Origin of the sequence: Porphyromonas sp. oral taxon 279 str. F0450, from assembly GCF_000292995.1 — a bacterium.
Lineage (GTDB): Bacteria > Bacteroidota > Bacteroidia > Bacteroidales > Porphyromonadaceae > Porphyromonas > Porphyromonas pasteri.
The window spans coordinates 1-57,671 of sequence record NZ_ALKJ01000029.1 but is presented as its reverse complement, the minus strand read 5'-3'; the positions used below and the strand labels follow the sequence as shown (position 1 = coordinate 57,671).

At 58.7% G+C, this 57,671-nt stretch carries 43 protein-coding genes (1 of these 43 running past the window's edge); 23 read left to right on the top strand and 20 right to left on the bottom strand.

Annotation, left to right across the window (positions count from 1 at the left end):
• Positions 1–1,121: the 5' portion of a sigma-54-dependent transcriptional regulator gene (locus HMPREF1323_RS06810; RefSeq protein ID WP_009433380.1), read on the bottom strand. 187 nt of this gene lie to the left of the window's left edge; only the first 1,121 of its 1,308 coding nucleotides appear in the window; it begins with the start codon at positions 1,119–1,121; its stop codon lies off the left edge, out of view.
• 667 nt (positions 1,122–1,788) lie between these two features.
• On the opposite strand from HMPREF1323_RS06810, the gene HMPREF1323_RS06805 reads away from it, so the two are divergent.
• A complete protein-coding gene (locus HMPREF1323_RS06805) occupies positions 1,789–3,219 on the top strand; it encodes an aspartate ammonia-lyase (RefSeq protein WP_009433418.1) in 1,431 nt (476 codons plus the stop codon).
• Positions 3,220–3,393: 174 nt separating this feature from the next.
• Positions 3,394–5,250 (top strand): alpha-1,3-galactosidase-related protein, encoded by a 1,857-nt coding sequence (locus tag HMPREF1323_RS06800; protein ID WP_009433387.1) that lies wholly within the window; start codon positions 3,394–3,396, stop codon positions 5,248–5,250.
• A 97-nt stretch (positions 5,251–5,347) separates the two neighbouring features.
• On the opposite strand, the gene HMPREF1323_RS06795 is transcribed toward HMPREF1323_RS06800, so the two are convergent.
• The gene (locus HMPREF1323_RS06795; protein WP_009433393.1) at positions 5,348–5,725 is read right to left on the bottom strand and encodes a hypothetical protein; all 378 of its coding nucleotides are present in this window, start codon (positions 5,723–5,725) and stop codon (positions 5,348–5,350) included.
• 1,045 nt (positions 5,726–6,770) lie between these two features.
• On the opposite strand from HMPREF1323_RS06795, the gene HMPREF1323_RS06790 reads away from it, so the two are divergent.
• From HMPREF1323_RS06790 to HMPREF1323_RS06780, 3 genes are read left to right on the top strand one after another with little or no spacing between them, the layout of a single operon-like run.
• Entirely contained in the window at positions 6,771–9,461 is a 2,691-nt protein-coding gene (locus tag HMPREF1323_RS06790; RefSeq protein WP_009433372.1) for a 4-alpha-glucanotransferase, read from the top strand.
• Positions 9,462–9,465: 4 nt separating this feature from the next.
• Positions 9,466–10,461 (top strand): PhoH family protein, encoded by a 996-nt coding sequence (locus HMPREF1323_RS06785; RefSeq protein ID WP_044124178.1) that lies wholly within the window; start codon positions 9,466–9,468, stop codon positions 10,459–10,461.
• Between the two features lie 4 nt (positions 10,462–10,465).
• The gene (locus tag HMPREF1323_RS06780; protein WP_009433410.1) at positions 10,466–11,407 is read left to right on the top strand and encodes a phosphoribosylaminoimidazolesuccinocarboxamide synthase; all 942 of its coding nucleotides are present in this window, start codon (positions 10,466–10,468) and stop codon (positions 11,405–11,407) included.
• 467 nt (positions 11,408–11,874) lie between these two features.
• Here HMPREF1323_RS06780 and HMPREF1323_RS06775 read toward each other — a convergent pair whose 3' ends face one another.
• The 9 genes from HMPREF1323_RS06775 to HMPREF1323_RS06735 all read right to left on the bottom strand — a co-directional run bounded on the left by HMPREF1323_RS06775 (position 11,875) and on the right by HMPREF1323_RS06735 (position 23,405).
• Positions 11,875–12,591, bottom strand: a complete 717-nt coding sequence (locus HMPREF1323_RS06775) for an SIR2 family NAD-dependent protein deacylase (protein ID WP_009433378.1) — start codon at positions 12,589–12,591, stop codon at positions 11,875–11,877.
• On the bottom strand, positions 12,588–14,741 hold the full coding sequence (locus HMPREF1323_RS06770; protein ID WP_044124186.1) for a S46 family peptidase: 2,154 nt from the start codon (positions 14,739–14,741) through the stop codon (positions 12,588–12,590). The genes HMPREF1323_RS06775 and HMPREF1323_RS06770 overlap by 4 nt, the downstream gene beginning before the upstream one ends.
• 59 nt (positions 14,742–14,800) lie before the next feature.
• The gene (locus HMPREF1323_RS06765; protein ID WP_009433392.1) at positions 14,801–15,391 is read right to left on the bottom strand and encodes a 4'-phosphopantetheinyl transferase family protein; all 591 of its coding nucleotides are present in this window, start codon (positions 15,389–15,391) and stop codon (positions 14,801–14,803) included.
• On the bottom strand, positions 15,388–16,707 hold the full coding sequence (locus HMPREF1323_RS06760; RefSeq protein WP_044124177.1) for a hemolysin family protein: 1,320 nt from the start codon (positions 16,705–16,707) through the stop codon (positions 15,388–15,390). Before HMPREF1323_RS06760 ends, HMPREF1323_RS06765 begins: the two co-directional genes overlap by 4 nt.
• A gap of 23 nt (positions 16,708–16,730) precedes the next feature.
• Complete coding sequence (locus HMPREF1323_RS06755; protein ID WP_009433409.1) at positions 16,731–18,014, bottom strand: hypothetical protein; 1,284 nt, start codon at positions 18,012–18,014, stop codon at positions 16,731–16,733.
• A gap of 9 nt (positions 18,015–18,023) precedes the next feature.
• A complete protein-coding gene (locus tag HMPREF1323_RS06750; protein ID WP_009433384.1) occupies positions 18,024–19,334 on the bottom strand; it encodes a porin in 1,311 nt (436 codons plus the stop codon).
• Positions 19,335–19,494: 160 nt separating this feature from the next.
• Entirely contained in the window at positions 19,495–21,030 is a 1,536-nt protein-coding gene (locus HMPREF1323_RS06745) for a Do family serine endopeptidase (protein WP_009433375.1), read from the bottom strand.
• A 625-nt stretch (positions 21,031–21,655) separates the two neighbouring features.
• A complete protein-coding gene (locus HMPREF1323_RS06740; RefSeq protein WP_009433369.1) occupies positions 21,656–22,918 on the bottom strand; it encodes a DUF2851 family protein in 1,263 nt (420 codons plus the stop codon).
• A 34-nt stretch (positions 22,919–22,952) separates the two neighbouring features.
• Positions 22,953–23,405, bottom strand: a complete 453-nt coding sequence (locus HMPREF1323_RS06735) for a type I restriction enzyme HsdR N-terminal domain-containing protein (protein ID WP_009433417.1) — start codon at positions 23,403–23,405, stop codon at positions 22,953–22,955.
• 64 nt (positions 23,406–23,469) lie between these two features.
• On the opposite strand from HMPREF1323_RS06735, the gene holA reads away from it, so the two are divergent.
• The 10 genes from holA (at position 23,470) to rpsA (ending at position 34,025) form a co-directional block, all read left to right on the top strand.
• Positions 23,470–24,474 (top strand): DNA polymerase III subunit delta, encoded by a 1,005-nt coding sequence (gene holA / locus HMPREF1323_RS06730; RefSeq protein ID WP_009433376.1) that lies wholly within the window; start codon positions 23,470–23,472, stop codon positions 24,472–24,474.
• Positions 24,475–24,476: 2 nt separating this feature from the next.
• Positions 24,477–26,747 (top strand): helix-turn-helix domain-containing protein, encoded by a 2,271-nt coding sequence (locus HMPREF1323_RS06725; RefSeq protein ID WP_009433419.1) that lies wholly within the window; start codon positions 24,477–24,479, stop codon positions 26,745–26,747.
• A gap of 90 nt (positions 26,748–26,837) precedes the next feature.
• Positions 26,838–27,452, top strand: coding sequence for a DUF4254 domain-containing protein (locus HMPREF1323_RS06720; RefSeq protein WP_009433385.1), 615 nt, complete (start codon positions 26,838–26,840; stop codon positions 27,450–27,452).
• 24 nt (positions 27,453–27,476) lie between these two features.
• Positions 27,477–28,544: a glycosyltransferase family 9 protein gene (locus HMPREF1323_RS06715; protein WP_009433390.1), complete on the top strand. Its 1,068-nt coding sequence runs from the start codon at positions 27,477–27,479 to the stop codon at positions 28,542–28,544.
• A 30-nt stretch (positions 28,545–28,574) separates the two neighbouring features.
• Positions 28,575–29,093 (top strand): S4 domain-containing protein, encoded by a 519-nt coding sequence (locus HMPREF1323_RS06710; RefSeq protein WP_009433394.1) that lies wholly within the window; start codon positions 28,575–28,577, stop codon positions 29,091–29,093.
• A 51-nt stretch (positions 29,094–29,144) separates the two neighbouring features.
• Complete coding sequence (locus HMPREF1323_RS06705; RefSeq protein ID WP_009433381.1) at positions 29,145–29,693, top strand: histidine phosphatase family protein; 549 nt, start codon at positions 29,145–29,147, stop codon at positions 29,691–29,693.
• 158 nt (positions 29,694–29,851) lie between these two features.
• The gene (locus HMPREF1323_RS06700; RefSeq protein WP_044124176.1) at positions 29,852–30,337 is read left to right on the top strand and encodes a ferritin; all 486 of its coding nucleotides are present in this window, start codon (positions 29,852–29,854) and stop codon (positions 30,335–30,337) included.
• A 484-nt stretch (positions 30,338–30,821) separates the two neighbouring features.
• Positions 30,822–31,394 (top strand): hypothetical protein, encoded by a 573-nt coding sequence (locus HMPREF1323_RS06695; protein WP_009433382.1) that lies wholly within the window; start codon positions 30,822–30,824, stop codon positions 31,392–31,394.
• Positions 31,395–31,466: 72 nt separating this feature from the next.
• On the top strand, positions 31,467–31,955 hold the full coding sequence (locus HMPREF1323_RS06690) for a hypothetical protein (protein WP_009433413.1): 489 nt from the start codon (positions 31,467–31,469) through the stop codon (positions 31,953–31,955).
• A 276-nt stretch (positions 31,956–32,231) separates the two neighbouring features.
• The gene (gene rpsA / locus HMPREF1323_RS06685) at positions 32,232–34,025 is read left to right on the top strand and encodes a 30S ribosomal protein S1 (RefSeq protein WP_009433388.1); all 1,794 of its coding nucleotides are present in this window, start codon (positions 32,232–32,234) and stop codon (positions 34,023–34,025) included.
• Between the two features lie 107 nt (positions 34,026–34,132).
• Here rpsA and HMPREF1323_RS06680 read toward each other — a convergent pair whose 3' ends face one another.
• Positions 34,133–35,107, bottom strand: a complete 975-nt coding sequence (locus tag HMPREF1323_RS06680; RefSeq protein ID WP_009433370.1) for an endonuclease/exonuclease/phosphatase family protein — start codon at positions 35,105–35,107, stop codon at positions 34,133–34,135.
• 469 nt (positions 35,108–35,576) lie between these two features.
• On the opposite strand from HMPREF1323_RS06680, the gene HMPREF1323_RS06675 reads away from it, so the two are divergent.
• The 6 genes from HMPREF1323_RS06675 (at position 35,577) to dnaJ (ending at position 40,675) form a co-directional block, all read left to right on the top strand.
• Positions 35,577–36,080, top strand: a complete 504-nt coding sequence (locus tag HMPREF1323_RS06675; RefSeq protein WP_009433420.1) for a DUF4199 domain-containing protein — start codon at positions 35,577–35,579, stop codon at positions 36,078–36,080.
• Positions 36,081–36,089: 9 nt separating this feature from the next.
• On the top strand, positions 36,090–37,043 hold the full coding sequence (locus HMPREF1323_RS06670) for a glycosyltransferase family 2 protein (RefSeq protein WP_009433415.1): 954 nt from the start codon (positions 36,090–36,092) through the stop codon (positions 37,041–37,043).
• Between the two features lie 19 nt (positions 37,044–37,062).
• Positions 37,063–38,091 (top strand): FAD:protein FMN transferase, encoded by a 1,029-nt coding sequence (locus HMPREF1323_RS06665; RefSeq protein ID WP_009433400.1) that lies wholly within the window; start codon positions 37,063–37,065, stop codon positions 38,089–38,091.
• 30 nt (positions 38,092–38,121) lie between these two features.
• On the top strand, positions 38,122–38,538 hold the full coding sequence (locus HMPREF1323_RS06660) for a hypothetical protein (protein ID WP_009433389.1): 417 nt from the start codon (positions 38,122–38,124) through the stop codon (positions 38,536–38,538).
• A 370-nt stretch (positions 38,539–38,908) separates the two neighbouring features.
• The gene (locus tag HMPREF1323_RS06655; RefSeq protein ID WP_009433403.1) at positions 38,909–39,493 is read left to right on the top strand and encodes a nucleotide exchange factor GrpE; all 585 of its coding nucleotides are present in this window, start codon (positions 38,909–38,911) and stop codon (positions 39,491–39,493) included.
• Between the two features lie 18 nt (positions 39,494–39,511).
• On the top strand, positions 39,512–40,675 hold the full coding sequence (gene dnaJ / locus HMPREF1323_RS06650; protein WP_009433399.1) for a molecular chaperone DnaJ: 1,164 nt from the start codon (positions 39,512–39,514) through the stop codon (positions 40,673–40,675).
• Positions 40,676–40,949: 274 nt separating this feature from the next.
• Here dnaJ and HMPREF1323_RS06645 read toward each other — a convergent pair whose 3' ends face one another.
• The gene (locus HMPREF1323_RS06645) at positions 40,950–42,596 is read right to left on the bottom strand and encodes a diphosphate--fructose-6-phosphate 1-phosphotransferase (protein WP_009433397.1); all 1,647 of its coding nucleotides are present in this window, start codon (positions 42,594–42,596) and stop codon (positions 40,950–40,952) included.
• A 568-nt stretch (positions 42,597–43,164) separates the two neighbouring features.
• Between HMPREF1323_RS06645 and HMPREF1323_RS06640 the strand changes: the two genes are divergently transcribed.
• Together HMPREF1323_RS06640 and HMPREF1323_RS06635 are read left to right on the top strand one after the other, a co-directional pair.
• Positions 43,165–43,977 carry a patatin-like phospholipase family protein gene (locus tag HMPREF1323_RS06640; protein WP_232203996.1) on the top strand — a complete coding sequence of 271 codons (813 nt, stop codon included), beginning with the start codon at positions 43,165–43,167 and terminating at the stop codon, positions 43,975–43,977.
• A gap of 21 nt (positions 43,978–43,998) precedes the next feature.
• The gene (locus HMPREF1323_RS06635) at positions 43,999–45,660 is read left to right on the top strand and encodes an alpha-amylase family protein (RefSeq protein WP_009433395.1); all 1,662 of its coding nucleotides are present in this window, start codon (positions 43,999–44,001) and stop codon (positions 45,658–45,660) included.
• Positions 45,661–45,756: 96 nt separating this feature from the next.
• Here the strand turns inward: HMPREF1323_RS06635 and lpdA are convergent, their stop codons facing one another.
• The 7 genes from lpdA to HMPREF1323_RS06600 all read right to left on the bottom strand — a co-directional run bounded on the left by lpdA (position 45,757) and on the right by HMPREF1323_RS06600 (position 57,029).
• Entirely contained in the window at positions 45,757–47,103 is a 1,347-nt protein-coding gene (lpdA, locus tag HMPREF1323_RS06630; RefSeq protein ID WP_009433416.1) for a dihydrolipoyl dehydrogenase, read from the bottom strand.
• Between the two features lie 37 nt (positions 47,104–47,140).
• Positions 47,141–48,805 carry a formate--tetrahydrofolate ligase gene (locus tag HMPREF1323_RS06625; protein WP_009433407.1) on the bottom strand — a complete coding sequence of 555 codons (1,665 nt, stop codon included), beginning with the start codon at positions 48,803–48,805 and terminating at the stop codon, positions 47,141–47,143.
• 134 nt (positions 48,806–48,939) lie between these two features.
• A complete protein-coding gene (locus tag HMPREF1323_RS06620; protein WP_009433401.1) occupies positions 48,940–50,988 on the bottom strand; it encodes a S9 family peptidase in 2,049 nt (682 codons plus the stop codon).
• 36 nt (positions 50,989–51,024) lie between these two features.
• Positions 51,025–52,863: a DNA polymerase III subunit gamma/tau gene (locus HMPREF1323_RS06615; RefSeq protein WP_009433383.1), complete on the bottom strand. Its 1,839-nt coding sequence runs from the start codon at positions 52,861–52,863 to the stop codon at positions 51,025–51,027.
• 165 nt (positions 52,864–53,028) lie between these two features.
• A complete protein-coding gene (locus HMPREF1323_RS06610) occupies positions 53,029–55,134 on the bottom strand; it encodes a M3 family metallopeptidase (RefSeq protein WP_009433408.1) in 2,106 nt (701 codons plus the stop codon).
• A 39-nt stretch (positions 55,135–55,173) separates the two neighbouring features.
• Positions 55,174–55,689, bottom strand: coding sequence for an isochorismatase family protein (locus HMPREF1323_RS06605; RefSeq protein WP_009433405.1), 516 nt, complete (start codon positions 55,687–55,689; stop codon positions 55,174–55,176).
• Positions 55,690–55,835: 146 nt separating this feature from the next.
• Complete coding sequence (locus tag HMPREF1323_RS06600; RefSeq protein ID WP_009433404.1) at positions 55,836–57,029, bottom strand: saccharopine dehydrogenase family protein; 1,194 nt, start codon at positions 57,027–57,029, stop codon at positions 55,836–55,838.
• Positions 57,030–57,671: the final 642 nt, after the last annotated feature.

Genomic DNA, 57,671 nt, shown 5'->3' with positions numbered 1-57,671 from the left:
GCGTGCGGGGTAGCAGGGATCTCGACGACATCCTCCACGGGAGCATAGCCCGAGGGACTCGAGAGGACGTTGCGGTAGTCATCACGGCCAGCGAGCGTCGTGGGGTGCGCATTGGACGTGTGCACCTCGGTAGGTGTGTAGTCACCGTGAGCCTTGGGCTGAGCGACTGGCACCTCACCACGCATGATCCCGGCGATGAGATTCTTCATCTCCGCCATATCCTTCTTCATATCGAAGAGCACCTGATAGAGGATCTCTCGCTCGTTAGCGAAGGACGTAGCGTCCTCACCGAGCACGGCCTGCTGACGAAGGGCAGGATGATAGTCTACGCCCAGATCCCGTGGCAGGTAGCGCGAGACGGTCTCTGCCGTCACGGTACGCTCCTCCTCGAGGACGCTGATGCGGTCGGTGAAGTTGCGCAGCTCACGGATATTCCCTGGCCAGCGATAGCCCTCGAGGAGCTTAGCAGCCTCGGGCGTCAGACGCAGGGGAGGCATATGGTAGCGCTCAGCACTCATCGAAGCAAAGAGACGGAAGAGCAGGGGAATATCCTGCACACGGCTACGCAAAGGAGGCACCTCGATGGGTACGGTATTGAGACGGAAGAGGAGGTCTTCGCGGAAGCGGCCACGCTCGACAGCCTCCTGCAGGTTCACATTCGTTGCAGCGACGATGCGCACATCGGTCTTCTGGGCTTGGCTTGCCCCGACGGGGATGAATTCCCCCGTCTCGAGGACACGCAGGAGACGGGCCTGCGTCGAGAGGGGAAGCTCCCCTACTTCGTCGAGGAAGATCGTACCGCCCGAGGCTTCTTGGAAGTATCCCTTGCGGTCGGTGATAGCGCCCGTGAACGAGCCCTTCAGGTGACCGAAGAGCTCGGAGTCGATGGTCCCCTCAGGGATAGCCCCACAGTTCACAGCGATATAAGGGCCGTGCTTGCGAATACTATTCTGATGGATGATCTTCGGGAAGCTCTCCTTCCCGACACCGCTCTCACCGATCACCAGCACCGACATATCGGTGGGTGCCACCTGCACGGCCGTGCGGATAGCATGGTCGAGTAGAGGGCTTGTGCCGATGATACCGAAGCGGTGCTTGATCTGCTGAATATCTACGTTCATCTTCCGTCTGTCATTTTGTCGCACAAAGATACATAAGTTCGAGGACTATCAGGACTCCCAAGGCAGGCGCATAATGAGGCCTCCGCATCACACTCCGATATACCTCTCCAAAGTGATACACAAGCCCTTCGCCTTATCGCAAGTATTCCTCTGATTCCGCAGAGGAAAAAGTGTCCTTCTCGTGAAGAAAAAAGCGCCTTCCCGTAGTGGTATTCTTCTATCTATGCACGTAGTCTTAAAGACCAGGCACGTAAATCCAAATATCCACGCACGTAGATATTAGAGCCACGTACGTAGTCCAAACTTATCCGCTACTCGTCCGCAACTTTTATCCCTACGCAGAGCAACAACCTAATAGAGGTCACTTCACAAAGCTATATAGGTTCATATCCCATCCCTCTGCAGGTATGCATCGCACCCTCCGCACAAGAGTGCACAGACAGGCAAAGCAAAAAGCCACCCTTCCCACGAAAAGGCAGACAGCTTCACACGTTTACCCCCTCACCGCACGCCCTTTCTCTACATTATTATAATAAGTGCGAGCAAAGCGCCACACAACCCGCTGACAGCCTGCTATTCAAGGGCCTCACTACCCCCTTGCTGAGAACGAAAAAGCTGTAACTTTGCCCTAAAGTTTAATACACCTTATTAGTAACGACATCATACTATGGCTACTTCAGGCAAGGACTTTCGCCTTGAAAGTGACCTGATCGGCGAACGCCAGATCAGCAACGAGCACCTCTACGGTGTGCAGACCCTCCGTGGGATAGAAAACTTCAACATCAGCAACTTCCACCTCTGCGACTACCCCCTCTTCATCCAGGGGCTCGCATGGACCAAGGAAGCTGCCGCTATCGCTAACCACCGCCTTGGCCTGCTCACCGACCAGCAGAAGGATGCTATCGTCCAGGCTTGCCACGAGCTCCTCGAAGGCAAGCACCACCAGCACTTCCCCGTCGACATGATCCAGGGGGGCGCAGGTACGACGACGAACATGAACGCCAACGAGGTCATCTGCAACCGTGCACTCGAGATCATGGGCCACGAGAAGGGTGAGTTCAAGTACCTCTCTCCTAACGACCACGTGAACGGTTCGCAGTCGACCAACGACGCGTACCCCACGGCTATCCACCTCGGTCTCTACGCTTCGCACCTCAAGCTCCGCCCCCACTTCATCCAGCTCATCGAAGCTCTCGAGAAGAAGTCTAAGGAGTTCGCACACGTCGTCAAGATGGGTCGTACGCAGCTCCAGGATGCTGTGCCTATGACGCTCGGCCAGACCTTCGGTGGCTTCGCTTCGATCCTCCGCCACGAGATCGCTAACCTTGACTACGCTGCTCACCAGTTCCTCGCTATCAATATGGGGGCTACGGCTATCGGTACGGGTATCTCTTCTGAGCCCGAATACGCCGGCTACTGCACCGAAGCAATGGCGAAGATCACGGGCTGGGATATCACCCTCACCGAAGACCTCGTCGGCGCTACCAGCGACACGAGCGAAATGGTCGGCTACAGCTCTGCTCTGCGCCGCATCGCTATCAAGGTCAACAAGATCTGTAATGACCTGCGTCTCCTCTCCAGCGGTCCTCGCTGCGGTCTCGGCGAAATCAACCTCCCTGCTATGCAGCCAGGCTCCTCGATCATGCCCGGTAAGGTGAATCCCGTCATCCCCGAAGTCATGAGCCAGGTATGCTACAAGGTCATGGGTAACGACCTCTGTGTCACTATGGCTGGCGACGCTTCGCAGATGGAGCTCAACGCTATGGAGCCCGTCATGGCACAGTGCTGCTTCGAGTCCATTGACCTGCTGATCAACGGCTTCGACACGCTCCGCACGCTCTGCATCGACGGCATCACTGCCAACGAAGACAAGTGCCGCGACAACGTCCGCAATAGCATCGGTATCGTCACCGCCCTCAACCCCATCATCGGCTACAAGAACTCTACGAAGATCGCTAAGGAAGCTCTCGAGACGGGTCGCGGTGTCTATGATCTCATCATCGAGCACGGTATCCTCTCTAAGGAAGACCTCGACACGGTACTCGCTCCTGAGAACATGATCAAGCCCGTTCGTCTCGGCATCAAGGCTAAGAAGTAATACGCGCCTGCCGGGCACGACTGAGCACGCTCAGCACTAAACATAGTAGCCCCAACTCTCTTACCCGATGTGGGCAAGGAGTTGGGGCTACTTCGTTTATCTCAATGAAACCAAGGGAAGCTACCGCCTCCCTCCCCTACTTTTCTCCCCGCTCACAGCACCGACATCCCGCTTATGCGCCAGCTCGCTCCCACCCGACACGCCCTACTCTCGCTCGTCCTGCTCCTCATCGCAGTGCTTCCCATGAAGGCCCATCGCCGCGTCATTCAGCTCCCCGCCTTCGCCCCTCGCAAGGGGAAGCAGATCAATGCCACCCCCGTCTTCCGCAAGCTCCTCGAGGGCTTACACCCCGACCTCGAGAAGGGAGACGACACGCTGGAGCTATGCTTTCGCCCTGGGCGCTACCACTTCTCCCGTGAGGGAGCCGTAGAGCGCGAGTACTTCATCTCCAATCACGACCACGCGGGTAGTCGTCCGATAGGCCTTCTCCTACGAGGCTGGCGCCACGTCATCGTGAAGGGTGAGGGAAGCGAACTGCTCTTCGAAGACCGCATGCTCCCCATCGTCCTCGACAGCTGTCAGGGCGTCGAGCTCCGAGGCCTCACCATTGACTTCACCAATCCGCAGATCTCGCAGCTGCATATCCTGCGCTCCGACACCACGTGCGGTATCGTCTTCACCCCCGCACCTTGGGTCAAGTGGCGCATCACGGACAAGGGGCAGCTGGAAGCCTACGGCACGAACTGGACCTCTACCCCCGACCATGGCCTTGCCTTTGACCCGAAGACGCGCGAGCTCCTCTACCGCACCTCCGACATACTCCTCCCGAATAAGGACATCCGTCAGCTGACTGCGCGCGAGGCTGCTGCTATGGGTATCACAGGCAAGCATACGAAGCCACTTCTCTACGCTCCCCACTGGAAGGACTCCCACCTCCCCGCAGGCACCGTCTTCGCCGCCCGCACCGGCTACCGCCCCCAGCCTGCTATCTTCATCACCGAGAGCCGTGATATCCGCCTTGAGGATATGAACATCCACTTCGCCGAGGGCATGGGCGTCCTCACGCAGAACTCCCGCGACATCACGCTGGAGCGCTTCCACGTCCAGCTACGCCCCCGTGGTGGACGCTACGTCACCACCCAAGCCGATGCCACGCACTTCGTCGCCTGTGAGGGGAAGATCTCCGTACAGCACTGCCGCTTTGAGAACATGATGGACGACGCGCTGAACGTCCATGGCGTCTATCTCAAGGTCACAGCACGTGAGGGTAAGCACACGCTCGTCGGGCGCTTCATGCACGAGCAGGCCTTTGGCTACACGTGGGCCATGCCTGGTGACTCGGTGCGTCTGGTCACCTCACGCGATATCCAGGGGCTGGAAGGCACCTTCCACGTACGCTCCATTAGCCCAGCTGATGGCGTGCAACTCAAGGGCGCACGCGAGCTGCGCATCACCTTCGATGAGGAGCTACCCGCAGACTACACGCCCGAGCGACAGATCAGCATGGAGAACCTCACCCGCACGCCGAGCGTCGACTTCTCCCACAACCTCGTGCGTCACAACCGCGCCCGAGGCATCCTCATCAATACGCCTCGCCCCGTCCTCATCGAGGACAACACCTTCGACCACGTCAGCGGCTCGGCGATCCTCTTCAGCACGGACAACAACATATGGTACGAGTCGGGGCAGACGCGTGAGGTCACGATCCGCCGCAACCTCTTCCAAGACGTGCTGACGAGCCTCTACCAGTTCACCAGCGCAGTCATCAGCATCCACCCCATCATCCCCGAGCTTGCCTCACAGCGCCACCCCTTCTACGGGCAGGGGCCGAAGAGCATCCGCATTGAGGACAACATCTTCCGCACCTTCGACACGCCGCTCCTGCACGCCATCAGCACCGACGGTATCCTGTGGCGTGGCAATAAGATCGAGCCGACGACGAGCTACCCGAAGTTCCACCCCAATCAGAAGCGCTTCCTCCTCGAGGGCTGTCGAAACATAGATATCGAGGGGAGGGACCTCACCGAGTAGCCCATCGTAAGGAGGGGGCATTCGCCCACCACATAGACAAAAAGCAAGAGCCACGGCCAGGGGATCCCTGATCGTGGCTCTTGCCAATAATTTGAGTTTAATGATAGTTCGCTAATTCGCTTGGCGTCGGATCTACGGCTACGACGACCCCGTGATCATCCACAAGGTAGGTGTGTAGTCCGTCGAGGAGTCCTGCACGTGCCATATAGCGGCTACGCTCCGTGGGGGCGATGTAGCGCTGGTCCTCTTGATCCACTTGGTCGAGGGAGATCGTCTGTGACCAGACAGCGTCATCGGTATCAAGCGAGATGGCTTGGTAGTCGATAGCCGTCTGTGCCTTACCAGCGAAGTAATGATCCCATACCACATTCGCGGCGCGACTGGTAGCATCATAGGCTGCCCAGAAGTGGATGAGACGATAGCGCTGTGCTGACTCCGTGGTGGAGGCACGACCTTCCGCGTCCAGAGACTTCATTTTCGGTAACACGTCACCCACACGCAGACCACTTGCAGAGGGCTGGGAGGGAAGGCTTGCTGAGGTCGCTCCTAAGAGCACCACGCCCGCCAGTGCGCCGAAAAGAATTCCTTTCAACGTCATAAAATTTGGTTTAGGTACAACATACCTTCAGCGACTCGCCCCATAGCTCGAGACAGGCCCCGAGATCAGGATAAAGGCGAAGAAGGTTCCCGGCTTTCGGGTCTGTAGGCCACCGTCTGAGGCACCGCTTGTGCTCCCTCGGGTGACACGCAAAGGTAAGAAAAAGCCAAAATATGGAGCTTTCACGCCCGCGAAGTACTACTTATTTTACACTCTAGACCTCCCGAGATCTCGCTGACGATGCACCTTCTCGCGCAGTCCGATCTCCGCTCCTCGAGGAGGTACTCCGACGTCCCGACGAAGGGGGATGAGTGAACCCATATTGATCTGCGGGCGAACCTATATAGGTCACGTCACCGACCAATATAGCTTCGCTCAGCGACCAATATAGGTGCGTGGATAGAACTATATAGCTTTGTGAAGTGATCTCTATTAGGTTGTTGCTCTGCGTCGGGATAAAAAGCTGTGGACGAGTGGCAGATAAGTTTGGACTACGTACGTGGCTCTAATATCTACGTACGTGGATGTTTGGACTGACGTGCCTGGTCTTTAAGACTACGTGCATAGATAGAAGAATACCACTACGTGAAGGTGCTTTTCCCTTCACGAGAAGGAGACTTTTCCCTCTGCTGGATAAGAGGAATACACGCGATAAGGCGAAGGGCTTGTGCATCTCTTCGGAGAGGCATATCGGGGAGTTGGTCGTGCGATGACTTAGTACTCTAAATAGAGGGTAGGACTCACGGCAACAGTCTCAATATAGGTCGACCCGCGGACCAATATAGGTTCATACCCCTCCCTACCGAAGAATGAGCCCACACCACCCTACCCCAGGGCCGAAGATATTGCGTACCTTTGCAACGGAAGGTACACACAGATGCACCTTACTCTACACGAACGAATGGTAGGACCCTATCTATAGATGACAGTCACCTTCTCCATCGAGTACTGGGCGCAGCCCCACGAGCGGCTCACGCTCGTAGGCCGAGCTGCCGACAGCCCCGCCCACTCTGGAGCGCAGACCCTCCCCCTCGAGCATCTCGGGGAAGGGCATTGGCAAGCGACTCTACACCTCCCCTCCGCCACCTCCCCTATACATTATATATATAGCTACCGCCTCACCGATGAGACGGGTGCCGTACTACGCGAGGAATGGCGGATCTCCCACGAACTTCATCTCCCCGCTGGCGACACGACCGTCTTCACACAAGACCGCTGGATCGACTGCCCTGAGGATGCCCCTGCCTTCTCGGCGGCCTTCTGCGATATCCTCGGTCAGCAGACCACAGCTCTGGAGGAAGCACCACAGCCTGGCCTCACCTTCTCCGTCCACGCTCCCGCCCTACACCGAGGTGAGCGCTTACTCGTGACGGGGAGCTACGAGGCACTCGGGAGCTGGGATCCTAAGAAGGCTCTTCCCCTCACCTACCGCGGACAAGGACGCTGGAGCGCTACGCTCCCCGCCTCTGCCATAGGCTCCGCCCCCACTTCGCTTCGCTACAAATACCTCCTCAGCACAGACGCAGGCTATACCTACCTCTGGGAGGAGGGTGAAGACCGCTGGATAAATCTCCCCGACAGCACCGTCTATCCCTACTGCTATGTGCAGGATAGCTACCTCCATCTCCCCAGCCGCCCTGTGCGTACGGCAGGCCTTGTCACACCGCTCTTCTCGCTGCGCAGCGACACCGACTGGGGTATAGGCGACTTCGGCGCGCTCAGAGAAGCCATTGACTTCGCAGCCGAAGCAGGTATGCACGCCGTCCAGCTCCTCCCCATCAACGATACCACCAGCACACGAGGCACCGCCGACTCCTATCCCTACAATGCGATATCCGTCGACGCCCTCCACCCCATATACATCGATCCCGAGGCACTGCCCGCCCTCCCCTCCGAGGAGCGTAAGGCATTCCTCCGCGAGGCAAAGGCACTACGCCAGCTCCCCGCCGTGGACTACCCACGCGTACTCGAGCTGAAGGAGCGCTTCCTCCGTCGTGCATTCGAGTTGCAGGGTAAGGCCGACCTCACGAGCGAGGACTTCCGCCTCTTCTACGACGAAGCCGCCACTTGGCTCCGTCCCTACGCCCTCTACTGCGTCTTGCGTGACCAGTTTGGCTCGGGCACACCCAGCGACTGGGCGGGATGGGAAGTGTATGACGAGGCTAAGGCAGCTGCCTATCTTGACGATACGGCACATGCTGAGGAGGTAGGCTATTACTACTGGCTGCAGTTCGTCCTCGACCGCCAGCTCCAGGCGGTACGTAGCTATGCTGAGGAGCGAGGCGTCTTCCTCAAGGGTGACCTCCCCATCGGCGTAGCGCCCCACAGCGTCGACGTCTGGATGGCACCACCTCTCTTCCACACGGAGCAGTCCGCAGGCGCCCCACCCGATGACTTCGCTGCCGACGGGCAGAACTGGGGCTTCCCCACGTACAACTGGGAGCGCATGCAGGAGGAAGGCGACTTCCGCTGGTGGCGCCAGCGCTTCGAGCGTCAGGCCCGCTACTTCCACGCCTTCCGCATCGACCATATCCTCGGCTTCTTCCGCATCTGGGAGGTACCACGCACGCAGCGCTCTGGGCTCTTGGGGCACTTCCACCCCGCACTCCCCTACAGTCTCGAGGAGTGGCAGGAGAAGCTCGCGCCCCCCTTCCCCATTGAGCTACTCATCGCGCCACTCGTCCACGAAGACGAGCTGACGGCACGCCTTGGCGACAGCTTCGATGACCTCCTCAACAGCGGCTATCTCCATAGCACTGCCCTTGTAGGGCTCTATCAGCTCACGTATGGCGAGCAAGCCGACTACGAGACGGAGGCCGCCCAGCGCGCTCTCGGAGCCGATGTCGCCGCCGTACTCGCTGAGCTCTGCACGGAGACTGCCCTCATCGCCGACCCGTACAAGGCAGGGCACTACCACCCACGCATCGCGCTGGAGCGCAGTCGTCTCTTCGCCCGCCTCCCCGAGGAGGTGCAGGAGCGCTGGCGAGCCGTCAGCGATGACTACTATTACGTCCGGCACAACGAGCTCTTCCGCACCACCGCCCTGCTGCGTCTCGGTGCGCTGACGAGCCACACACGCCTTCTGCTCTGTGCCGAGGACCTCGGGATGATCCCCGCCTCTGTACCCGCCGTCCTCGACGAGCTGCAGGTCCTCTCCCTTGAGCTGGAGCGTATGCCGAAGGCCTTCACCCCCACGGGCTGGGCACGCCCCGATGGCTTCCCCGCCCGCTCGGTAGCCACGACCTCCACCCACGATATGCCTTCGCTACGTGGCTGGTGGCACAGCCTCTCGGCGAGCGAGCAAGAGCGCTACTATCGCGAAGAGCTCCTTCTTACCGAGGAAGTTCCCGACGAAGAAGCCCTCTACCGCCGCATCATCGAGGCACATCTCGCATCCCCATCTGCGGCTGTCCTCCTGCCCCTTGCCGACTGGATGAGCCTCGACAGCCGTCTCTGGCTCACCACACCCGCCGAGGAGCAGATCAACCGCCCCGAGGATCCGCATCACTACTGGGGCTATCGCTTCCCCCGCAGCCTAAGCGACCTGCAGGCAGCAGCTCCCGAATGGCGCACCCACATCAAGCATCTCATCACCCTATCCCAACGACTATAAGCCTATGATGGAGCGACTCTACGTCTTAGAGGAAGCCGACACGCAGGAGTTCGTCGGTGTCAACCGCGCGAACCTCGTCACGCTACAGAACCTCTTCCCTAAGACGAAGCTACGCATTCACCAGAACGTCATCAAGGTACTTGGCGAAGACCAAGCCGCCGAAGAGCTCCTGCACATCCTCTCCTCTCTGGAAGCCCTGTGCAGTCGCCACAACCAGCTGACCGAAGCACAGATCATCGAGGTCGTGCGTCGGCACCGCAGTAAGGCCGCCGACACCCTGCCCACCGCCGAGAGCGACGTACTCATCTACGGCGTCCACGGCAAGGCTATCCTCCCCCGCGGGGAGCGTCAGCGCCGCATGGCTCGCGAGTTCGCCGAGCGTGACCTGTGCTTCGCCACGGGTGCTGCCGGCTCGGGGAAGACCTTCATCGCCATCTGTCTGGCGGTCAAAGCCCTCAAGGCAAAGCAGGTGCGCCGTATCATCCTCTCCCGCCCTGCCGTCGAAGCAGGCGAGAAGCTCGGCTTCCTCCCTGGCGAGATGAAGGACAAGCTCGACCCCTACCTCCAGCCGCTCTACGACGCCCTCGGCGAACTCATCCCTGCCCCCAAGCTCAAGGACCTCATGGACACGGGCGTCATCCAGATCGCCCCGCTGGCCTTCATGCGTGGTCGCACGCTGAGTGATGCCGTCGTCATCCTCGACGAAGCGCAGAACACTACACCGCAGCAGATGAAGATGTTCCTCACGCGCCTCGGTATGGGCTCGAAGATGATCATCACGGGGGACTTCACGCAGATCGACCTTCCCCGTGGCGTGACCTCGGGTCTGAAGGATGCGCTCGACAAGCTCCACGGACTGAAGAGCATCAGCTTCATCCACTTCGATAAGACCGACATCGTGCGCCACCCGCTCGTCTCCGAGATCGTGGCCGTCTACGATGCCAAGGACGAAAAGACGTCCGCCCCCTCCGACACATCACAAACTAATCACACAAGATAGAACTATGGCACAGACACTCGTCCGCACGGACTTCCAATTCCCTCATCAGGATCACGTCTATCATGGCAAGGTCCGCGACGTGTACTTCCTCGGCAGTGAGCAGGTAGCGATGATCGCCACCGACCGCATCTCCGCCTTCGACGTCGTACTCCCCAAGGGTATCCCCTACAAGGGACAAGTCCTCAACCAGATCGCGACCTACTTCCTCGAAGCTACGCGCGACATCGTCCCCAACTGGCTCATCTCTGCTCCCGACCCCATGGTATCGCTCGGCCTGCGCTGTGAGCCCTTCCGAGTAGAGATGGTCATCCGTGGCTACCTCACTGGCTCAGCTTGGCGTGCCTATAAGGCGGGCGAACGCACCCTCTGCGGTATCCAGCTCCCCGACGGCATGCGTGAGAACGAAGCCTTCCCCTCGCCCATCATCACCCCCACCACGAAGGAAGATGTCGGCCATGACGAGAATATCTCCCGCGAGGAAATCATCCGCACCGGTCTGGTCAGCGAAGAAGACTACAAGCAGCTCGAGGCCTACACCTACGCTCTCTTCAAGCGTGGTCAGGAGATGGCACGTGAGCGTGGCCTGATCCTCGTCGACACGAAGTACGAATTCGGGAAGAAGGACGGCAAGATCTACCTCATCGACGAGATACACACGCCCGACTCCTCCCGCTACTTCTATGCCGAAGGCTACGAAGAGCGCTTCGAGCGTGGCGAAGAGCAGAAGCAGCTCTCCAAGGAATTCGTCCGCCAGTGGCTCATCAAGAACGGCTTCCAAGGCCGTGATGGCGAAGTCATCCCCGAGATGACCGAGGAGTACTGTAAGAGCGTCTCCGACCGCTACATCGAGCTGTATGAGACCGTCACGGGTCGTGCCTTCGTCGCCGAACCCACCGACGACCTCACGGCACGCATCGAGCGCAACGTCCTCGCCGCCCTCAAGTAAGCCCCGCCTCCCCCCCCCTTACAAGCATCAGCGCCCCATGATCCGCTCGGGATTATGGGGCGCTGCTGTATAGATACGTGAGGGGAAAGAGCGGAGGGAAGGGCACGAAGGAATAGAGGTACTCACTCGTTTTTCGCGCGGTATTTCGTGCGACGTGTAGGAGTATTTCTAAATCTACGTACGTGGATTTTAGGACTACGAGGGGAAATCCTTTGGACTACGTGCGGGGATCTTAGGATCACGCACCAAGATAGAAGAATAGGTGTAGACCTCCGTGGTTTTGGCTGCGGTGGGGCGGAAGTTTTCTCGGGCGAAAGAGAGGGGCAAGGAGTAGTGCTACGGAGTACCAAGGCGGTGAGGAGCACGCATAAAAAGAGGCTGTCCGCACGCTTCCACGAGGGAAGCGTGCGGACAGCCTTCATAGGATCGAGGTGTGAGCTTCGGTGAGGAAGCTCAGCAGAGGGGCATTAGCAGCCTTCGGTCAAGCGCGCATAGAGGTCGCGCATACCGGCCACAGCTCCCGCCTGGATATGGATGAGGTCGGGGCGGTAGCCACTACGCACGGGCTTCGGGTCGATGCAGTAGACGGGCGCCTTTCCTGGGACGTAGCCCAGCAGTCCCGCTGCAGGATAGACCTCCAGCGACGTGCCGATGACAAGGAAGATATCCGCCTCTTCGGTGGCTTCGATAGCAGGGATCATCTCCGGCACCTCTTCGCCAAACCAGACGATGAAGGGGCGGAGCTGCGTGCCATCGGGCGCTAAGTCCCCGATATGGAGCTCACGTGTCGCCCCTTCGGCGGGGTAGGTGGTGAAGGGATCCCGCACGGAGCGGTTCTTCATCAGCTCCCCATGGAGGTGGATGACACGGCTGCTACCCGCACGCTCGTGCAGGTCGTCGACGTTCTGCGTGACGATCGTCACACGATAGTACTCCTCGAGGCGGGAGAGCAGACGGTGCCCTTCGTTGGGCTCTGCTCCGACGAACTCCCGACGGCGCTGATTGTAGAAGTCCAGCACGCACTGGGGATCGCGGTACCAACCTTCGATGCTGGCGACCTCTTGGACGTCATGCCCCGCCCACAGACCATCGCTATCGCGGAAGGTCGACAGGCCACTCTCGGCACTCATCCCTGCCCCCGAGAGGACGACGAGGTGCGGACGCTTGGGGCTCTGGGTATTCATCGGCGTGAGACGAGCGACAGCTCCTGGATGAGGCGGGGGCACTCACCGAACTGGTCGATGAGCAGGAGGACGTAGCGGATATCACAGATGATGCTACGCTGGTAGGAGGGCAGGTACTGGATGTCACCACCGACACCTTCCCAGTTGCGGTCGAAGTTGATACCGATCAGGTCGCCGTACTTATTGAAGACGGGGCTACCGGAGTTACCACCTGTGGTATGGGTCGTAGCAGCGAAGTTGACAGGCATCTCATACGTGCCGTCAGCCTTCTTAGCTGCCCAACGCTTGCCTTCGCCGTAGAGCTGCTTCTGGTAGATCTCCTTGAGACGAGCGGGGACAGCAAACTCCCATGAGGTGGGGTCTTCCTTCTCCATCACACCACGCAGGGTCGTAGGCACCTGATACTCGACGCCGTCGACAGGCGAGTAGCCACGGACCTGACCGTAGGTGAAGCGCAGCGTGCTATTGGCATCGGGCCAGAGGTTGTCGACACCACGCTGAGCGATGACGCCACCGACGTAGGTGCGACGAGCCAGATCAATGGGGTTGTCGAAGGCACGGAGATCCTTCGTCAGCTGCTCGCGCTTGGTGCGGACAGAGGCAGCGAAGCGCGACATCAGGTCGGAGGAGAGGACAGCCTGCTGCTCCTTAGCCCCCAGCTTCTTGAAGGCCTCGAAGCCCTCGGGCGTGGTGAAGGTCGACTGAGCGAACATCGCATCAACGTAAGCATCTACCGAGCCGAACTTATCGATCCCCTCAGCGATAGCCGTGGGCCAGTCCTTGCGGTTGATCTGACGCGTGTATTCGGCCAGCTCAGCCTTAGCGATCTTAGCGTCAAGCGAGGGGAGGTAGTCCTTGTTGTTGTAGGCAGTGAAGGCCTTGTCCGTAGCGGTCAGCGGATCATCAGCACCAGGGGCGCGCGTGGCTTCGATAGCCTGCCACAGCCCTTCATCGAGGTACCAGAACTGGCGACGCAGGTCACGACGACCCTCGATAGCGCGGTCGATCGTGGAGACAGCATCAGCATAGGACTTGTAGGACTTAGGCGCCTTCTCCTTGGCCCACGAAAGGAGGGACTCCATCTCCTGCTGCTTGGTGGCCTTGAAGTTATTCTTCTCAATACCGAAGTTCGCACCGATAGCACGCTTGTAAGCGTTCTGCGAGCGGGCGTACTTAGCGGCGTACATGATGTTCACCTTGGGGTCGGCAAGCATATCCTTGAGCATAACCTCCTGACGGATGTTGCGCATGCGGATGCGGATATCATTGTCGATGGTCTTCCATTCCTCTACTTCGGAGGGGAGGAAGAAGTGGTTGGTACGACCAGGGAAGCCCATGATCATCGCGAAGTCATCACGCTGTACGCCATCGGTAGAGATGTTGAACCAGCGCTTGGGCTTCAGAGGCACGTTGCTCTCTGAGTAGGGAGCAGGGTTGCCGTTGGCATCAGCGTAGATGCGGAAGATGGAGATATCACCAGCGTGACGGGGGTACTTCCAGTTGTCCGTGTCGGCACCAAACTTCCCGATAGCGCTGGGAGGTGCACCGACGAAGCGGATGTCGGAGTAGACCTTCTTGGTGAACATGAGGTACTTGTTCCCATTGTAGAAGGGACGGATCTCGACCTCCGTGCCTGGGTGATCCTTGAGGTAGTTGTCACCGACACGCTTGCGAGCTACCGAGCGAAGGAAGGCGGGCGAGAGGTACTCCATGCCCGTGCCCTTACGCACCTTCTTGAGCTCTGCCTGCACGAAGTCCGTGACGTCCTCGATCTTGTCGATGAAGGTCACGACGACGCCCTTAGCGGGGAGCTCTTCGGCGAAGCTCTGCGCCCAGAAGCCGTTCTCGAGGTAGTTGTGCTCGACACTGCTGAGCTTCTGGATCGCGTCATAGCCGCAGTGGTGGTTCGTCAGGACGAGCCCCTGCGACGAGATGATCTCACCCGTACAGCCACCGTCGAAGCTGACGACAGCATCCTTGAGCGAGGTGCCGTTGGGGTTGTAGAGATCGTACTCCTTCATCGAGAGCCCGCGCTTGACGAGCTCAGGGTACTTCTTGGAGAGCTGCTCCAGGAGCCACATACCCTCGTCAGCACGTGCGATGGAGCCGACGCCGAGGGCGATGAGGAGCGCAAGTAGGGTTTTACGCATAGTCATTGATACGATATTGAGTGGTTAAGTAATATCAGTGTGATGGGCGGGGCGGTAGGCTAAGCCTCATGCCAGCCGTAGGTGAAGAGGTAGTCAGGGTGCAGTGTGTAGTGCACCGTGAGCGAAGTGGCCTCACGAGCGTAGCCGAGGCGTAGCTGCTGCGAGGTGGGGTCTATACGCTCCAGCGTGAAGCCATGGAGCGAGGCATCGGGCGGGCCGAAGATCTTGAAGGCGGTCTCCTTCGCCGACCACAGGAGGGTGCGGAGCTGAAGCTCCGAGAGCGAGGGAGCGCTATGCTCAAGCAGATCCCATTCGCTCTCCGTCAGATAGCGCGAGGCTACGGCACGGAGCTGCGGGCGGTAGGTCTCTATATCCACCCCGGGACGGAGCGTCGAGGGCGTGAGAAGCACAGCCGCGTGACCCTCGGCATGCGAGATACTCACGCTCTGCTCGGGCGCACTGGGGAGGAACGGCCGCCCCGTAGCGTCATGCTCACGCTGGGGCGGTGTAGCACAGCCAAAGAGGCCACAGAGGATAGTGCCCACAGCAGCCTCTTCGCTGCGACGGCGCTCCCGTCGCCCCACTACGGGGAAGTGACCAAGACAAAGGGCTACCCCAGAGGGTAACCCTTCTATGTACTCCAGCGTCATACTGTACCCGATGTCGTGTCGTCCGCTGGAGGGGGAATGACTTGGACCTCGGTGATGCGGAACTTCTCCAAGCTCGTGACTCGGAAGCTCCACTCGCCAGCCGTGACCAGATCACCCTTGCGGGGTAGGTCTTGCTTGAGCTCGAGGACGAGCCCACCGAGGGTGTCGACTTGCTCCTCGGCCTTGCCGAAGGTACCTTGCTCGAGGTCGAGTGCACGCAGGACGTCCGTCAGAGGCGTCCCCCCATCGAAGAGATAGCTCCCGTCGGGTAGGCGCTTGTAGGGTAGCTCCTCCTCGTCGTATTCGTCAGAGATCTCTCCGACGATCTCCTCGAGGAGGTCCTCCATAGTGACGATACCGCTCGTACCACCGTACTCATCGACGACGACGGCGATGTGCTTCTTCGTACTGCGAAACTCCTCGAGGAGGTCGTCCAGAGGCTTGTTCTCGGGGATGAAGAGCGCGTCACGGATAAGCTTCGTCCAGTCGAAGTCCGCCCCCTGCTCCTTGTAGGGAATGAGGTCCTTGAGGTAGAGGATACCGCGGATATTGTCCTCCGACCCCTCGTAGACGGGGATACGTGAGTAGCCCGAGTCGAGGGCGAAGTGGAGCATACGATGGAAGTCCCACGCCACATCGATATCGACCATGTCCACACGGGGCACCATGATCTCCGAGGCGGTCTTGTTGTGGAAGTTGATGATGTCCTCGAAGAGCTCCTTCTCCTCGGGCTCGTGTCCCTCGAGAAGGTCGACGGCCTGCGAGAGGTCATCCACGGAGAGGTCATAGCGCTTGGGCTGCATGCGACTCGTCAGCATGCTCGTCGAGCGCATAAGGAAGGAGGAGAACGGATAGATGATGCGCGAGATCAGCGCCATCTTCCCCGAGGAGAAGCGGCTGAAAGCGAGGGGGTGTGCTTGGGCGTAGACCTTCGGGATGATCTCACCGAAGAGCAGCAAGAGGAGCGTCAGGATGACCGTCTGGAAGATGAAGCCCAGGGCGGGAGCATGCGTGAAGTCGAAGATCTGCGCAAAGGCATAGCCGGTCAAGATGACGATAGCCACGTTGACCAGATTATTGCCGATGAGGATCGTCGCCAGTAGGCGCTCCGAATCCTTAAGCAGCTCTACGAGGCCTTGATCCGCAGGGTGCTCCTCCTCCTTGATCGTGTCGATATCGGAGGGAGAGAGCGAGAAGAAAGCGACTTCGGAGGAGGACATGAAGCCCGAGACGACGAGCAGAAGGCCCGATATAGAGAGGGCGATCCAAGCTGAGACAGGGATCACCTCATTGATTACCTGACTGAATGATTCCAAATGCGTAGAGGATTGGGGGAGGATTAGCGCACGCCTTCGTGGCGGCGTACGGCATTGAGGAGGTCGCGATGCTGCTTTGCCTTCTGCTGGACAGAGGCTTCGAGGAGCTGGAGCTCGCTACGTAGCTCACTGCGCACGGAGGCATCACCCTCTCTCCAGCGAGCACGGAGCTCACTGAGGCGGGCTTCTTCGCGGGCGAGAGATTCGCGTAGAGCTTCGGCCTCAGCGAAGGTGCGACGGCCAGCGTCACTCTTGAAGTCTGCCCAGCGGTGGTAGACGACTGCGCCCTGCAGGTGGAAGGTCAGCTCCGCCTTCTCCTCGCGCTGTGTCGTAGGCTGTACGGCTACGGCCTCGCCTTCGTAGAGGACACCCGAGAGGGTCGCACGGCGGTAGGCTTCCTCTTCGGAGAGCTCCGTCGTCTCACCACCCTGACGACCAGCGAGGAAGGCAGGGCGACCGGTGAAGCGATAGACGTGGACCTGCCCCTCGGGAGCGAAGCGGTCACTGATAAGTATCCCCCAGCCTTCGCTCTCGTGATAGGCGAGCAGATAGTCATTGTAGGGGGAGTTGTACGGCATGCCGAGGAGGGTAGGCTCGAAGAAGCTATTACCCTGCTCGGTGAGGCGCGTCATATAGAGGTCATAGCCACCGAGGCCTGCGGGAGAGCGGCGAGCGAAGAAGAGCGTCATACCATCCTCGAGGAGGAAGGGCGAGCGGATAGGCGCATCGGCCTCCAGCGTCTTGGTCGCTACTCCCTGACGCTCCCAGCTACGGCCTGCCTTAGCGTACCAAGCGAGAGCATGAGCATCGGGGATGATGCTATTGCGCCCCAGAGCATCAACGAAGCCGAAGATGGGGAAGACGGGAGGTGCCGTGTGCAGGCTGTCGCCTACCACGGGCGTCTCCACGGGGAGGAGGGAGCGAATATCGGCAGGGAGCTGCTCAGCGATGAGAAAGCGCCCACTGCCCTGAGGGAGGAGCTCAGCTATGCGATCGATCCCGACGAGTGTGCTATCGACGACGCGGAGCTCATCGGCTGCACCATACATACGCTCGGCACGTGCTATCTGCCCCTGTAGCATCGTGATGCTGTCGGGCACCGCCTGACGGCGGCGCTGGAGGCTGGAGATATACTTGGAGAGTGCTGTCGAGGCAGGGCCGAACTGATAGGCGTGATAGGCACGCTCCGCCTCACGGAGGAGCTGCTCGGGGCTCTGCGTGGGAGCCTTGGGCTTCACGACCTTCGCCTCACCCCATAGTGGGGCGAGGACGAGGGCGGAGAGAAGTAGGATCGATCGTAAAGACATATCGAATGATTAGAATACGAACTGCGCGCGCAGCTGCAGGGTATGGTAGCTCAGACCATCGCCGCTGCTGGAGCGCAGACGGCCAAGTGCAACAGCATCCTTGCTGAAGGAAGTGAAGGTATAGCTGAGGCCGAGCATCATCGCGGTATTGGGATACCAGTTCACCGCTCCAAGGGCTTCATAGGCCTGCCCCATATAGCCCTGGGTATCGATAGCGCTGGCACCGATCATAAGCTCGACATTGCCCCCAGGCTCCACCTCATTATTGACATTAGAGAAGACTGCACCGCTATTGGAGTAGCTACGCTGCTTCCCACGGAGCATATAGGAGCCTACGAGATATCCGCCCCAGAAGGAGACACTCTCACTACCATCAATATTATACGTCTTCGCCCCATTCGTAATAACCCCTGGTCTTTCCTGTGTGACAAAGGTCGAGCACAGGGCCTCACCCTGGACAAAGAAGCGGTCATCACGGTAAGCAGCCTCCAGATCACAGATGGTATAGTGGTCGATCCCTGAGAAGCCACCAGCGATGAACTTGCGGTTCTCTACGACAGAGCCCGAGCGACCACCCACGGCAACGATGCCGTCATCCGAAGTCACACGCTCGGGGGTACGAGCCACAGCCGAGAAGCCGAAGTGCACAGTCGTCTGATCCGTATTGATGGGGCGCCAGACGGCACGTGCCGAGAAGCCGTAGCCCTCGCCCATGTGGTTCTCACGAGCATTGACACGCTCGCTGCTACCAGCGAAGAGGCCTGCACCGAGCCAATACTTATCCCCCCAGTGGGTACCAGCAAGCCCCCAGTGACGGGTATAAGGGATGAGGAAGTCGAGAGGTAGTGGGGTCGTGACCGAGCCGTGACGCGTGGAGGTATTCATCCCGATGCTCAGCGGCTCGAGCTGGTGCCCGAGGACAAGACGCGTCTGAGGACTGAAGGCATAGGCTGCGTAGACATCACAGAAGGTGATGCGCTGCCCCGTGTAGTTGACATCAATGCGTCCCGTCCAGTTGCCATAGCCGCCGAAGAAGCCGAGGCGAGCCTGTGTGATGGAGGTCCCAGCTGCCATACGGAAGGGCTCTTCTTGGGTCGCCCCTGAAGGCAGGTAGGTGAAGTTGGACTTATCGACGGGCGCGAAGGCTGCCGCATCGAGGGTCAAGCGACCGTCGACACCGAGGGTCACCTCGTCAGGCTGACCGAGACGCAGGGCGATACCCGTCTGGGCAGCTGCCTTTGTGGACGAGAGGAGGAGGCCACCAGCTACGATGACCGAAGCGATAAGCGCGTAGTTCTTTCTTCTACTAGACAGTACCATTTGAGAATGCGTATTTGTTTACCTTAGACAAAGATAGCCTTTTCTGCAGTACAACGACGGAGAGGAAGCCCATACAGAAAGCGTCCCCACGGGGGAGGAGGATAGCTAAGCTACCCAGCCTCGCCCGTGGGGACGCTACATTTATATAGGAGGGACGGACTTACAGATCGACTACGAAGGATACGACTTCGCCCGTCTCGGGATAGAAGCCACGCAGCTGGAGGGCGGAGCGACGAGAGCGGCTCTGGCTACCAGCCTTGTCGAGAGCGGAGACGACCTGATTGAGGTCGCTCTGCGAGCGCAGAGGCACGTTGTTAGCCGTCAAGAGGACGAAGCCTTCGCGGACCCCAGCCTTACGTAGTGCACTATTCGACTGGAGGGACTGGACGACGAGACCATAGGAGAGACCGTAGGCACGGAGCTCATTAGCTCCCAGCTCCTTGAGGGTAGCACCGAGGCGGTTGTTCGCCCCATTGGGAGACTGCTTGAGGAGCTTAGAGCCACCTTCCTGATTGCGCAGCGTGACCTTGTAGGTCTTCTCTGCACCCTTGCGGTTCACCGTGACCTGCACAGCGTCGCCAGGACGGAAGCGGGAGAGCTGCTCCTGGAGCTGAGCGAAGGAGGTGATACGGTGGCCGTCGATGGCGGTGATGACGTCACCCTTCTCGATACCAGCAGCCAGAGCGGCACTGATCTCTGCGAAGTCAGCGACATAGAAGCCTTCGTTGACCTTCAGCCCTTCCTTCTGTACGAGTTCGCTAGTGACATCAGCCCCTGCGACCCCGAGCATACCACGCTGTACGGTGCCGTACTTCTTGATATCGGAGACGACCTTAGCGGCGATGTTGATGGGCACTGCAAAGGAGTAGCCGGCATAGTTCCCCGTCTGAGAGTAGATCATCGTGTTGATCCCGACGAGTTCGCCTGCAGCATTGACCAGGGCACCACCACTGTTACCAGGGTTGACGGCAGCATCGGTCTGGATGAAAGCACCTACACCGAGCTGGTCGCCCGTAGCAGCGGCACGCGACTTAGCGCTGACGATACCTGCCGTGACTGTGCTGGTGAGGTTGAAGGGGTTCCCTACAGCCAGGACCCACTCGCCGAGACGGAGGTTCTCTGAGTTACCGAAGGGGATCGTAGGCAGGTCCTTAGCCTCGACCTTGATCAGTGCGATATCGCTGGAGGGGTCGGAGCCGATGAGCTTAGCCTTGAAGGTACGGTTGTCATTGAGCGTCACAGAGAGCTCGTCACCACCCTCGACGACATGGTTGTTCGTCATGATGTAGCCATCGTTGCTGATGATCACGCCCGAGCCATAGCCTACGACGGGTTCGCTACGACGTGAGTTCCCACGAGGATCGCCACCGAAGAAGAATTCGAAGGGGTCGATCATCTGCTGGGACTGCACCTGCTGGGTCTTCTTCACCTTGATGTGAACGACCGCCTTCACCGAGCTCTCGGCGGCAGGTGTGAGGTCTGGAGCATTACCTATCTGGCGCGAACCTATGGCATAGGCTGCATTCTGGAATCCATATTCATTCGCTGAGGTCACACTCTCGAGGCCCGACTGAGCGGTATAGCTACTTGAGCTACCACCATTACGGGTCATTACGTGGACCGTAGCAGCCGAGGCTGCGATACTTACCGCTACCAAGCCTAAGACAGCGGCTGATTTCTTCAATACCTTGTTCATAGTCGTTAAGTATAATTCTTTATCTGATTAAAAAAACACTCCGGAGCTCCTCATCGCGGGCTCGAGACGTGCCGTGCTTCGTAAGGAACGGCTACGCACTCGACCTCAGATATAGGTGGGTGGCGGGGAAGCCCCTTTACCTTATGAGAGTCAAAGAGGGTGCCAATGTTTAATTCACCCCTACAAAACTTCACATTCTGCCAAAAGCGCAGACTTTTTCTCGGCAATATGACAGCATTTCGCTCTCCCCACATAGCACAGACGTAGCGGATGCCCCACGACGAAGTATCACCATCGGAAGGGTAGGAGTATGAACCTATATTGGTCGCTGGGTGAACCAATGTAGGTTAGGGGCATCAACCAATAGTGGTTCGTATATGAATCACTATTGATTGTTGCTCCGCATATGGATACAAAGTTGTAGACGAGTGGCAGATAACTTTGGGCTACGTACGTGGCTCTAACATCTACGTACGTGGCTATTTAGATTTATGCACCAGGTCTTTAAGACTACGTGCATAGACAGAGGAAAAGCACTACGGGAAGGCGCTTTTTCCCGCGCAAGAACAGCACTTTTCCCTCCGCTAGATAAGAGGAATACGCGCAATAAGGTGAAGGTAGCGCCTTAACGAGGATCATTCAAGCCAGAGGAAGGTGAGACGGAGAACGGACAGCGATGACACCTCTGAGGGGTACAGTAGTCGGCGTGAAGCAGGAGGAGGGCCTGCGACTCCTGAGCGGAGCGTGCCGTGAGTCCAGCTTCGGCGAAGAGGCGGGTCACGTGGTTCGTCTCCGCAGGGAGCTTGTCAAGGCACAGCTCTTCGCCCACCTGCTCCCCTACCCGCTGGTAGTGGGCACGCCAGGCCTCACGATAGGGAACGAGGACGTTGATAGCGATATGTGCGACGGCTTCCTCGGAGAGCATCCCGCTCCCTCGCCACTTCCCTCCGCAGTAGTGCGCAGGGAGGGGGTGGCGCAAGAGGGTCATCAGCGCCTCCATGCTCGGCATCTCGGGAAAGACACTCCCCCAGAGCGGAGCATGCACGATGAGTGTGGCGAGCTGGAGGAGGCGATACTCGGGGAGGCCCGTGGGGCGAGTTCGCGCCCGACGGAAAGTACCTTGCGGAAGAGGCGTCAAGCCATACTTATGGGCGAGGAAGGCATATTCCCGCTGTCGCTCCTCACGGAGCGCTTCGTCGGGGAGGTAGTCGAGGAGGCCTGCTGAGCCGAGGAGGAGTGCCTCGACCTGCGGGAGCTGGTCGCGATGCTTGAGGAGGAGATGCAGGGGCAGGGCAAAGGCCAGGCGCTCCATCGCATCGCCATTGAGCCCAAAGCCCAGCGCACGGAGGAAGAGCGCATAGAGGGTCTGCGCCCAGTCGCCTTCGCTCCGCTCGAGGAGCTGACGCACGGCCGTGACCTTGCGGGAGAGGCGGCTACGTGAGAGACAGGAGAGCCACATATGGCGCTCTTCTTCGGGGACGGATGCGAGGTGGTCAGCGCAGGGGAGCTTAGCCTCTGCGGAGAGGAGGGCAGCAGCCTCGGGGCGAAGCTCTTCGGGCACCATCAAGAGGCAGGTGGGTAGCGCCTCTCCCGAGGGGAAGATGACAGGGCGATTGTCCTGCTCAACGACGTGGAGGATGACGGATCGGTAGGCGGGGTCGGTATCGTGGTGATGCTGGTGCCACTCGCTCGAGGCGTGGTGGATCTCCACCGCCCCCACCCAGAGGAGGTCATCGATCCGCACCTTGGCGGCGAAGAAGTCGGGGCCAGCATGCACATTGAGTACCCCAGGGTCAAGAACCTCAATGCGGGCACCTGCCAGAGCACCCTGCGGGATCAGCTCCGTATAGCGGCGGTGTGCCCATATATAATGTAGGAAGGCTTCCATGGTGTGTCGGTATCAGGCGGTAGGGGAAGCTCCGTCACTCTAAGCTATCATAGGAGGGAAATTCGGGGAGGAAGGTATAGCTCATCGTGTCGTAGTCGATACGGCAGACGAGATGGTCGAGGCCGTTGCTCAGGACGAGGTATGGCACGCGCAGGACATAGTTGTAGCGGACGATCTGCTGCAGCACGGTCTCTGTCAGCGCGACGTGGGGAGCCTTGTACTCGAGGATCATCTGCGGGCGGAGCGCCTTGTCGTAGAGGAGGGTGTCACATCGCTTCGAGGTCTCACCGAGGCGCAGGGCCACTTCATTCTGCATCAAGGGCTGGGGATAGCCTAAGACATCGATAAGATAATGGACGAAGTGCTGGCGCACCCACTCCTCGGGCGTGAGGCGGACGAACTTACGCCGCAGCTCATCATAGACGTAGGGCTTGCCCTCACGCTGCTCCAGACGCAGGCGACACTTCGGCAGGTTTAGCTCGATCATGCTTATCTTTGTAGAGAGTACTTCATTGGGCTCATACCCACGAAAGTACATAAATATAGTATAGATGCCCACGTACGACGAGATCATCCGTTCGCTCAAGCAACGCAAACCCCAGCGAGTCTACCTGCTCGCTGGAGACGAACCCCTCTTCATAGATCAGATAGCCTCCTTTGCGGCCAAGGAACTGATTCCCGCCGAGGAGCAGGACTTCAATCAGAGTATCCTCTATGGTGCCGAGGTCAATGCCCGCACGATACTCCTCGAAGCCCTGCGCTTCCCTATGATGGGCTCGCAGGTCCTCGTCTTGGTGCGCGAAGCCCAGCAGGTGCGCGACCTCGACACCCTCGCCGCCCACCTCGATGAGCTCCCCGAGAGTACATGCCTCATCCTCTGCTACAAGAAGAAGGCCGACAAGCGCAAGGCGCTCTACAAGGCCATCAGCGAGCGAGGTGGCTTCTTCGAGTCCACGAAGATGTACGACTCGAAGATCCCCGACTTCATCATCAAGAGCTTCGCCGCACGCCAGCTCGATATCGACCCACGCACGGCCCATCTGATGGCCGACAGCACGGGGAATGATCTGGAGAAGATCCTCAACGAAGTCGAGAAGATCGCCCTTGCCCTCTCCGAGAAGGGCACCCGCACCGTCACCCCCGAGGTCATCGAATACTACATCGGCGTGAGCAAGGAGTACAACAACTTCGAGCTACTCACGGCGCTCATCCGCCGTGACGCTGCCCGTGCCTACCGCATCGCCCTGTACTTCGCCTCCGACGAGCGCAACCATCCCATCCAGATGACGCTCTCCACGCTCTTCGGCTTCTTCTCGAACCTCATGGCGGTCTACTACATCGACCAGCCCAACGAGCGGAGCATCGCCTCCCTCCTCGGGGTACAGCCCTTCGTCGCCCGCGACTACGACCTGGCACGTCGAGGCTACTCGGCCGCACAGACCTTCGCCATCATCCACCAGATACGCCTCATCGACGCTTACTCGAAGGGGGTAGATGCCAACATCCCTACGAGCCAGCTCTACTCTGAGCTCGTGTCACGTATCTTGGCCGCCTAAGCATGCAGCGCAAAGAGTACCTTCAGGCCTTCATCGCCCATACCAACCGCAACATCTTCCTCACGGGGAAGGCCGGCACAGGGAAGACGACCCTACTACATTATATCAAGGAGCACACCTACAAGAGCTGCGTCATCGCCGCTCCCACAGGTATCGCCGCCCTCAATGCAGGCGGTACGACCCTCCACTCCCTCCTACAGCTCCCTATCGGCGCCTTCATCCCCGACTCCATGGCCCAGCTCCCGTCGACGCCCAATCAGCTGCTGGTCACGCCACGGGACTTCCGCCGACACATCCATCTGCAGGAGCGTAAGATCCGCCTCCTCCGAGCCCTCGAGCTGCTGGTCATCGACGAGGTGAGTATGCTCCGTGCCGACACGCTCGACCTCATCGACCTCCTCCTGCGTAGCGTCCGTAGAAGCCCGCTACCCTTCGGTGGTGTGCAGGTGCTCTTCATCGGTGACCTGATGCAGCTCCCGCCCGTGGTCAAGCCGCAGGAGTGGGACGTACTGCGCCAGTACTACCCCAGCCTCTTCTTCTTCCACGCACACGTCCTGCAGAAGTATCCCCCGCTCTATATCGAGCTCACGCACGTCTACCGCCAGCAGGATGCCGGCTTCATCGACCTACTGAACCACCTGCGCTACAGTGCCCTCACCCCCGAGGACATGCAGTGGCTCCGTGGGCGTATCAACCCCGCCTTCGACCCCATCAAGAGCGAGGGCTACGTGACGCTGACGACGCACAATGCCCGCGCTGACGAGATCAACCGCAAGGCGCTTGAGGCCCTCCCTGGGGCATATCAAGACTATCACGCCAGCATCGCAGGGGACTTCCCCGACCACCTCTACCCCATCGAGCCCATGCTCCGTCTGAAGGTCGGCGCCCGTGTCATGCTCATCAAGAACGACCTCCAGCAGCCCCGCCGCTTCTACAATGGTATGCTCGCTACCGTCGAGGAGATGACCGAGAAGAAGCTCATCGTGCGGCTGGAGAATGGCGAACTCCTCGACGTACCCGCCTACAGCTGGGAGAATGCTCGCTACCGCCTCAACGAGGACACGGGCGATACCGAACCCGACATCCAGGGCGTCTTCAAGCACTTCCCTATCCGCCTGGCATGGGCGATCACGATACATAAGAGTCAGGGGCTGACCTTCGACCGTGCAGCCATCGACCTCGAGGCCGTCTTCGCTTCGGGGCAAGCCTACGTAGCACTCTCCCGTCTGAGAAGCCCCGAAGGCCTTGTCCTCCTCTCTCCCTTAGGCTCCGACACACTCTCCGTACCGCCCGAGATCACGAGCTACGAAGCCACCCGAGCCAGCGACGAGGAGCTACGTCAGTGCCTCACCGCCGACAAGCTCAGCTATTGGCTCCAGCAGGCTGTCCAAGCCTTCAGCTGGAGCGACGTCGCCGACCTCTACCGCCAGCACGCCTACAGCTACCGCATGGAGAGCGAGCGTAGCCAGAAGAGCCGCTTCGGCGACTGGGCGCATGAGCAGGCCTTCAGGGTCGATGAGCTCCGTCAGGTAGCAGACCGCTTCGTCCAGCAGCTCCACGGCCTCTTTGCCGAAGGAGAGCCAGCCCTTCCCACCATCGCCGAGCGCACCCGTAAGGCCTTCGCCTACTTCCTCCCTCGCTGGACGGAGGTCTTCGTGAGCCTGCTCGAGACCCAGCGTGATGCCCGTGGTATGAAGAAGGTGAAGGAGTTCATCGCCGAGCTTGACCTCCTCTACGCTGAGACCGTACGCCTGATGCGCGGCCTCATACGCATCGAGAGCTGTACACAGGCGCTCGCTACGGGCGAGCCGCTCCATCGCGACGATCTCCAGATAGACGAGCGCCTCGGCAAGTGGCTCCAGGCAGCAAAGGCCGAGGTCAAGACGCCCTACATCGTACCCGACAGCGGCACGCCTTCCCCCAAGACCAAGAGCAAAAAGAAGACTACCGAGCGAGAGCCCCGTGTGAGTACGCAGGAGCAGACGTGCCACCTCATCCGTGAGGGGAAGACCGTACTCGAGGTAGCCAGCATCCGTAAGCTCAGCGTCGGCACCATCTACGGGCATATCACGCAGCTTCTCGAGAAGGGCCTCCTCACGGAGCAAGAAGCAGGTATCGACAGCCGTCAGCTCGACGAGCTCGCGCCACTCTTCGCCAAGATGGGTGATGAGGCGGGGCTGAAGGACATCCACGAAGCCCTCAAGGGGCGCCTTGACTACTACGAACTACGCCTCTACCTCACCGCCTTCCGACTGCACCGGACCCGCCGATAGAGGTAAGTCGGAGTCCATTAGGACAATACACCTTTTTCATTACCTTTGATAGGCGCTACACCTGACACTAATAAGGCGCTCAGATAAGATATGAAGCAGTTCAGCCAATTAGCCATCCGCATCTTCCAGGAAGCTATCCAAGCCTACGAGCTACGAGGCAGCGTGGACACACCCTGCACAGGCAACCCCTACCCCGAGCACACGATCGAGCATGACCTCTTCCGCAAGAACTGGATCGACAACGCCCAGTGGTGCCTCGAGGACATCATCCGCGACCCCGAGATCGACCCCGTCGAAGCGCTGAAGATCAAGCGCCGTATCGACCGCAGCAACCAAGAGCGCACCGACCTCGTGGAGCTCATCGACAGCTTCTTCTACACCCACTTCGCAGATGTGAAGCCCCTCCCCGATGCCAAGATCAACACCGAGAGCCCCGCTTGGGCTATCGACCGTCTCTCCATCCTCGCGCTGAAGATCTACAATATGAACAAGGCCGTCCAGCAGGCTGGCTCCGATGAAGCACTCCGTGAGAAGTGCGCCTCCAAGCTCCGCACCCTACGCGAGCAAGAGGTCGACCTCACGACAGCTATCAACGAGCTCCTCGAGGACATCGCCGCTGGTCGTAAGTACATGAAGGTCTACAAGCAGATGAAGATGTACAACGACCCCGAGCTCAACCCCATGCTCAAGGGTCAGACCTTGTAGTCCCACCACTCCTATCCGCTATCTGTGGCCCGCTACCTCATCATCCGCCTCTCCGCTATGGGCGACGTGGCGATGCTCATCCCCCTGCTCTACGCCGTAGCACGTGCCAACGAGCAGCATGAGTTCATCCTGCTCACCCAGCCGTTCTTCACGGAGCTCCTCCTCGATGCCCCCGACAATGTCGAGGGGATGGCTATCGACATACGTCGTGGCGAGGAGCGCAGCTTCCTCGGACTGCTGCGCTATGCTCGGCGCCTCAGGCATGAGCACTTCGATGCGGTACTGGACCTGCACGACGTACTGCGCACCAAGGTACTCCGCTCGATCCTCCGACTGACGGGCGTACCCACGCAGCACCTCATCAAGCCCCGTGAGGGGCGACGCCGCCTCGTCGCCGACAGTGCGACGAAGGATCTCACGCCGCTGCCGCCGATGTGGAGCCTCTATCAGCAGGTCTTCCGCTCGGCGGGGCTGAGTGTCCCCGAGGCCATCCCTCCAGTGGCTATCCACCCCAGCCTCCGTGCGACCTTCGAGCGGCTCCACCCCGAGCTGACTCAGTCTGTGCCAGGACGCCTGCGTCTCGGCATAGCCCCCTTCGCCTCGACACGGGCGAAGACCTACGCCCCCGAGCTGATGCAGGAGGCGCTCCGCCTCATCGAGGAGAGCGAGCGCTTCGAGATCTTCCTCTTCGGAAGCCGTGGCAAGGAGCAAGCTCAGATAGAGCAGTGGGCAGCCGACCGCACGCACATCCACTCCGTCGCTGGGAAGCTTGACCTCTCGGACGAGCTCATCCTCATCGCTTCGATGGACGCTATGGTCTCGATGGACAGCGCGAATATGCACCTGGCATCCATGGTCGGCACGCGTGTCTTCTCCGTCTGGTGCTGCACACATCCCGCAGCTGGATTCCTCGGTATAGGCCAGCGCCTGGAGGATTGTCTACAGCCCGAGGATGCTCCTCGCCGTCCATGTAGTATCTTTGGGGACAATAAGCACTGCCACACGGGACCTGACTTCGCTTGCTCAAGGGCACTTCGCCCCGAGCGCATCCTCGAGGCAGTCCTCACTCTCAGCGAAGGCGCAGCTTCATAGCGCCACCCTTTTCCCGCCCTTTCTCCACGAATGAAACTACGTATCAATAAGCTGATCAGCGACGCTGGCCTGGGCTCTCGACGTGATGTCGAGGAGTATATCCGCCTCGGTCGCGTCAAGATCAATGGGCGTCGCGCCCAGCTCTCCGACCTTGTCTCGGAGACCGATGTCGTCTTCTTCGACGAAGTGGACCTCCCTGTCAAGGAGCTTATCCAAGAGCATGCCGCCGAGGAGAAGCTCCAGACCAAGCTCAAGAAGGATAGCGAGCGCCCTCGTACCCGCGACCGCCGCAGCGAGCGTGCCGAGAGCCAGCGTATCCTCTCCGCTCCGAAGAGCGCTGCTCTGCGCAAGACGAGCAAGAACAACCCCGAGAACAAGCGCGCCCATAAGGCTCGCACCGAAGGCTGGGGCGACGAAGAAGAAGTCTTCGACGAACGCCTCCTCCGCCACCACAATAGTGGCCGCCGCGGCAGTGCACGCAATGCCCGCCCCGCGCGCTCTGAGCAGCGTGGCCGTGGTGGCAAGCGCCGCTCCTTCGACGAAGAGTAGTCCGCACGGCATGCGGGCTTCATCTCTTCACGCTCTTATCCCCACATCTTTATGCACGTATATATTGTACGCCACACGTCTGTCGTCCTCGACGGCAATGAGACGTGCTACGGCGATATGGACATCGACGTACGCCACACCTTCGAGGAGGAGGCCAGCGTCACACGCGCCGCACTCGAGGGTCTTAGCTTCGACGGCGTCTTCTCCTCGCCCCTACAGCGCGCCCGCAAGCTCGCCGAATTCTGCGGCTACGGCTTCGCCACCCTTGATGACCGACTGAAGGAGATGAACTTCGGCCATTGGGAGGGTCAGCCTTGGGCCGAGATCATCAAGGACGAGCCTGTGGATCAGTTCTTCGCCCGCTACATCGAGGGCGTACCTCCTGGCGGTGAGTCGCTGATGATGCAGTATGCTCGTGTACGTGACTTCCTCCTCGAGAAGCGTCGTGAGGGCTATAAGCAGATCCTCGTCTTCTGCCACGGGGGCGTCATCAACTGCGCCCGTGCGATCACCGGTGAGGTGCGCCTCGTCGATGCCTTCGCTACCCTCCCTGGCTTCGGCTCCGTCACACGCCTCGACTTCACCCATCTCGAGGACTAATCGACATCACGAAGGACGCGGAGCGAACAATTATGCCCTGTATCTTGTAGTTATATAAGCAGGGATCCCGTGGGCACGTATACCCGACGGGGCTTCCCCACTGAAGACAAGACGCAAGACCCGCTATTTACGATTATCACTTCTACATAAACAAGACAATGAAATTCTCAGAAAGAATGCAGTCTGCTATCAATGAGCAGATCAACTTCGAGATGTTCTCCGCGAACACCTACCTCTCTATGTCCGCTTACTTCGCTCAGCAGGGCCTCGATGGCTTCGCTCACTGGTACTATATGCAGTACAAGGAGGAGCTGGCTCACGCCGAAGACATGATGCACTACGTCATCACGCGCGGTGGCAAGGTCGAGATCAAGGCTGTCGCTGCAGTAGAGACGGAGTTCAACTCTCCCCTGGAGATCGCAGAAAAGGCTTACCACCACGAATGCCTCGTCTCCGAGAAGATTGAAAACATCGTGCGCATCGCTTCTGAAGAGAAGGATATGCCTTCGCAGGACTTCTTCTGGAAGTACATCCGCGAGCAGGTCGAAGAAGAAGCTAACGCTACGAACCTCATCGAACGCGTCCGCATGGCTAAGGATGCCGCTATCCTCTTCCTCGACAAGGAGCTCGCTGCACGCCAGTAATCCCTTCGTCCCCCAAACGACGAGCCGCCAAGTCACCCGCTCAGGGTACTTGGTGGCTCGTCTGCTTTATACAGCGACCGCTCAGAGGGGTAAAAAGCTCCCCAATATGCCTCTCCGAAGTGCTACGCAAGCCCTTCGCTTTATCGCGCGTATTCCTCTTATCCAGCGGAGGAAAAAGTGTTCTTCTCGTGAAGAAAAAAGCGCCTTCACATAGTGTTTTTTCTCTATCTACGCACGTGGTCTTAAAGACTACGTACGCAAATCCTAAAGACCACGTACGTAGATATTAGAGCCACGTACGTAGTCCAAACTTATCTGCCACTCGTCCGCAACTTTTATCCCTACGCGGAGCAACAACCTAAGTATCGGTCACTCCACAAAGCTATATAGCTTTACCCACGTACCCATATATCTATATATGGGACCCTTGCGGAAGGCCTACCCGTCCCGCTGTACTAAGTCTATTTCGCCTATATTTGCAGCCATGAAAAAGACATTACTCTCTCTTATCCTCCTCGCTTGCCTCGGGGTCAGCCAGCGCGCCACTGCGCAGAATGAAGACCGCGTACACTCCGCCACCGTCGTCGAGCTCGGCCTACATAGCCGCTTAGCCTACCACCAAGCCCTACCACTGGGACTGGTGGCGAGCGCACACGTCGGCTACGAGCTCCACACCAACCCCGTCGGCTTCCTCGACAAGGAGAATAGTGCTCCCCTCGAGTACACCTTCCCGATGCTTCTCCCCACGGCGGGCATTGAGCTTCGCTGGTACACAGGGCGTGAGAAGAGCCAAGAGGAAATCAATAGCGGGCTCTATGTCGTGGCAGGTGGTGACGTGCAGACGCGCACCGCAGGCGTCGTCTTCAACCGCCTCTACCGCGGACCGTGGCGCTATCGCTACGGAGCAAAGGCAGGCCTCGGCCTTGTGTCCGTCCTCGGCGATGTCATCTACGCTAAGATCGAGGTCGGCGGACGCTATAGCAGCCCCTTCCTCGGGAGCCAAGGCAGCGAGTACTTTGCGCCCTACGGAGACATCGGCATCGGCATCAAGCTGTAGGCGGCTGAGGGAGGGCTTGATATGAAAGCGCTACCTTTGATCGTTTCGCTTATATAGAGTAGCACGATCATTATGAAAGCAAATAAGATCCTCCTTGGCTTAGCACTAAGCCTCTCCGCCCTGACAGCTTGCGGTGGTGGACAGAGCGAGCAGTCCGCACAGGATAGCACCACTCAGCCCTCCACCAGCGTCGTCGCCAATCCCGACAGCCTCCCCTATCGCCTCGCGGAGAACTACTTCGCTGCCGAAGACTCGCTCCCCGCGACGCTCACAAGCGAAGAGGAGCTGAATCGCCACCTTGGCATGGCTACGACCATGGCGGACAAGCCCACCGAGGTCGACTGGCAGCGTGAGTTCGTCATCCCCATCGTCCTCCCCGCTACGACGATCTCCACGGAGGTCCTCCCCGTACGCTTGAAGAAGGACGCTGAGGGCAACCTCGTCCTCACCTACAAGGTGCAGCGTGGCGAAGACATGAAGACCGCTGAGATACGCCCCTTCACCGCGATCATCGTATCGCGTGACTTCCTCGCCCCAGTACGTCTCGAGGAAGCTAACTAACCTCTTTATTCCCTACTAAATAGGGTATGCACAGCCCCGCTTCCGAGCCTTCGGGAGCGGGGCTGCGTGCGTCTATACAGCTGGCTCTCGGAGGGGCAGTCGCAGAGTGTATGAAAAAAGACAGTGACAGTGGGGGATAAGTACGTGACTTTTTCGTACATTTGCGCTGACTTTTGCGGGGGTAGTGCATCGCTTGATGTCCACTTTGCTGGGTCACAAGTCATGTGCTATGCACCAGCAGAAGCACTCGTGTGTAATTCATAGTAAGTTTAACAAATGGAAAATTTGAAAGAGATCAAGCCCATCGCGGACTTCAACTGGGATGAGTTTGAGAAGGGAGAGGTAGCGTGCTCTGCTTCTCGTCAGGAGCAGGAAGCCGCTTATGATGGCACCCTGAACAACGTTAAGGATCAGGAGATCGTCATCGGTACGGTTACCAAGATTGGTAAGCGCGAAGTACTCGTCAACATCGGCTTCAAGAGCGAAGGTGCGATCAACTCAGCTGAGTTCCGCTACAACCCTGAGCTCCAGGTAGGCGACAAGGTCGAGGTCTTCATCGAATCACAGGAAGACAAGAAGGGACAGCTCGTCCTCTCACACCGTCAGGCACGTGTCGCTCGCTCATGGGATCGTATCAACGAAGCCCTCGAGAAGGACGAAGTGGTACGCGGCTACGTCAAGTGCCGCACGAAGGGTGGTATGATCGTCGATATCTTCGGTATCGAGGCCTTCCTCCCCGGCTCACAGATCGACGTCCGTCCTATCCGCGACTACGATGCTTATGTCGACAAGACCATGGAGTTCAAGATCGTCAAGATCAACCAGGACTTCAAGAACGTCGTCGTATCGCATAAGATCCTCATCGAAGCTGAACTCGAAGCTCAGAAGGCTGAGATCATCAGCAAGCTCGAGAAGGGTCAGGTCCTCGAAGGGGTCGTCAAGAACATCACCTCTTACGGTGCCTTCATCGACCTCGGTGGTATCGATGGTCTCGTCCACATCACCGACCTCTCTTGGGGCCGTGTATCTCACCCCAGCGAAGTTGTTAGCCTCGACCAGAAGCTCAACGTCGTTATCCTCGAGTTCGACGAAGCTAAGAAGCGCATCGCTCTTGGTATCAAGCAGCTCCAGCCACATCCCTGGGATAGCCTCGACGCTAACCTCAAGGTGGGCGACAAGATCAAGGGTAAGGTCGTTGTCCTCGCTGACTACGGTGCATTCATCGAAGTTGCTCCTGGCGTAGAAGGTCTCGTCCACATCTCTGAAATGTCTTGGACGCAGCACGTCCGCTCGGCTCAGGAACTCCTGAAGGTCGGCGACGAAGTCGAAGCTGTCATCCTCTCGCTTGACCGCGAAGAGCGTAAGATGAGCCTCGGTCTCAAGCAGCTCAAGGAAGATCCATGGGAAAACATTGACAAGCGCTTCCCCATCGGCTCTCGCCACACGGCTAAGGTCCGCAACTTCACCAACTTCGGTGTCTTCGTAGAGATCGAAGAAGGTATCGATGGTCTTGTACACATCTCCGACCTCTCTTGGACGAAGAAGATCAAGCACCCCAACGAGTTCACGGAAGTCGGTGCTCCTCTGGAGATCGTCGTCCTCGAAATCGACAAGGAAAACCGTCGTCTCTCTCTCGGCCACAAGCAGCTTGAAGAGAACCCCTGGAACGCCTTCGAAGCTGACTACCGCGTAGGTACGATCCACGAAGGTACGATCCGCGAATTCGTAGAGAAGGGCGCTGTCATCTCGCTCCCCGAAGGTATCGAAGCATTCGCTACGCCTAAGCACCTGGTCAAGGCCGATGGAACGCAGGCTGTCAAGGGCGAAACGCTCCCCTTCAAGGTCATCGAATTCAACAAGGATTCTCGCCGCATCATCGTCTCTCACAGCCGCACCTTCGAAGACGAAGCTAAGGCTGAAGCTCGTGCAAGCGAGCGTGCAGAGCGCGCTGAGCGTCAGGCTCGCCACCAGGATGCTGCCGCTGCCGTCGCTGCTACCAACGCTGCTACGGAGAAGGCTACCCTCGGTGACCTCGATGCACTGGCTGCCCTCAAGGAAAAGCTCTCCTAAGAGACGCTTCGCATAGCCTATCCGTGAGGTAGGTGCAAAACAACGGACGCCCCGTCTTCCACTGTGGAAGGCGGGGCGTCTTCTTTATATCACGGGGCTCTTACCCCCTATCGCTTCTGAGGCGCAGTGCGCTTGCGGGAGATATGGGCAGTGCCGCACTCGGCATCCTTGTCATAGCTCAGGCGAGCAAAGACGGGATAGTGGTCGGAGGGAGCGCGACGCACATGCTTCTTCAGGCGCACCTCGGCGGGGGCTTGGCTGCTCCCCTCTTCGGTGGCGTCCTCACGCTCCGTCCAGTAGCTATCGGTGCGCACGGCATAGCGCAAGACACGGTAGTCAGGTGAGACGAAGATATGGTCGATACGGCTCGGCGTCTTCAGCTCGGTGTCGAAGGCATTGAACGTCCCGTTGGGCGCCAACTTTCGCTCGGCGATAGCATACGAATCGCGAAGGAGGGCTGTCGAGGTCAGTAGGCCATAGACCTCATCGGTCTGGTCGACATTGAAGTCACCCGTGAGGATGTGAGAGGCACCCGCTGGCACGAGACTGCGGATACGGCTCATGACGAGGCGAGCGGACTCCATACGCGCCCGACGCCCGACGTGGTCGAGGTGGAGGTTAAAGAAGTACAGACGCTGATGGGTACGAAGGTCTTCAAATTCGCCCCACGTACAGATACGGATGCAGGCAGCATCCCAGCCGAGCGCGGGGCGGTCGGGTGTCTCGCTGAGCCAGAAGTTCCCCGAGCGGATCTTCTTCAAGCGGCCCTTGTGGTAGAAGATGGCGGAGTACTCGCCTTCCACACGCCCATCATCACGGGCGACACCGATGTAGTCATATTCGGGGAGCCCTTTCAGAAGGTCGTGGATCTGCCCGACCTTCGCCTCCTGTGTGCCGAAGATATCGGGGCTTTCGTAGGAGAGGATTTCGCAGATGACGGGGCAGCGCTGGCTCCAGCCATTGCCCTGCTTGGCATCGGATTCATTCTGGTAGCGGACGTTGTACGTGCCGACGAGAAGCTCTTGGGCCTGCACGCCGAGGACGGCAACAAGGCTAAGAGCGAGGGTGAATAGTCGCTTCATGCTGATTGATTCATGTATTCAGTGTGTATCTATACAAATATACGCCATTCACCAAGACAGCCCTGCGCCTCGCTCCTCCGATGCGAGAGTGGAGGTAAGCTATGCAGGGAGCTGTGACGACCTATATTGGTCGCTGAGTCGACCTATATAGGTCCACGTCACGACCAATATAGGTTCGCACACGGACCAATAGTGGTTCACCCGCTGACCTATATAGGTCGAAATAGAAGAGCTATATAAGTTTGCCCTACACCCCAAGTAAGTCACTGAAATATAGCGAGCTAATCAGAGCACCTTTACCCCGACCGACCTCACGCCACCAGCGAGGTACGAGCAGGCGTAACTCACCGAGCGAGGAAGTCGTACCTCCCGCCCCTCCTCACCCCACCTCACAGGAGTGCGCGGGATAAGCTAAAGTCTGGATAACCACGAGAATAGTCGTACCTTTGCGCCCAAGAATAGATAACTGATGTCGACAACACCTCATCCCTCCCCCCTCATCCCATCAGCGGCACGTGCCGGCCTGACCTTCGGGCTCATCCTCGTCGTGATGTACACCGCCCGTATACTGAGCTTACAGGCCCCCCTCCTACAGATTCTCTACTTCTTCGGGGTCATCATCGTGCCCATCGTGGCCTATCGTGGTGCCCGAGCTTATCGAGATTACTTCTACCCTACGGGGCCCTTCAAGGCTGGTCAAGGCTTCAGCTACGTCGTCCTCCTACACGTCTTCGGCGGTATCTTGGCCTTCATCCCCCAGTACTTCTACTTCCGCTATGCGATGCCTACGCTCCTGGCGGCTTGGGAAGAAGCCCTACGCACGACGCCAGGGGCGACCGCTCAGATGCGTGAGATGATCCTGCAGATGCAGGGTATCACCCTCTGGCAGTGGCTCTGGACGGACTATTGCCTGACGATCATCCTGGGTGGGATCTGGGGCCTCATCACGGGGCTCATCCTACGTCGCAAATAAGATAGATACATGGACATCTCTGTCGTAATACCCCTATATAACGAAGCCGAATCCCTGCCCGAGCTCGAGGCATGGATCCGACGCGTGATGGAGGAGCATGGCTTCTCCTACGAGATCATCTTCATCAACGATGGTAGCACGGACGACTCCTGGCGCATCATCCAGGAGCTTCGCGAGAAGAACCCCCATGTGCGTGGCGTGAAGTTCCGCCGCAACTATGGGAAGTCCCCCGGTCTGCAGTGCGGCTTCGCCCGCACCCGTGGCGACGTGGTCATCACGATGGACGCTGACCTGCAGGACAGCCCCGACGAGATCCCTGGCCTCTACCGCATGGTCAAGGAGGAGGGCTACGATCTGGTCAGCGGCTGGAAGCAGAAGCGCTACGACCCCGTCCTCAGCAAGAACCTCCCCTCCAAGCTCTTCAACGCTACGGCGCGCAAACTCTCGGGCATCGACAACCTGCACGACTTCAACTGCGGGCTCAAGGCCTATCGCTCCGAGGTCGTCAAGAGTATCGAGATCTACAACGACATGCACCGCTACATCCCCTACATGGCGAAGGTGGCGGGCTTCTCACGCATCGGTGAGAAGGTCGTACAGCATCAGGCGCGTAAGTACGGCACGAGTAAGTTCGGCCTCAACCGCTTTGTCAATGGCTACCTCGACCTCATCACGCTGTGGTTCACCTCGACCTTCGGCCGCAAGCCCATGCACTTCTTCGGGCTCGGCGGGAGCCTGATGTTCATCATCGGCTTCCTCGCGCTGGCCGTCGTCCTGTGCAGTAAGCTCTTCCACATCTGGACGGGTACGCCTGCACCGCTCGTCACGGACCGCCCCTACTTCTTCATCGCACTCACGGCGATGGTCATCGGGACGCAGCTCTTCCTCTCGGGCTTTGTCGCAGAGCTGCTGACACGTCAGTCGCAGGACCGCAACGACTACAAGATCGACGAAGAAATCTAACTCCACATACACACACGCTATGCACCACCTACGCCACGTAGTGCTGGCTGCTGCCCTTCTCCTCGGCTTCGGCTCGTGCCAGAAGTCTGGGAGCGGTAGCGAAGGCGACTACACCAAGCTCACGGGGGAGGTCTTCACGACGACCTTCTCCATCCAGTACAATGCCCAGAAGGACTATTCGGAGGCCGTCGACTCGACCTTCCATGCCTTCAGCCACTCGCTCAATCCCTTCGACTCCACGAGCCTCATCTCAGCGATCAACCGCAATGAGTCGCAGCTCATGGACTCGATGCTGCGCGAGGTCTTCCTGCAGTCCGTCGTCATCTCGCGCCACACGGGGGGGAGCTATGACGTGACCTGCGCCCCACTCATCAACCTCTGGGGCTTCGGATTCGAGAAGAAGAAGACCGACAGCGTCACCCCCGAAGCCATCGACAGCGTCCGCGCCTTCGTGGGCTTCGACAAGGTCCACCTCGACGGCATGCGTATGATCAAGGAGGATCCCCGTATGAAGATGGACTTCTCCTCCATCTCCAAGGGCTACTGCTCCGACCTCGTGGCACGTATGCTCAAGCGCCGTGGTGTGACAAGCTACCTCGTCGAGCTCGGCGGAGAGATCGCCTTCGAGGGCACCAACTCTCGAGGTGAGAGCTGGGTCATCGGCGTCGACAAGCCCATCGCAGACCCTGCGGGCGTCATCAATGACTTCCAGGTGCGCGTACAGCTCCCCCGTACCGCTGGCGGGCTGGCGACCTCGGGCAACTACCGCAACTTCAAGGTCATGAATGGCAAGAAGATCGCCCACACCATCGACCCACACACGGGCTATCCCATCCAGACGGATGTGCTGAGTGCGACGATCATCGCCCCCACCTGTATGCTCGCTGATGGGCTGGCGACCGCCTGCATGACCCGCACGGCAGCCGACGTCCCCGCACTGATACAGAACTTCCCTGGGGTCGAATACATGCTCATCCTCGGCGACGAGAAGACGGGCTTCCGCACGGTGATGTCCCCCGGCTTTGAGCGCCTCGTCCTCCCCGACTAATTCACTACTCACTAATAAATACAATTCAATATGAAGAAGATCATTGGCCTTTATGGGCTTCCGAACACAGGCAAGACTACGACACTCAAGCGCTTGATAAGGCTTTTCGGAGAGAAGGCAAACGGAGAAAAACCAGTTACTATTGATGACTATAGAGGAAAGAAGATAGTCATAGCTCCTGGCGGAGATACACTAGGTGTTGTCAAGGCGAACGTAAAAACCTTCAAGGAGGAGAAGGCAGATATTCTCGTCTCTGCGACAAGAACTAAAGGGGGCTCACAGGATGCTTTAAAAGAACATGCCAAGAAGATTGGTACGGATGTTATTTGGGTTGGGAAAAACCATTCTGCTTCGTTGCATGAGTTTATCAATGAGGTACAAGTACAGGAGCTTCGTGCTTTCATCGATTTGATCATTGATAATTGGGATAGCGAGCCTAAGAAATAATCCTATTCTTCAAGAGCTAGGGAGGAAGAAGCGTGCATAGTACAACCTCTTCCTAATTGCTCCTGCTCCCGAAGCGGAGATAGACGAATACTCGCCCGTGGATTCCTTGAGTGGAGTCCACGGGCGAGCTCTTTATTTTCCTTCGGTTAGTGCTTGGGGAAGGGAGGGGGCTGAGCGGACGAAGGACAGGGGCTTCCTTAGCCCGCATAGAATGGCCCCCCCCCCCGCCTGCCAAGAGATTGGTATCATATTTGCACGAAGGTAAATAGCTCCCGCACGGCATAGCACGGTAGGGAGGATAATGATAGCGCCTACACCGCCCCTCTATGTGGTGTAAGCCACTAATACATAGCAAATAACAATAAATAATATGAGCGAAGAAATCAAAGATCAAGAGCTGGAGCGCGACGAGCAGACAGCCGCAGAAGAGCAGACAGATTGTCAGACAAACGAGCAGGCTCAGCCTCAAGAGGAAGAATTGACCGAGAGCCCAGCCGAGGAACTCTCGCCCGAAGCCAAGCTTCAGGCTGAGCTCAACAAGCTCAAGGACACGCACCTACGTCTGGTCGCCGAGTACGACAACTACCGCAAGCGCACCCTCAAGGAGAAGAGCGAGCTCATCCGTAGCGGCGGCGAGAAGGCCCTCACCGACCTCTTACCCGTCGTCGATGACCTCGAGATCGCCCTGCAGAACCTCGACAAGGCCACCGACCTCGATGCCCTCAAGGAAGGCGTGCACCTGATCTACTCAAAGTTCGTGGACTACCTCAGCCGTCAGGGCGTCACAGCTATCCCCACCGAGGGCGAGAGCTTCGACGAAGAGCTCCACGAAGCCATCGCTACCTTCCCCGCTCCCGAGGAGAGCCTCAAGGGCAAGATCATCGACTGCGTCAAGAAGGGCTACAAGCTCCACGACAAGGTACTACGCCACTCCTCTGTGGTCGTAGGTCAGTAAGGAAAGGAGAAACTATCTATGGCAGAAAAGAGAGATTACTATGAAGTCCTTGGTGTAGCTAAGGGCGCTTCGGCCGAAGAGCTGAAGAAGGCCTACCGCAAGCTCGCCATCAAATATCACCCCGACAAGAATCCCGGGGACAAGGAGGCCGAAGAGAAGTTCAAGGAGCTTGCTGAGGCCTATGACGTACTGAGCGACCCAGAGAAGCGCCAGCGCTACGACCAGTTCGGTCATGCCGGCGTCGGTAGCAGCGCCGCCAGCGGTGGCGGTGGCTTCGGTGGAGGCATGTCGATGGAAGATATCTTCAGCCGCTTCGGCGACCTCTTCGGAGGTGGTGGCTTCGGTGGCTTTGACTTCGGAGGCTTCGGCGGAGGTGGCGGCGGTGGCCGTCAGGTCCTGCGCGGCTCCGACCTTCGCGCTCGCGTCCGCCTCACCCTCGAGGAGATCGACAAGGGCGTAGAGAAGAAGCTCAAGGTGAAGAAGCAAGTCGCCTGCTCCCACTGTCACGGCGACGGTACCACGGAGAAGGACGGCAAGAAGCAGTGCGACACGTGTCACGGCTCGGGCGTCGTCATCTCCGCTCAGCGCAGTATCTTCGGCATGATGCAGACGCAGTCCGTCTGCCCCACTTGTGAGGGTACGGGCGAGGTCATCACCAAGCCCTGTAGCTTCTGTAAGGGGAAGGGCACGCAGATCGGCGAAGAGGTCGTATCCTTCCGTATCCCTGCTGGGGTGGCCGAAGGCATGCAGTTCTCCGTCCAAGGCAAGGGGAACGCAGCTCCCCGTGGTGGTATCCCCGGTGACCTGCAGGTCGTCATCCAGGAAGAAGAGGATCCTAACCTCATCCGCAACGGCAATGACCTCATCTACAACCTCCTCATCTCGGTACCTACGGCCGCCCAAGGTGGCTCCGTCGAGGTACCTACGATCGGCGGGAAGGCACGTGTGAACATCGCCGCAGGCACGCAGCCAGGCAAGGTCCTCCGTCTGCGTGGCAAGGGCCTCCCCTCCGTCAATGGCTACGGCAAGGGTGACCTGCTGGTGAACGTCAACGTCTTCATCCCGAAGCTCAACGAGAAGACCGATGCCTCCGTCCTCGAGACGATGTCCGCCCCCGCCTTCGAGCCTACGGACGAAGCCCGCAAGGAGATCGATAAGCACTACCGTCAGATGCTTCGATAGTCCCCGACCACAAAAGGGAACTCTATAAATAGGCGAGGTCGCGATCATCAGATGATCGCGGCCTCGCTGTCGTTTTGTGTGTATGTTCGTGGAGAGGTCTGTATCCTACTTAGTTTGTAGGTTGATATATCGTAATTAGAACGTACATAAAGGTACGGATATTATCTACGGCAACAAAAGACTACTCCACAGCACTCTATAAAGCGAGCGTGCCCGCACCGACCTCATGGGGTCAGGTGCAGGCACGCCTTGTATAGAGGTGTGAGCCTCAGGCTTACTTAGCCTGCTCGAGAGAGAGCGTACGTGAGGGCTGGTCGCAGAGCTCGGGTTCGCCGTAGAACTGGATGGGCCCAGGGTAGATGAAGCACGTATCCTTAGCCCACTCAGCGCGGTTAGCTACGAAGTAAGCGAAGGGCTTGCCCTGAAGGTCTACGAGAGCCTTCTGGATCACAGGCTTCATTTCGCCATGACGACGCTCCATGTTCATCATCATCGTCGTGGGGATACCACCAGCGATCCACTCAGTAGCGGGAGCCGTGAGGTTCTGTACAGAGCTCATGTAGCCCGTCACACCTGAGGCGATGAGGCAAGCTGCCGTACGACCGAGGGCGTAGCAGTAGTCAGCATCGAAGTTCGAGGGCATAGCGCAGCGGCCTTCGTAGCCGAAGAAGTGCGTGAGGGGAGAGAACTTACCCGTGAAGCGGCCCTCTTCCTTCCAAGCAGCGAGCTTGGTAGCGACCATCTCAGCCAGGAGCTTTTCCGTCTCGATGAGCGACACCTGGACGTTGCCGTGGGGGTCACGGTCGAGCGTCAGCTGGCGAGCTACCGTAGCGGGCAGGCTGGCGTAGAGAGCTGAGTTAGCAGCGCTGAGGTGCTCAGCGACATAGGCACGCTGCTCGTCAGCAGGGACAGCGCGGAACTCTGCCTCGTGGTGTGCGAGGTAGTCGTTGAGCTCAGCGATGAGCGCCTTGAAGGCAGGGATGAATTCGATAAGACCTTCGGGGATCAGTACCGTACCGAAGTTCTCACCCTTAGCAGCACGAGCGGCTACGACCTCAGCGATGTAGGTGACTACGTCGTCGAGGGTCTGGTTCTTAGCCTCTACTTCTTCGCTGATGATAGCGACGTTGGGCTGTACCTGCAGGGCGCACTCGAGGGCGATGTGCGAAGCAGAGCGGCCCATGAGCTTGATGAAGTGCCAGTACTTGCGAGCAGAGTTACAGTCGCGCTGGATGTTACCGATGACTTCAGCGTAGACCTTCGTAGCGGTGTCGAAGCCGAAGGAGGTCTCGATCTGCTCGTTCTTCAGGTCACCGTCGATGGTCTTGGGGCAGCCAATGACCTGGACGGGAGCGCCGATGCTCTTGTAGTATTCTGCGAGGACTGCAGCGTTGGTATTGGAGTCGTCACCACCGATGATGACCAGTGCACGGATGTCGAGCTTCTTGAGGATCTCGAGACCCTTGTCGAACTGAGCCGTCTCCTCGAGCTTCGTACGGCCAGAGCCGATGATGTCGAAGCCGCCGGTATTGCGGTACTCGTCGATGATGTCGGCCGTCAGCTCGATGTAGTTGTGCTGTACGAGACCGTCAGGACCCATGAGGAAGCCATAGAGACGGCTGTCGGGATGGATCTTCTTCAGACCGTCGAAGAGGCCTGCGATGACGTTGTGCCCACCAGGAGCCTGACCGCCAGAGAGGATGACACCGCCATTGATGGGCGTGCCAGAGGTAGCCTCGCTCGAAGCTTCGAAGGTGAGCTTGGGGAGACCGTATGTGTTAGGGAAAAGCTTGGCGATAGCTTCCTGATCGCTGACGCTTTGCGTAGCTGCACCGAAGACGGTCTTCACGCCACCTTCCAGTGCCTTAGGGAGCTTGGGGCTGTACTTACTACGAGCCTGCTGGAGTGCACTCTTAATCATTATTGCTTGTTTGGGTATAATAGAACCTATGGATTTGCGGTACAAAGATCTTAAAATTTCTTCATAATAGCCCCCACTTTTCCTTTTTGCCCGTAGATAAAGGCCTTTTAGATGCTCGCGCGCCCGCCCGCGAAGGCGATTTACCTGCCACCCGTCCCCATTTTTCGCCCCGCTTACCCCACCTTCTTTACCCCTCCCAAGCACCTCTATCACAGCACCTCCCAGGGTCGTCACAGCACAGACCTCGCAGCTCCCAAAATTTGACTAGTATTGGTCGCCGTTCTGACCAGTACTGGTTGCTTTCGTGACCAGTACTGCTTACTAGGAGTGACCAGTACTGCTCGCCGTTCCGACCAGTACTGGTTGCTTTCGCGACCTATATTGATCCGCGGGCTGACCTATATAGATTCATTCAGCGACCTATATAGCTTCACTTGACGACCTATATAGGTCCACCCGCCGACCAATATAGCTTCACGCCACCCCTCCCGCTATAGATACAGAAGCTACTGCATGGGAAATGGGAGGGGGAAGGTATGCGGGGCATAGCGTATCTTTGCGCTAATAAATGACTCAGCCAATGGCAGACAACCACACCACCCGCCCCTACCAGCTCGGGCTCGCCCTCAGTGGCGGCAGCATCAAGGGCTTTGCTCACCTCGGCATCTTAAAGTACCTCGACGAGGCAGGCCTACGCCCCGAGATCATCGCTGGTACCAGTGCCGGCTCCATCATGGGCGCCTTCTACGCGTCGGGCTATACGCCTGAGGAGATCCACGAGCTCCTCTCGCAGACGGGCTTCATGCAGATGACCAGCTTCACCACCAAGGGGGGCGGGATCTTCAGCACGACGAAATTCCTCCAGTTGCTTAAGAAGAACCTCCGCCACCGCAATCTGGAGGATCTACCGACCCCCATGCGTATCGTAGCCACCGACCTAAACCGAGGAGAACCACACGTCTTTACTGAGGGACCCTTGGCGAAGATTATCCTGGCTTCATCAAGCATCCCCATCCTCTTCTGCCCTGTAGAAATCGACGGTCACACCTACGTCGACGGCGGGCTCTTCCGCAACTTCCCCGTCACAGCCATCCGCGAGGACTGCGAGGAGGTCATCGGTATGAACCTCGGCCCCGTGCAGAGCGCAGAAATCCCCATGAATATAAAGGACATCGCTAACCGTGCATGGGAACTAATCTTCCGCCAGAATACCACCCCTGACTGCGCGGCCTGCGACTACCTCCTTGAGACGAGCGAGGTAATGAAGTTCGGGATGTTTGAGGTCAGCGCTTCCGAGCAGCTGATGAAGATAGGCTACGAGCTGGCGAAAGCTGAGCTCGCACCACTGGTCAAAAAGAAGAAGGAGGCAAAGAAGCCTTAGCCCCACCACCTACCCATACCTATGCAGCAGAAGATCGTCATCTACTCCGCCCTCACTCGACTCTGGGGGAATAAGAATACGACCCGCCAGCCCCATGGCACACTCTCCGAGAATGGCTCGGGGAAGCTCCGTGACTTCACTCCCGAAGCCCTCGCCTATATCCGCAGTCTCGGGGCTACCCACGTCTGGTATATCGGCCTGCTGGAGCATGCCACGAAGACCGACTACAGCGCCCAAGGCATCCGTCCCGACCACCCCGACACGGTGAAGGGGCAGGCTGGCTCGCCCTATGCCGTCAAGGACTACTACGACGTCGACCCCGACCTCGCCGAAGACCCACACACGCGACAGACAGAGCTGGACGCCCTCATCGAGCGTACCCACCAGGCAGGGCTGCAGGTCTTGATGGACTTTATCCCCAACCACGTCGCCCGCACCTATCACTCCGATGCGTGCCCTAAGGGCGTCGCAGACCTCGGTGCTACGGACGATGTACAGCTGGCGTTCTCCCCGCGCAACAACTTCTACTACCTCCCCGACACCTCACTTATCCTACCCTTATCCACAGAGTCATCCCCATACACCGAGTGCCCAGCACGCGCTACGGGCAACGACTGCTTCAGCCCCTACCCCAGCATCACGGACTGGTACGAGACGGTGAAGCTCAACTACGGGATGGACTACTGCGGGGGAAGTGGCCTGCATGCCGACCCCATCCCCAACACGTGGGTGAAGATGCGTGATATCCTCTGCTACTGGGCTGCGCGGGGTGTCGATGGCTTCCGCTGTGATATGACCGAGCTTGTCCCGCCCGCTTTCTGGGCTTGGGCGATCCCCTCGGTACGTGAGCAGTACCCCAAGACGCTCTTCCTCGCAGAGATCTACCAGCCCCACCGCTACGGCGAGTACCTCCACGCAGGCTTCGACTACCTGTATGACAAGGTCGGCGTCTATGACTTCCTCATCGCTCTCGGCAAGGGCGCACGCGACGCAGCAGACTTCACCGGTGTGCGTGATGCCGTCGGGAGCGAGCAGCCAGCGATGTGCTACTTCACGGAGAACCACGACGAGCAGCGCCTCGCCTCGGACTTCGTCTTCGCCTCGCCCCGTCAGGGCTTCCTCGCTACCGCTGTTGCGGCCCTAAGCGGTGGCAATCCCCTACTCCTCTACTTCGGTCAGGAGCTGGGTGAGCAGGGCATGGATAGTGAGGGCTTCAGCGGGCGTGATGGCCGCACGACGATCTTCGACTACTGGAGTCTCGACAAGCTCCAGCGCCTGCAAGCAGGTAATTACACCCCCGCCCAGCTGACGGACGAAGAGGCTAGCCTACTCAGCGACTACCAGCGCCTCGCCTCCTGCTACACCGACCCCATCATCAGCCGAGGGAGCTACTACGGCCTGCGTGCCGAGGGCTCTGGCAGAGAGCACGTCCTCGCCTTCGCCCGCGCTTCGGAGGAAGGACTCTACCTCGTGCTGGCGAACTTCTCCAGCGAGCAGGCTGATACCACCCTCCCCCTACCCTCCGAATTCTTCGCCGCTACGGGCATCACCGAGGGCACGGCCTTCCGTGCTGCAGACCAGCTCACGGACGCGGTGGACTTCCTCTGCCTCACCACACTGGCCCCCCTTCGCCTGAGCCTCGCTCCCCAGGGTCTGCAGATCCTCCGCTTCACAGCGGTGTAAAGCAAAGCACCCCGCACATATCAGTATAAAAAGGCCCGCCGGCTACCCTCCTTCGTGGAGCGTAGCCGGCGGGCTTATTGTGGGGAGTAGCTTACCTTAGTGCAGGGTAGCCGAGCGGACGATCTCGCAGACCGTGGGGTGTGGGAAGACGATGCGAGACAGCTCAGAGAGCTTCATGCGCTGCTCGACAGCCATAATCGCAGGCACCAGGATCTCCGAAGAGCCATTACCGAAGAGGTGCGCACCGAGGATGACACCCTCCTTATCCGTGAGGAGCTTGCAGAAGCCATTGCCCTGCTCATTCTCGATGATGAAGCGCCCAGAGAGCGTCATCGGCACACGATGTACCTCATAGTCGACACCAGCAGCACGCAGCTCCTGCTCCGTCTGACCGACAGCAGCGATCTCGGGATCGGTATAGACGATACCTGGGATAGCGCGGTAGCTCATCACATCCTCCGTGCCGGTGATGTGGTGTACAGCGACCTGCCCTTCGCGAGCAGCCGTGTGAGCGAGCATAGACGTACCGTTGACATCACCGACGGCATAGATACCAGGCACCGAGGTCTGGAGGTGCTCATCGACGACGACAGCCCCACGCTGGAGCTCGACACCGACCGTCTCCAGTCCCAGACCATCGGTCACAGCACGACGGCCGACACTGACCAGCAGCTTGTCGAAGGGGATCTCCAGCGTTTCGCCCTCATGCTCAGCGATGACCTTGCCCTCACGCACGGCAGTGACCTTCGTGGAGAGGTGGAACTTCACCTTGCGCTTCTCGAAGGCCTTCTGCAGCTCCCCAGAGAGCTCTTCGTCCATAGGCCCGAGGATCTTAGGCAGCATCTCGACGACCGTGACCTCCACGCCGAGCGTAGAGAAGAAGGAGACGAACTCCATACCGATGACCCCGCCACCGAGGACGACGAGGCGCTGTGGGAGCTCCTCGACCTCGAGCGCTTCCTTAGCTGTCCAGAAGGCGACGTCACTCAGCCCATCGATGGGTGGGATGAAGGCACGTGAGCCCGTAGCGATGATGACGTGGCGTGCCGTATAGGTCACCTCGCCTGCAGCGATGGTGAAGCCCTCATCACTGCGACCCGTGAGACGAGCCTCTTCGGTGACGATCTCGACCTCATGGCCCTGCAGACCGATACGGATACCCGCACCGAGCTTCTTGAGGATCTTCGTCTTGCGCGCCATCACCTTACCGAGGTCGAAGGCTGCTTCGGGGATCGTAAGACCATATTTCTTGCCATCGAGGGCTTCGGAGAGGAGATGGGCAGAGTGCAGGAGTGCCTTCGTAGGTACGCAACCTTCGTTGAGACAGACACCACCGAGCTTATTCTTCTCGAAGATGACGACGCGGAGGCCGTGGGCTGCTGCATGCTCTGCAGCGTCGGTACCGCCGGGGCCAGCACCGATGATAGCTACATCGTAGTTCATGAGTTGGAGTGTAGTGAGTGAGTTATGTAGGTATTAATTAGCTAAGACCCTCGATGTGTCCATCGACGAAGTCTATCTTTTCTGCTTGGGGGACGCGGGGCAGACCGGGCATACGCACCAGAGCGCCGAGGACAAGGACGATCATCTCAGCACCCGTGTTGATGACGACGTCGCGCACCTCGAGATCGAAGTCACGCACGCTACCATAGGCCGTGGGGTCGTCGCTGAAGGAATACTGCGTCTTGGCGATACAGACGGGGAACTTCGACCAGCCGTGGCGCTCGATACGCTCGAGCTGGCGCTGTGCCTTCGCCGAGAAGTGGATGGAGCGTGCACCGTAGATGCGCTGAGCGATAGCCGTAGCCTTCTCCTCGATGGAGGCGGTAAGAGGATAGGTGAACTGCAGGGGCTGCGAGGGCTTCTGCTCGATGGTCTCGACGACGAGGCGAGCGAGCTCTTCCGCACCAGCACCACCTTCGCCAAAGGCCGTATTGACAGCGAAGCCCACACCAGCGGCGTGGCAATGCTCACGCACCAGTGCGATCTCCTCCTCCGTATCGGTAGCAAAGCGATTGAAGGCTACGATGACCGTCTGCCCGAAGCTCTTGAGGTTCTCGATATGGCGGTCAAGGTTAGCCAGCCCGTGGCGGACGCCCTCGATATTCTGCGTCTTGAGATCCTTCTCATCGACACCGCCGTGCATCTTCAGCCCGCCGAGGGTAGCTACGAGGACGGTGAGTGCAGGCTGGAGGCCAGCCGTGCGGCACTTGATATTGTAGAACTTCTCTGCGCCAAGGTCTGCACCGAAGCCTGCCTCCGTGATCGTGTAGTCGGAGTGCGCCAGCGCCATGCGGGTGGCGAGGATCGAGTTGCAGCCGTGGGCGATATTCGCAAAGGGGCCGCCGTGGATGAAGGCAGGGGTATGCTCGGTCGTCTGCGCCAGATTGGGCTTGATAGCGTCGAGGAGAAGGACGGTGATCGCACCCGCTACACCGAGATCACGCACGGTGAAGGGCTCCCCCTGCTTCGTGTAGCCGAGGAGGATACTCTCGATACGGCGACGCAGGTCTTCGAGTGAAGTCGACAGACAGAGGATCGCCATGATCTCCGAGGCAGGCGTGATGTCGAAGCCCGATTCGGCTGGGATACCATTGACCTGACCACCGAGGCCCGTGACGATGGAGCGCAGAGAACGGTCGTTGACGTCGAGGACACGCTTCCAGAGGACTTCACTGAGGCCCTTGTCCGTATTGCGGTTCTGGTAGATATAGTTATCCAGGAGCGCGGTGATCATATTGTGTGCCGAGGTGATGGCGTGGAAGTCACCGGTGAAGTGCAGGTTGATCTTCTCCATAGGAAGGACCTGAGCGTAGCCACCACCAGCAGCACCGCCCTTCATACCGAAGCAAGGGCCGAGAGAGGGCTCACGCAGTGCGACGACCGCCTTATGACCGAGGCGGTTCATGCCGAGAGCGAGGCCGATAGAGACCGTCGTCTTGCCGATACCAGCCTTCGTAGCAGTGATGGCCGTGACGAGGATGAGCTTGCCAGGCTTATGACCAGCTTGGAGCTCGGAGAGGTCTACCTTGGCGAGGTACTTGCCGTAGTGCTCCAGGTGGTCGGTGGGGATAGCCACCTTGGCAGCTATCTTTTCGATCGGCTCGAGGGCTATCGAGCGGGCGATTTCGATGTCGGTCTTCATTACCAGAAAGAGAGTTAGTGGGTCAATGATGTGGGTAAAAGAGCTTCCTATTCGGGAGAGAGGTAGGGTGAAAGCAAGCCGTGCGAAAGGACTATAGCGGGGACTAACAGTTCTTTCGCACGGACATATAGGGGTTACTTGAGGTACTTATCAAGCCAGCCGAAGAAGGTACGCTGCCAGAGCAGGGCGTTCTGCGGGCGGAGGATCCAGTGGTTCTCATCGGGGTAGATGAGGAGCTCGGCAGGGATGCCGCGGAGCTTAGCCGCATTGAAGGCCGCCATACCTTGACCTGCGAGGATGCGGTAGTCGCGCTCGCCGTGGATGACCAGTATCGGCGTATCCCAATTGCCTACAAGCTTGTGGGGGGAGTTGGCGAAGGTACGCTGAGCGACTGCATTGTCCTTCTCCCAGGGAGCACCGCCCATATCCCAGTTGGCGAACCACATCTCCTCGGTAGTCATGTACTGCATCTCAAGATTGAAGATACCAGCGTGGGCGATGAAGGCCTTGAAGCGCTTCTGGTGCACACCAGCCAGATAGAAGACGGAGTAGCCACCGTAGCTGGCACCGACACAGCCGAGACGCTCGCTGTCAACCCAAGGTTCCTTCTTCAGCTCATCGACTGCGGTGAGGTAGTCTTGGATATTCTGCCCCGAGTAGTCGCCGCTGATCTGCTCGTTCCATGCCTTACCGAAGCTGGGGACGCCGTGGCGATTGGGAGCGATGACGATATAGCCTTGCTCAGCCATAAGACGCATATTCCAGCGGTAGGAGAAGAACTGACTGACGGGGCTCTGTGGACCGCCCTGACAGAAGAGCAGCGCAGGGTACTTCTTCGTCTTGTCGAAGTTCGGTGGGAGGACGACCCAGACAAGCATGTTGCCCCCGTCGGTCGTCTTGACCCAGCGCTTCTCTACCGAGATAGGAGCGAGGCCGTCGAGTGTGGACTTATTCTCTGCTGTGAGCTGCTTCGCTGCACCCGTCTTGACGTCTACGAGGTAGAGATCCGTGGGCTCAATGTAGCTCTGACGGCCAGCGAGGATCTTACCGCCCTGCACATCCAGCGAGGTGTAGTCGTGCATACCCGTGGTGATCTGGCGGATCTTACGGCCCTTGAGCGCGATCTCCCAGAGCTGAGCTTCGGCGTGCTTCGTCGAGAGGAAGAAGAGGCTCTGGCTATTAGCTGCCCACTGGAGCTCATCGACATCGTACTCGAAGCCATCGGTGAGGAAGGTCTTTTGCCCTGTCTTCAGATCCTGGACGAAGAGGCGCTTGAGGTCGGCTTCATAGCCGTCACGCTCCATACTGATCCAGCTGATGCGCTTGCCATCGGGCGAGAAGCGAGGGTGCGTGTCATAGCCACCCATCCCCTCGGTGATATTGCGCGTCTGACCAGAGGCAAGGTCGTAGAGATAGATATCGGTGTTGGTGGAGAGGGAGTACTCCATGCCCGTCTTCTTACGGGAGGAGTAGGCTAAGGTCTTACCGTCGGGGCTCCATGAGAGTTCCTCTGCTCCGCCGAAGGGCTTCGTGGGAGCTTCGTAAGGCTCACCTTCGAGGATGTCCTTACCGCCCGTGATCGCTTCGCCACCTACGGGAGCGATGAAGATATGAGGGATCGTCTCTACCCATTCATCCCAATGCTTGTACATCAGATCAGTGATGATACGACCCGTAGCCTTGGGCAGGTCGGGGTAAATCTCCTTAGTGCTCTTCCCGAAGGAAATCTCCTTGATATAGGCCAGCTGCTTCTCATCGGGCGAGAAGAGGTAGTCCGAGAGGCCCCCCTCGATATTAGTCACCTGACGACGGTCCGTACCATCGGGAGCCATCGTCCAGACCTGAGGAGCGCCACTCTCCGAAGAGATGTAGCTGATACGACGGCCCTGCTGGATCCAGCGAGCGCCATGTACGCCAGCGACACCCTGGGTGATCTGACGGCGTGCGCTGCCATCGGAGGAGATGGTGAAGAGCTCGGTGCGGATCTTATTGTCCTTGATGCTGGGGAAGCCCACGCTGTAGACGACCGTCTTGCCGTCGGGAGAGAGGGCGGAGGCACCGACACGAGCGAGCGAAAGCATCGTCTCGGGCGTCATGTGCTGCGACTGCTGGGCCACAGCAGGCAGGGTCGCCGAGAGGGCTGCTGCCGTAGCAAGAGCGGTGATGTGCTTCTTGATCTTCATAGCTATATGCGTATTGTATATGTATGTGGTCTGGGATTAGGAGAAGCGTAGGCCAAGGGCTTCCTTGAGCTTGCGCACCTCGGGGTTGATCTCCGCGAGCTGATTGAAGCGATCCTCTTGGGTGAGGACGATCTTCGCCTGCTCCTCTACGGTCTTCTCGCGCAGGACGAGGTTGAACTTACGATTCTGCAGCGTCGTACGGAGGAACTCTACGAGCTGGGGATAGACCTCCATCACCGTGGTATGGATGGCCTCACCTGGTGGGAGGGAGATCTCTGCCTGCACACCGTCTAAGAGCTTCGGCAGCTCGGGGCGCAGGATATTGCGATAGAGGATCTGTGAGGGTGTCAGCTCTTGCTCGACGAAGCGCACCCAAGCTCGCTGGAGGTCATCCTCCGTGAAGTCCTTATCCTCGACAGGGGCAGGGGCCTCAGCTGGAGCCGTAGAAGAGGCTTCGCTGGGAGCGTCTGCACGACGGCGTGCTCCGAAGAGACGCTTAGGAGCGGACGAGGTGGGAGCTGGCGAAGGGGGTGTAGCAGATGCCGCAGGTGCTGGTGCTGGTGTCGGTGCGGGCTCTGGTGCCGGAGGAGGCGTCACCGCCGAAGGGGCAGGCTTAGGTGCGGCCTGCGGTGCGGAAGGTGCTACGGGAGCAGTCTGCGCTTTGGGCGCAGGAGAAGCCGGTGGTGTAGCTACGGGTGGCGTCTGAGGAGCAGCCTGTGGTGTGGCCGTCTGAGGTGCAGCGGGGGCTGGCGCAGCAGGGAGATTGAGGTCGGAGTCCCGCTTGAAGAGAGGGACCATACTGAGGAAGCTCAGCTCGACTAAGAGGCGCTTATTCGTTGCCCCGCGATACTGCTGATCGGCCTGCACCAGAGTCTTGAGCGCAGCAAAGAGGCTGGCAGGTGTGCACTGCTGAGCAATGGTCGCATAGGAGGCAGCTACGGCATCGGGCTTCTCCAAGAGCTGGAGCGTCTCGGGATGCTGGGCTACAAGGAGGTCGCGCACGAAGGCGGATAGCCCCGTGAGGATCGTCTGCCCCTCGAAGCCCTTACCCATCAGCTCATCCAGGAGGAGCAGGACACTACGATGGTCCCCACTCAGGAAGAGCTCGAAGATGCGGATAAAGTAGGTATAGTCGAGGACATTCAGACTCTCCAGCGCATGCTGGTAGGTGATATGCCCGCCGGCAAAGCTGGCGATACGGTCAAACATCGAGAGCGCATCGCGCATCCCCCCATCGGCCTTCTCAGCGATGAGCCCGAGCGCCGTCTCCTCGGCATCGATACCCTCGCTATCGGCGACGTAGCGCAGATGGCGGGTGATATCCTGTACGGTGATTCGCTTGAAGTCATAGATCTGACAGCGCGAGAGGATGGTGGGGAGGATCTTGTGCTTCTCCGTCGTCGCTAAGATGAAGATAGCGTACGAGGGGGGCTCTTCGAGGGTCTTGAGGAAGGCATTGAAAGCCGCCGCCGAGAGCATATGCACCTCGTCGATGATATAGACCTTGTAGCGACCAAGCGCGGGAGGCATCTGCACCTGCTCGGTGAGCTGGCGGATGTCCTCTACGGAGTTGTTCGAGGCAGCGTCCAGCTCGAAGATGTTGAAGGAGCGCTGCTCCTCGAAGGCCTTACAGCTCTCGCACTGCCCGCAAGCCTCACCTTCGGCGGAGAGATTCTCGCAGTTGATCGTCCGCGCTAAGACGCGTGCCGCCGTCGTCTTCCCTACCCCACGGGGGCCACAGAAGAGATACGCATGGGAGAGTTTGCCCGAGCGAACAGCGGTGCGTAGTGTGGAGGCCATAGCCTCCTGCCCGACGATACTACGGAAGGTGTCGGGGCGGTATTTGCGTGCGGAGACGACGTAGTGCTCTGTCATTCTTCGAGGTCTGTGCTGGATCTATTACTGGTAGGACAAAGATACGTATTCCGCTCCAGCCTATGGAGTGCTATCTATAATAAAGTAGCGCCCCCCACCCGACGGATCTCAGTCCGAGGGATGGGGGGCGCCTATTATGTGGGGAGGTGACGAAGCACCCTTAGCTTACTTCGTGAGGCCGCGGAAGCGCAGAAGGCTCGACATATCGGGCTCCGTGAGGCCGGTGAAGTTCGTGAAGAACGTGCCGACAGGAGCGGTATTCCCGCGTGAGAGGACCATCTCACGGAAGCGCTGACCATTCTCACGCGTCAGCCCGCCGTGTGCGGCGAACCACTCAAAGATATTGTGGTCGAGGACCTCCGTCCAGAGGTAAGAGTAGTAGCCCGAAGCATAGCCACCAGCGAAGACGTGCAGGTAGTAAGCCGAGCGGTAGCGGGGAGGTACGAGAGCGAAGTCAAGACCAGCACGAGCGAGCACTTCACGCTCAAAGGCATCTACATCGCTCACCGTCTGACCAGCAGGGAGCATACCCCAAGCCATATCGATCGTCACGGCAGCGAGGTTCTCAGCCAGCGCGTAGGACTGTCCGTAGGTAGCAGCAGCCTTCATCTTGTCGATGAGCGCCTGAGGCATAGGCTCACCCGTCTTGTAGTGGCGGGCGTAGTGGCGCAGGACGACAGAGTCCGTCATCCAGTGCTCGTTGAACTGCGAGGGCATTTCCACGAAGTCACGGGGTGTATTCGTACCCGAGAGCGTCTCATACTTCTGCGAAGCGAAGAGGCCATGCAGAGCGTGGCCGAACTCATGGAAGAGCGTCTCTACATCCGACGAGGTGAGGAAGGCGGGAGCGCCCTTAGCGGGAGCCTCGAAGTTGCAGACGTTGTAGATGACAGGCTTCGTACCGAAGAGCGTGCTCTGCTGGACGAAGTTCGACATCCACGCCCCACCCGTCTTCGTTGGGCGACGGAAGTAGTCCGTATAGAAGAGAGCCATGGGGGTATTATCCTGGTCGAAGACCTCGTAGACCTGTACGCCATCAGCATAGACAGGGATATCAGGACGGGGCTTGAAGGTCAGACCATAGAGCTGGTTGGCTGCGTAGAAGACACCATTCTTCAGCACGCTATCCAGCACGAGATAGGGCTTGAGGTCCGCTTCGTTGAGGTCGTACTTAGCCTTCTTCAGGCGCTCGGCATAGTAGTCGAGGTCCCAAGCAGCGAGCTTGAAGTCCTTCCCCTCAGTCTGCTGAGCGAAGGCTTCGAGTTCGGCGACATCGTCAGCGACCTTAGCACGGCAGGCGGGAGCCAGCTGGCTGATGAGGCGCTCTACGGCCTCGGGACGGCCAGCCATCTGGTCGCTCAGTGCCCAAGAGGCGAAGTTGGGCAGTCCGAGGAGCTTTGCCTTCTCGGCGCGCAGGGCTGCGATGCGGGTGATCGTGGGGTGCGTATTCGTGCTATCACCGCTCGAGCAGCGTGAGAGCGAAGCCTCGAGGACGCGACGACGGACATCACGATTGTTGAGGTCGACGAGGTAGCCTGGGCGTGACGTATTCGTCTGCTCCAGCAGGTACTTACCCTTGTGGCCTGCAGCGGTAGCCGCCTCAGCAGCACGGGCGATCGCTTCTTCGGAGAGGCCATCGAGCTCCTCGACCTTGTCGACGAGGACGGCTGCTTCCTTCGTGCCAGCGTTCACCTGATTCGTGAACTTCGTCTGCAGCACAGCGATCTCGCTATTGATCTTCTTCAGAGCTTCCTTGTCGGCAGCTGAGAGGAGTGCGCCCTCATGGACGAACTGATCATAGAGGACCTCCGTGAGGCGCAGGTCTTCGCCCTGGAGGCTGGAGCGCTGATCGTAGACGGCCTTGATACGAGCGAAGAGCTTCTCATTCAGCAGCAGTGCATCGTGATGGGCGGAGAGCATGGGCGTCGTCTCTTCGTCGATCTTCTGCAGCTCCTCGGTGCCGTCAGCACCTACGAGGGCAGAGAGGATAGAGGTAGCGCGTGCCAAGAGGCGACCGGACTTCTCATACGCAAGCACGGTGTTCTCAAAGGTCGGAGCAGCCGTATTGCTCGTGATGCTGTCGATCTCGGCGAGCTGGATACGGATCCCCTCCTCGATAGCGGGGACGAAGTGCGCTGGGCGGATCTTACTGAAGTCGGGAGCTTGGTAGTCAAGCGTGCTCTCGGTGAGGAGGGGGTTCTCCTTGGTCGAGCTGGTCTGGCAAGCAGTGAGCATAGCGAGGAGGCTCAGAGTGGCAATGAGTCGTTTCATAGGAGTGTGGGGAATTAGAAGGGGAGGTCGCTGGAGGAGCTACACCAGAGGCTGGGGCTCGCCAATCCAGGCGATGGCCTCATCGATTGTGTGAATCTGAGGGGCGTAGAGGAGGCGTCTGAGATCTTCGATAGTAGTCTTGACGCAGTAGTCCCCTGCGAGGCCTGCGACATCAATGCGGCGCGCGTTCATGAGGAGGTCGGGCACGGCATCGTGGAAGGCACTGTAAGAGTCCTTGTGGCGAGTCATCGCCTTGGGGATGAAGAGGACATTTTGCCCCTGACGCTTGCGCTCCATGATCGCATCAGCCAGAGGAGGATAGAGAGCAGCCCCCGTAGTATAGCGGACGCAGTGGATAGGCCATGGGCCACCAGAGACATCGAAACTACAGTGGTCAGCAGGATGCTGGTCCATGGTGACGACGATAGCGTCGTACTCGGCGTGGTGCTCCTTGACGTAAGCGGTGAGGTAATCCATCGCTGGGATCGCGCCTTCGATGGCGAGGGAGCCGGTGATGAAGTCGTTCTGGGGATCTACGATCAGCAGGATGTTCATGATTAGAGGTAGTGGGTGTGGTTTTTGGGGGTAAAGAGTGAGGGGGGGGGAAGGGTGGCGCGCGGGGAAGGCGCCTGAGTGCCCCAAGGCTGGGCCTCTAAGAGAGGGCACTCAGGCGGCTCCGCTACGCCGCATCTCGAGTCTTATCAGAGCTCGAGATCGAGGTCGAACTGCTCATGCCAAGGCAGGCCCTGCTTCATGAGCTGCTCCATGAAGGGATCTGGATCGAACTCCTCGACGTTGTACACGCCTGGGCGACGCCAGAGGCCCTTGAAGAACATCATCGCACCGATCGTGGCGGGTACACCCGTGGTGTAGCTCACGCCCTGAGCACCGGTCTCCTGATAGGCAGCCTGATGGCTACAGTTGTTCCACACGTAGTAGGTCTTCTCCTTGCCATCCTTGATACCTCGGATACGGCAACCGATAGACGTCTCACCCGTGTAGTTCTCACCGAGCTCACCGGGGTTAGGCAGGATCGCCTTGAGGAACTGGATGGGGACGATCTCGACGCCGTTGTAGAGGACGGGGTCAATACGCGTGATACCGATATTCTGCATGACACGCAGGTGGGTCAGGTACTCCTGCCCGAAGGTCATCCAGAAGCGCGCACGGCGGATCGTGGGATAGTTCTTCACGAGCGACTCCAGCTCCTCGTGGTAGAGGAGGTAAGACTCACGCACCCCGATATTGGGATAGGTCAGGGGCTTGTGGATCTCCTGAGGCTCGGTCTCGCGCCACTGCCCATCCTCGTAGTACTTACCCTTCTGGGTGATCTCGCGGATGTTGATCTCAGGATTGAAGTTCGTGGCGAAGGCCTTGTGGTGGTCCCCACCGTTGCAGTCTACGATATCGAGGTAGTGGATCTCATCGAAGTGGTGCTTGGCAGCATAGGCGGTGAAGACCCCGGTCACCCCTGGGTCGAAGCCACAGCCCAGGATAGCCGTCAGCCCAGCTTCTTCGAAGCGCTGCTTATAGGCCCACTGCCAGCTGTACTCGAACTTAGCCTCGTCGAGCGGCTCATAGTTCGCCGTGTCGAGGTAGTTGACGCCTGCCTCGAGGCAAGCATCCATGATATGGAGGTCCTGATAGGGCAGAGCGACATTGATGACCAGCTCTGGCTTGAAGGACTTCATCAGAGCGACGAGCTCGGGGACGTTATCAGCGTCGACAGCTGCCGTCTGGATCTTGACATTGGTAATCTCGGAGGCAATCTTATCGCACTTACTCTTCGTGCGGCTGGCGAGCATAATCTCAGTGAATACGTCGCTATTCTGTGCCACCTTCTTGGCCACTACCGTACCGACACCGCCGGCACCGATAATGAGGACTCTTCCCATACGCTATTCTTAGTCTTCTTAGGCTAAAGGATAAATAATACGATTTCCGTCTATACCACTTAAGGTACAGATCTACACAAAGGTACAAAAAGTAGAGGTAAGCCCTTCGCTCCCCTCAAGAGAGCGCCTTGCATCCGCTCTCCTGAGACTACTTCCGAGAGTCCTACCCTCTATTTATTCTGCTAAGGCATCGCACGCCCAGCTCCCCGATATACCCCTCCGAAGTGATCGGGCAAGCCCTTCGCCTTATCGCATCTATTCCTCTTATCCAGCGGAGGGGAAAGCGTCATTCCCGTGAAGAAAAAAGCACCCTCTCGCAGTGGTTTTCCTCTGTCTATGTACGTAGCCCTAAAGACTAGGCACGTCAGTCCAAATATCCACGTACGTAGATATTAGAGCCACGTACATAGCCCAAACTTATCTACCACTCGTCCACAACTTTTATCCCTACGCGGACCAACAACCCAATATAGGTCACTTCACGAAGCTATATAGGAACCAGTCCAAAGCCATATAGCGTTCTTCGCCATCCTATATAGCTCTACCCTCGCACCCATAGTGCTTAGGCGATCAATAAGCCACACCCAGCACTCCTTACCCGATGTACCACCCTCACCCACAGCATAAAAAGAAAGGCGGGCC

Bases quoted from the DNA above. Each gene is read 5' to 3' on its own strand.
- HMPREF1323_RS06805 (WP_009433418.1), top strand. From the start codon at position 1,789: ATGGCTACTTCAGGCAAGGACTTTCGCCTTGAAAGTGACCTGATCGGC.
- HMPREF1323_RS06800 (WP_009433387.1), top strand. From the start codon at position 3,394: ATGCGCCAGCTCGCTCCCACCCGACACGCCCTACTCTCGCTCGTCCTG.
- HMPREF1323_RS06795 (WP_009433393.1), bottom strand. From the start codon at position 5,725: ATGAAGTCTCTGGACGCGGAAGGTCGTGCCTCCACCACGGAGTCAGCA.
- HMPREF1323_RS06790 (WP_009433372.1), top strand. From the start codon at position 6,771: ATGACAGTCACCTTCTCCATCGAGTACTGGGCGCAGCCCCACGAGCGG.
- HMPREF1323_RS06785 (WP_044124178.1), top strand. From the start codon at position 9,466: ATGATGGAGCGACTCTACGTCTTAGAGGAAGCCGACACGCAGGAGTTC.
- HMPREF1323_RS06780 (WP_009433410.1), top strand. From the start codon at position 10,466: ATGGCACAGACACTCGTCCGCACGGACTTCCAATTCCCTCATCAGGAT.
- HMPREF1323_RS06775 (WP_009433378.1), bottom strand. From the start codon at position 12,591: ATGAATACCCAGAGCCCCAAGCGTCCGCACCTCGTCGTCCTCTCGGGG.
- HMPREF1323_RS06770 (WP_044124186.1), bottom strand. From the start codon at position 14,741: ATGCGTAAAACCCTACTTGCGCTCCTCATCGCCCTCGGCGTCGGCTCC.
- HMPREF1323_RS06765 (WP_009433392.1), bottom strand. From the start codon at position 15,391: ATGACGCTGGAGTACATAGAAGGGTTACCCTCTGGGGTAGCCCTTTGT.
- HMPREF1323_RS06755 (WP_009433409.1), bottom strand. From the start codon at position 18,014: ATGTCTTTACGATCGATCCTACTTCTCTCCGCCCTCGTCCTCGCCCCA.
- HMPREF1323_RS06750 (WP_009433384.1), bottom strand. From the start codon at position 19,334: ATGGTACTGTCTAGTAGAAGAAAGAACTACGCGCTTATCGCTTCGGTC.
- HMPREF1323_RS06745 (WP_009433375.1), bottom strand. From the start codon at position 21,030: ATGAACAAGGTATTGAAGAAATCAGCCGCTGTCTTAGGCTTGGTAGCG.
- HMPREF1323_RS06740 (WP_009433369.1), bottom strand. From the start codon at position 22,918: ATGGAAGCCTTCCTACATTATATATGGGCACACCGCCGCTATACGGAG.
- HMPREF1323_RS06735 (WP_009433417.1), bottom strand. From the start codon at position 23,405: ATGATCGAGCTAAACCTGCCGAAGTGTCGCCTGCGTCTGGAGCAGCGT.
- holA (WP_009433376.1), top strand. From the start codon at position 23,470: ATGCCCACGTACGACGAGATCATCCGTTCGCTCAAGCAACGCAAACCC.
- HMPREF1323_RS06725 (WP_009433419.1), top strand. From the start codon at position 24,477: ATGCAGCGCAAAGAGTACCTTCAGGCCTTCATCGCCCATACCAACCGC.
- HMPREF1323_RS06720 (WP_009433385.1), top strand. From the start codon at position 26,838: ATGAAGCAGTTCAGCCAATTAGCCATCCGCATCTTCCAGGAAGCTATC.
- HMPREF1323_RS06710 (WP_009433394.1), top strand. From the start codon at position 28,575: ATGAAACTACGTATCAATAAGCTGATCAGCGACGCTGGCCTGGGCTCT.
- HMPREF1323_RS06705 (WP_009433381.1), top strand. From the start codon at position 29,145: ATGCACGTATATATTGTACGCCACACGTCTGTCGTCCTCGACGGCAAT.
- HMPREF1323_RS06700 (WP_044124176.1), top strand. From the start codon at position 29,852: ATGAAATTCTCAGAAAGAATGCAGTCTGCTATCAATGAGCAGATCAAC.
- HMPREF1323_RS06695 (WP_009433382.1), top strand. From the start codon at position 30,822: ATGAAAAAGACATTACTCTCTCTTATCCTCCTCGCTTGCCTCGGGGTC.
- HMPREF1323_RS06690 (WP_009433413.1), top strand. From the start codon at position 31,467: ATGAAAGCAAATAAGATCCTCCTTGGCTTAGCACTAAGCCTCTCCGCC.
- rpsA (WP_009433388.1), top strand. From the start codon at position 32,232: ATGGAAAATTTGAAAGAGATCAAGCCCATCGCGGACTTCAACTGGGAT.
- HMPREF1323_RS06680 (WP_009433370.1), bottom strand. From the start codon at position 35,107: ATGAAGCGACTATTCACCCTCGCTCTTAGCCTTGTTGCCGTCCTCGGC.
- HMPREF1323_RS06675 (WP_009433420.1), top strand. From the start codon at position 35,577: ATGTCGACAACACCTCATCCCTCCCCCCTCATCCCATCAGCGGCACGT.
- HMPREF1323_RS06670 (WP_009433415.1), top strand. From the start codon at position 36,090: ATGGACATCTCTGTCGTAATACCCCTATATAACGAAGCCGAATCCCTG.
- HMPREF1323_RS06665 (WP_009433400.1), top strand. From the start codon at position 37,063: ATGCACCACCTACGCCACGTAGTGCTGGCTGCTGCCCTTCTCCTCGGC.
- HMPREF1323_RS06660 (WP_009433389.1), top strand. From the start codon at position 38,122: ATGAAGAAGATCATTGGCCTTTATGGGCTTCCGAACACAGGCAAGACT.
- HMPREF1323_RS06655 (WP_009433403.1), top strand. From the start codon at position 38,909: ATGAGCGAAGAAATCAAAGATCAAGAGCTGGAGCGCGACGAGCAGACA.
- dnaJ (WP_009433399.1), top strand. From the start codon at position 39,512: ATGGCAGAAAAGAGAGATTACTATGAAGTCCTTGGTGTAGCTAAGGGC.
- HMPREF1323_RS06645 (WP_009433397.1), bottom strand. From the start codon at position 42,596: ATGATTAAGAGTGCACTCCAGCAGGCTCGTAGTAAGTACAGCCCCAAG.
- HMPREF1323_RS06640 (WP_232203996.1), top strand. From the start codon at position 43,165: ATGACTCAGCCAATGGCAGACAACCACACCACCCGCCCCTACCAGCTC.
- HMPREF1323_RS06635 (WP_009433395.1), top strand. From the start codon at position 43,999: ATGCAGCAGAAGATCGTCATCTACTCCGCCCTCACTCGACTCTGGGGG.
- lpdA (WP_009433416.1), bottom strand. From the start codon at position 47,103: ATGAACTACGATGTAGCTATCATCGGTGCTGGCCCCGGCGGTACCGAC.
- HMPREF1323_RS06625 (WP_009433407.1), bottom strand. From the start codon at position 48,805: ATGAAGACCGACATCGAAATCGCCCGCTCGATAGCCCTCGAGCCGATC.
- HMPREF1323_RS06620 (WP_009433401.1), bottom strand. From the start codon at position 50,988: ATGAAGATCAAGAAGCACATCACCGCTCTTGCTACGGCAGCAGCCCTC.
- HMPREF1323_RS06615 (WP_009433383.1), bottom strand. From the start codon at position 52,863: ATGACAGAGCACTACGTCGTCTCCGCACGCAAATACCGCCCCGACACC.
- HMPREF1323_RS06610 (WP_009433408.1), bottom strand. From the start codon at position 55,134: ATGAAACGACTCATTGCCACTCTGAGCCTCCTCGCTATGCTCACTGCT.
- HMPREF1323_RS06605 (WP_009433405.1), bottom strand. From the start codon at position 55,689: ATGAACATCCTGCTGATCGTAGATCCCCAGAACGACTTCATCACCGGC.
- HMPREF1323_RS06600 (WP_009433404.1), bottom strand. From the start codon at position 57,029: ATGGGAAGAGTCCTCATTATCGGTGCCGGCGGTGTCGGTACGGTAGTG.